Source organism: Tangfeifania diversioriginum, from assembly GCF_900141875.1.
GTDB lineage: Bacteria > Bacteroidota > Bacteroidia > Bacteroidales > Prolixibacteraceae > Tangfeifania > Tangfeifania diversioriginum.
The window spans coordinates 1-57,671 of record NZ_FQZE01000007.1 but is presented as its reverse complement, the minus strand read 5'-3'; the positions used below and the strand labels follow the sequence as shown (position 1 = coordinate 57,671).

General features: G+C 41.7%; 47 protein-coding genes (1 of these 47 running past the window's edge). 27 read left to right on the top strand and 20 right to left on the bottom strand.

The features are described 5' to 3' along the window. The 10 genes from gnd to BUC07_RS06085 form a co-directional block, all read left to right on the top strand. Nucleotides 1-1,430, top strand: partial view of a decarboxylating NADP(+)-dependent phosphogluconate dehydrogenase gene (gene gnd / locus BUC07_RS06130; protein WP_073167252.1) — the 3' portion only. Its footprint begins 25 nt before the window's first position; the window shows 1,430 of its 1,455 coding nt (coding positions 26-1,455); the start codon falls outside the window, past its left edge; it ends in the stop codon at nt 1,428-1,430. A 208-nt stretch (nt 1,431-1,638) separates the two neighbouring features. Further along, nucleotides 1,639-2,085: a hypothetical protein gene (locus BUC07_RS06125; RefSeq protein ID WP_073167250.1), complete on the top strand. Its 447-nt coding sequence runs from the start codon at nt 1,639-1,641 to the stop codon at nt 2,083-2,085. Between the two features lies 1 nt (nt 2,086). Further along, entirely contained in the window at nt 2,087-2,320 is a 234-nt protein-coding gene (locus BUC07_RS06120) for a helix-turn-helix transcriptional regulator (RefSeq protein ID WP_073167247.1), read from the top strand. A gap of 110 nt (nt 2,321-2,430) precedes the next feature. Further along, complete coding sequence (locus BUC07_RS06115; RefSeq protein WP_073167243.1) at nt 2,431-3,396, top strand: hypothetical protein; 966 nt, start codon at nt 2,431-2,433, stop codon at nt 3,394-3,396. Next, the gene (locus BUC07_RS06110) at nt 3,389-4,654 is read left to right on the top strand and encodes a GAF domain-containing sensor histidine kinase (RefSeq protein ID WP_073167239.1); all 1,266 of its coding nucleotides are present in this window, start codon (nt 3,389-3,391) and stop codon (nt 4,652-4,654) included. Before BUC07_RS06115 ends, BUC07_RS06110 begins: the two co-directional genes overlap by 8 nt. Before the next feature lie 58 nt (nt 4,655-4,712). After that, a complete protein-coding gene (locus BUC07_RS06105) occupies nt 4,713-5,474 on the top strand; it encodes a DUF5995 family protein (RefSeq protein ID WP_073167236.1) in 762 nt (253 codons plus the stop codon). Nucleotides 5,475-5,652: 178 nt separating this feature from the next. Beyond that, a complete protein-coding gene (locus tag BUC07_RS06100; RefSeq protein ID WP_073167233.1) occupies nt 5,653-7,611 on the top strand; it encodes a sialate O-acetylesterase in 1,959 nt (652 codons plus the stop codon). 69 nt (nt 7,612-7,680) lie between these two features. Next, on the top strand, nt 7,681-10,113 hold the full coding sequence (locus BUC07_RS06095; RefSeq protein WP_073167229.1) for a glycoside hydrolase family 94 protein: 2,433 nt from the start codon (nt 7,681-7,683) through the stop codon (nt 10,111-10,113). 173 nt (nt 10,114-10,286) lie between these two features. Next, nucleotides 10,287-13,550, top strand: coding sequence for a S41 family peptidase (locus tag BUC07_RS06090; RefSeq protein WP_073167226.1), 3,264 nt, complete (start codon nt 10,287-10,289; stop codon nt 13,548-13,550). A 326-nt stretch (nt 13,551-13,876) separates the two neighbouring features. Next, nucleotides 13,877-14,413: a glutathione peroxidase gene (locus BUC07_RS06085; protein ID WP_073167530.1), complete on the top strand. Its 537-nt coding sequence runs from the start codon at nt 13,877-13,879 to the stop codon at nt 14,411-14,413. A 157-nt stretch (nt 14,414-14,570) separates the two neighbouring features. Here BUC07_RS06085 and BUC07_RS06080 read toward each other — a convergent pair whose 3' ends face one another. Further along, nucleotides 14,571-15,335 carry a patatin-like phospholipase family protein gene (locus BUC07_RS06080; RefSeq protein WP_073167222.1) on the bottom strand — a complete coding sequence of 255 codons (765 nt, stop codon included), beginning with the start codon at nt 15,333-15,335 and terminating at the stop codon, nt 14,571-14,573. 133 nt (nt 15,336-15,468) lie between these two features. Further along, nucleotides 15,469-15,669, bottom strand: a complete 201-nt coding sequence (locus tag BUC07_RS06075) for a ferredoxin (protein WP_073167220.1) — start codon at nt 15,667-15,669, stop codon at nt 15,469-15,471. 247 nt (nt 15,670-15,916) lie between these two features. On the opposite strand from BUC07_RS06075, the gene BUC07_RS06070 reads away from it, so the two are divergent. The 6 genes from BUC07_RS06070 (at nt 15,917) to BUC07_RS06045 (ending at nt 21,992) form a co-directional block, all read left to right on the top strand. Beyond that, the gene (locus BUC07_RS06070) at nt 15,917-16,171 is read left to right on the top strand and encodes a CPF_0552 family protein (RefSeq protein ID WP_139279490.1); all 255 of its coding nucleotides are present in this window, start codon (nt 15,917-15,919) and stop codon (nt 16,169-16,171) included. Nucleotides 16,172-16,345: 174 nt separating this feature from the next. Next, entirely contained in the window at nt 16,346-16,594 is a 249-nt protein-coding gene (locus tag BUC07_RS06065) for a GlsB/YeaQ/YmgE family stress response membrane protein (RefSeq protein ID WP_073167217.1), read from the top strand. Between the two features lie 205 nt (nt 16,595-16,799). Then, complete coding sequence (locus BUC07_RS06060) at nt 16,800-17,747, top strand: aldo/keto reductase (protein ID WP_139279489.1); 948 nt, start codon at nt 16,800-16,802, stop codon at nt 17,745-17,747. A 496-nt stretch (nt 17,748-18,243) separates the two neighbouring features. Beyond that, nucleotides 18,244-19,323 carry a Fic family protein gene (locus BUC07_RS06055; RefSeq protein ID WP_073167214.1) on the top strand — a complete coding sequence of 360 codons (1,080 nt, stop codon included), beginning with the start codon at nt 18,244-18,246 and terminating at the stop codon, nt 19,321-19,323. Nucleotides 19,324-19,812: 489 nt separating this feature from the next. After that, nucleotides 19,813-20,973, top strand: a complete 1,161-nt coding sequence (locus tag BUC07_RS06050; RefSeq protein ID WP_073167208.1) for a DUF4062 domain-containing protein — start codon at nt 19,813-19,815, stop codon at nt 20,971-20,973. Nucleotides 20,974-21,194: 221 nt separating this feature from the next. Further along, nucleotides 21,195-21,992 carry a DUF3800 domain-containing protein gene (locus tag BUC07_RS06045; protein WP_073167204.1) on the top strand — a complete coding sequence of 266 codons (798 nt, stop codon included), beginning with the start codon at nt 21,195-21,197 and terminating at the stop codon, nt 21,990-21,992. Between the two features lie 146 nt (nt 21,993-22,138). On the opposite strand, the gene BUC07_RS06040 is transcribed toward BUC07_RS06045, so the two are convergent. Together BUC07_RS06040 and BUC07_RS06035 are read right to left on the bottom strand one after the other, a co-directional pair. Continuing rightward, nucleotides 22,139-22,330, bottom strand: a complete 192-nt coding sequence (locus tag BUC07_RS06040; RefSeq protein ID WP_073167201.1) for a cold-shock protein — start codon at nt 22,328-22,330, stop codon at nt 22,139-22,141. A 48-nt stretch (nt 22,331-22,378) separates the two neighbouring features. Next, nucleotides 22,379-23,542: a DEAD/DEAH box helicase gene (locus tag BUC07_RS06035; protein WP_073167198.1), complete on the bottom strand. Its 1,164-nt coding sequence runs from the start codon at nt 23,540-23,542 to the stop codon at nt 22,379-22,381. A gap of 741 nt (nt 23,543-24,283) precedes the next feature. Here BUC07_RS06035 and BUC07_RS06025 point away from each other — a divergent pair. Beyond that, a complete protein-coding gene (locus BUC07_RS06025; protein ID WP_073167195.1) occupies nt 24,284-24,514 on the top strand; it encodes a hypothetical protein in 231 nt (76 codons plus the stop codon). Between the two features lie 146 nt (nt 24,515-24,660). On the opposite strand, the gene BUC07_RS06020 is transcribed toward BUC07_RS06025, so the two are convergent. Together BUC07_RS06020 and BUC07_RS06015 are read right to left on the bottom strand one after the other, a co-directional pair. Then, nucleotides 24,661-25,086, bottom strand: a complete 426-nt coding sequence (locus BUC07_RS06020; protein ID WP_073167192.1) for a DUF5606 family protein — start codon at nt 25,084-25,086, stop codon at nt 24,661-24,663. 54 nt (nt 25,087-25,140) lie between these two features. Continuing rightward, complete coding sequence (locus BUC07_RS06015; protein ID WP_073167189.1) at nt 25,141-27,192, bottom strand: TonB-dependent receptor plug domain-containing protein; 2,052 nt, start codon at nt 27,190-27,192, stop codon at nt 25,141-25,143. Nucleotides 27,193-27,406: 214 nt separating this feature from the next. On the opposite strand from BUC07_RS06015, the gene BUC07_RS06005 reads away from it, so the two are divergent. The 3 genes from BUC07_RS06005 to BUC07_RS05995 all read left to right on the top strand — a co-directional run bounded on the left by BUC07_RS06005 (nt 27,407) and on the right by BUC07_RS05995 (nt 30,731). After that, the gene (locus tag BUC07_RS06005) at nt 27,407-29,119 is read left to right on the top strand and encodes a hypothetical protein (protein WP_073167182.1); all 1,713 of its coding nucleotides are present in this window, start codon (nt 27,407-27,409) and stop codon (nt 29,117-29,119) included. Nucleotides 29,120-29,513: 394 nt separating this feature from the next. Next, nucleotides 29,514-30,023, top strand: a complete 510-nt coding sequence (locus BUC07_RS06000) for an RNA polymerase sigma factor (protein ID WP_073167179.1) — start codon at nt 29,514-29,516, stop codon at nt 30,021-30,023. Between the two features lie 153 nt (nt 30,024-30,176). Then, the gene (locus BUC07_RS05995) at nt 30,177-30,731 is read left to right on the top strand and encodes a DJ-1 family glyoxalase III (RefSeq protein WP_073167515.1); all 555 of its coding nucleotides are present in this window, start codon (nt 30,177-30,179) and stop codon (nt 30,729-30,731) included. Nucleotides 30,732-30,853: 122 nt separating this feature from the next. Here the strand turns inward: BUC07_RS05995 and BUC07_RS05990 are convergent, their stop codons facing one another. The 9 genes from BUC07_RS05990 to BUC07_RS05945 form a co-directional block, all read right to left on the bottom strand. Further along, nucleotides 30,854-32,317: a TRAP transporter large permease gene (locus BUC07_RS05990; RefSeq protein ID WP_073167175.1), complete on the bottom strand. Its 1,464-nt coding sequence runs from the start codon at nt 32,315-32,317 to the stop codon at nt 30,854-30,856. Nucleotides 32,318-32,319: 2 nt separating this feature from the next. Continuing rightward, nucleotides 32,320-32,808, bottom strand: a complete 489-nt coding sequence (locus tag BUC07_RS05985) for a TRAP transporter small permease (protein ID WP_073167172.1) — start codon at nt 32,806-32,808, stop codon at nt 32,320-32,322. A gap of 11 nt (nt 32,809-32,819) precedes the next feature. Then, nucleotides 32,820-33,803 (bottom strand): TRAP transporter substrate-binding protein, encoded by a 984-nt coding sequence (locus BUC07_RS05980; protein WP_073167169.1) that lies wholly within the window; start codon nt 33,801-33,803, stop codon nt 32,820-32,822. 13 nt (nt 33,804-33,816) lie between these two features. Then, nucleotides 33,817-34,485: a bifunctional 4-hydroxy-2-oxoglutarate aldolase/2-dehydro-3-deoxy-phosphogluconate aldolase gene (locus BUC07_RS05975; RefSeq protein WP_073167166.1), complete on the bottom strand. Its 669-nt coding sequence runs from the start codon at nt 34,483-34,485 to the stop codon at nt 33,817-33,819. A 118-nt stretch (nt 34,486-34,603) separates the two neighbouring features. Continuing rightward, nucleotides 34,604-35,638, bottom strand: coding sequence for a sugar kinase (locus tag BUC07_RS05970; RefSeq protein WP_073167163.1), 1,035 nt, complete (start codon nt 35,636-35,638; stop codon nt 34,604-34,606). A gap of 80 nt (nt 35,639-35,718) precedes the next feature. Continuing rightward, complete coding sequence (gene uxaC, locus BUC07_RS05965) at nt 35,719-37,122, bottom strand: glucuronate isomerase (RefSeq protein ID WP_073167159.1); 1,404 nt, start codon at nt 37,120-37,122, stop codon at nt 35,719-35,721. 11 nt (nt 37,123-37,133) lie between these two features. Beyond that, a complete protein-coding gene (locus BUC07_RS05960) occupies nt 37,134-38,381 on the bottom strand; it encodes a tagaturonate epimerase family protein (protein ID WP_073167512.1) in 1,248 nt (415 codons plus the stop codon). Nucleotides 38,382-38,918: 537 nt separating this feature from the next. After that, a complete protein-coding gene (tnpA, locus tag BUC07_RS05950; protein ID WP_073167151.1) occupies nt 38,919-39,353 on the bottom strand; it encodes an IS200/IS605 family transposase in 435 nt (144 codons plus the stop codon). A gap of 280 nt (nt 39,354-39,633) precedes the next feature. Continuing rightward, a complete protein-coding gene (locus tag BUC07_RS05945; RefSeq protein WP_073167147.1) occupies nt 39,634-40,680 on the bottom strand; it encodes a zinc-dependent alcohol dehydrogenase in 1,047 nt (348 codons plus the stop codon). A 145-nt stretch (nt 40,681-40,825) separates the two neighbouring features. On the opposite strand from BUC07_RS05945, the gene BUC07_RS05940 reads away from it, so the two are divergent. Continuing rightward, a complete protein-coding gene (locus BUC07_RS05940; protein ID WP_073167508.1) occupies nt 40,826-43,993 on the top strand; it encodes a beta-galactosidase, LacZ type in 3,168 nt (1,055 codons plus the stop codon). A 77-nt stretch (nt 43,994-44,070) separates the two neighbouring features. Here BUC07_RS05940 and BUC07_RS05935 read toward each other — a convergent pair whose 3' ends face one another. From BUC07_RS05935 to BUC07_RS05925, 3 genes are read right to left on the bottom strand one after another with little or no spacing between them, the layout of a single operon-like run. Continuing rightward, nucleotides 44,071-44,463, bottom strand: coding sequence for a HEPN domain-containing protein (locus BUC07_RS05935; protein WP_073167143.1), 393 nt, complete (start codon nt 44,461-44,463; stop codon nt 44,071-44,073). Further along, nucleotides 44,460-44,780 (bottom strand): nucleotidyltransferase domain-containing protein, encoded by a 321-nt coding sequence (locus BUC07_RS05930; protein ID WP_073167140.1) that lies wholly within the window; start codon nt 44,778-44,780, stop codon nt 44,460-44,462. Before BUC07_RS05930 ends, BUC07_RS05935 begins: the two co-directional genes overlap by 4 nt. 25 nt (nt 44,781-44,805) lie before the next feature. Beyond that, nucleotides 44,806-46,599 (bottom strand): right-handed parallel beta-helix repeat-containing protein, encoded by a 1,794-nt coding sequence (locus BUC07_RS05925; protein ID WP_175552475.1) that lies wholly within the window; start codon nt 46,597-46,599, stop codon nt 44,806-44,808. 258 nt (nt 46,600-46,857) lie between these two features. Between BUC07_RS05925 and BUC07_RS05920 the strand changes: the two genes are divergently transcribed. From BUC07_RS05920 to BUC07_RS05910, 3 genes are all read left to right on the top strand, one after another. Then, nucleotides 46,858-49,269: an alpha-ketoacid dehydrogenase subunit alpha/beta gene (locus tag BUC07_RS05920; protein WP_217652653.1), complete on the top strand. Its 2,412-nt coding sequence runs from the start codon at nt 46,858-46,860 to the stop codon at nt 49,267-49,269. Between the two features lie 223 nt (nt 49,270-49,492). Then, complete coding sequence (locus tag BUC07_RS05915) at nt 49,493-50,287, top strand: SDR family NAD(P)-dependent oxidoreductase (protein ID WP_073167130.1); 795 nt, start codon at nt 49,493-49,495, stop codon at nt 50,285-50,287. A gap of 22 nt (nt 50,288-50,309) precedes the next feature. Then, nucleotides 50,310-51,377 (top strand): VOC family protein, encoded by a 1,068-nt coding sequence (locus BUC07_RS05910; RefSeq protein ID WP_073167126.1) that lies wholly within the window; start codon nt 50,310-50,312, stop codon nt 51,375-51,377. Here the strand turns inward: BUC07_RS05910 and BUC07_RS05905 are convergent, their stop codons facing one another. Then, complete coding sequence (locus BUC07_RS05905) at nt 51,378-52,577, bottom strand: serine hydrolase domain-containing protein (protein WP_073167123.1); 1,200 nt, start codon at nt 52,575-52,577, stop codon at nt 51,378-51,380. A 10-nt stretch (nt 52,578-52,587) separates the two neighbouring features. After that, entirely contained in the window at nt 52,588-53,916 is a 1,329-nt protein-coding gene (gene omp85 / locus BUC07_RS05900; RefSeq protein WP_083578126.1) for an Omp85 family outer membrane protein, read from the bottom strand. A 237-nt stretch (nt 53,917-54,153) separates the two neighbouring features. Here omp85 and BUC07_RS05895 point away from each other — a divergent pair, with 237 nt between their 5' ends. The 3 genes from BUC07_RS05895 to BUC07_RS21730 form a co-directional block, all read left to right on the top strand. Then, a complete protein-coding gene (locus BUC07_RS05895) occupies nt 54,154-55,620 on the top strand; it encodes a Gfo/Idh/MocA family protein (protein ID WP_073167116.1) in 1,467 nt (488 codons plus the stop codon). A gap of 440 nt (nt 55,621-56,060) precedes the next feature. Further along, complete coding sequence (locus BUC07_RS05890; RefSeq protein WP_073167112.1) at nt 56,061-57,353, top strand: hypothetical protein; 1,293 nt, start codon at nt 56,061-56,063, stop codon at nt 57,351-57,353. A 206-nt stretch (nt 57,354-57,559) separates the two neighbouring features. Further along, nucleotides 57,560-57,671 (top strand): IS1/IS1595 family N-terminal zinc-binding domain-containing protein (locus tag BUC07_RS21730; RefSeq protein WP_449451351.1); only part of this gene is annotated, 112 nt, incomplete at its 3' end.

Genomic DNA, 57,671 nt, shown 5'->3' with positions numbered 1-57,671 from the left:
TAATCGGGTTGGCCGTAATGGGCGAAAACCTGGTGTTAAACATGGAGAGTAAAGGTTATACAGTTGCTGTTTATAACCGGACAGTGAAAAAAGTGGACAAATTTATTGAAGGCCGGGGAGCCGGGAAAAACTTCATCGGCGCGCATTCCATTGAGGAACTGGTGGCTTCGCTCGAGCGCCCGCGCAAAGTGATGCTTCTGGTGAAAGCCGGCCAGCCGGTTGACGATTTCATCGAAAAAGTGATGCCGTACCTCGAAGAGGGAGATATTATCATCGACGGCGGAAACTCGCATTTCCCCGACACCATGCGCCGCACCAAATATGTGGAGAGCAAAGGTTTTCTTTACATTGGAACAGGCGTTTCCGGAGGCGAAGAAGGTGCCCTGAAAGGCCCATCGATGATGCCGGGTGGTTCGCCGGATGCATGGCCGCACGTAAAGGATATTTTCCAGAGTATTGCGGCCAAAGTGGAAGACGGCCAGCCTTGTTGCGACTGGGTGGGTGAAAACGGTGCCGGTCACTTTGTAAAAATGGTACACAACGGAATCGAATACGGCGACATGCAGATTATTACCGAAGCCTACCACCTGATGAAAAACCTGCTGGGCATGAGCAACCCGGAAATGCACGAGGTATTCAAAAAATGGAACGGAGAGGAACTCGACAGCTACCTTATTGAAATCACCCGCGATATTCTGGGTTACAAAGATGAAAACGGAGAGGAAACTGTTGACTTCATACTGGACACCGCAGGCCAGAAAGGAACCGGAAAATGGACCGGCATTTCGGCACTCGACCTGGGAATTCCGCTCACATTAATTGGCGAATCGGTTTTTGCACGTTGTCTGTCAGCACAAAAAAAACTGCGTGTGGAAGCGTCAAAAGTGATCAACGGCCCGACTCCAAAATTTAATGGCGACAAAGAGCAATTCCTCGACGACCTGAAAATGGCACTTTATGGATCAAAAATTATATCGTATGCGCAAGGTTACAACCTGATGATGGAAGCAGCGAAGGAATACAACTGGAATTTGAATTACGGCGGCATCGCGCTTATGTGGCGCGGAGGCTGCATTATCCGTTCCATCTTTCTGAAAGACATTAAAGAAGCTTTCGAGAAAAATCCCGAACTGCCCAACCTGCTGCTTGATCCGTTCTTCAAAGAAAAAGTGGAATCAGCCCAGGATGGTTGGCGCCGAGTTTGTGCCACCGCACTCACCAACGGAATGCCGGTGCCCGCTCTCACCGCTGCCCTCACCTATTTCGACGGATTCCGCACCGAGCGTTTGCCGGCTAACCTGCTGCAGGCTCAGCGCGACTACTTTGGAGCGCATACTTACGAACGAGTGGACAAACCACGCGGTGAGTTCTTCCACACCAACTGGACCGGCCGCGGCGGCGACACTGCGTCATCTACTTACAACGTTTAATAAACGATAATCACAATACCAATTTAACGGGAAGCAGCTTAGTTTGCTTCCCGTTTTTTTATAGCCCCGAAAACATATTTTTCTAAATATATTCAAATTCAAAAAAATATTTGTAAAAAATACTTTACATTTAGTAAAAAATACTTATCTTTGTGACGTATATTATTAACATGAAGTAAAACAATTTCTACATTTAAAAATTAAAGCTATGTCATACAGAGAAAAAGAAAACATCATCAACATTTTCAGCGGATTGCTAATTACAGCCATTTTTGCATGGGCAGTTTACCAAAGACATTTGGATGGCCGGATTGATTTAACCGACGATTTCCAGCAATGGGGAATCATTTTTCTCATTTATGCCGGCGTGTCGGTTGTGGCGCGTATCATTATTTACATCATTTTTCACATCATTAATGCCATTGTTACCAGGGAAGAAGATATTCCGCAAGAAGATGAACGCGATAAACTAATAAAGCTGAAAGCCACCCGCAATTCTCACTACACGTTTTCCATTGGTTTTATGGCGGCTATAATTTATCTGGCGCTTGGATTCGCTCCTTACACCCTGTTTATTGTATTTGTTATCAGCGGGCTTCTTTCTGAAATTATTGATAACGGCTCACAAATTTATTACTACCGGAAAGGAGTTTAATATGGCGAAAAAGAAAATCGAAAGCAAAATAAGAAATAACATCCGCAGGTTGCGTTTCAATGCCAATGAGCTGACTCAGCAGGAGCTGGCCAATGCCGTGGGCGTATCGCGGCAAACCATTGTAGCCATCGAAAAGGAGAAGTATTCACCGTCGCTGGAACTGGCTTTCCGGATAGCGGACTATTTTAATACACCGCTCGAAGAGGTTTTTTCGTTTCATCCTGATGAAGAATAAACCGCAAAAAGACAATTAAACTTCAACTGATTTCATGTTCAGAACAATTTTTTTAGGTTAAAATATGAAGAACGAAAAAAAAACGTTCTTCATAAAAACTTAAAAATGAAATGAATGTAATAAAACCGGCAAAATCTAAACCTGACCTGTTTAAAGTAGCTGTTTATGCACTTCCCCCCTGCATTATCATTCTTTCGTTATTTTATTACTGGTTTGTTATTGCCGACCGATACGAAGTTTTTTTATACTTCCACAACATGGCGCCAAGGGTGCCCGACACTTCGCCATTCAGTTTTGTAACCGCCAGCCGTTACTGGATGAGCGGACTTGTCGCCTGCGGTTTTGTGCTGCTAATTTATTTTCCTGTCAGCTTCATTCTGTCTCGTGCAAAGAATAATTTCACTCCTCCGGCCTTAAAACATGTATTGCTGTTCAGTTTCCCGGTTTTAACTGCCGGAACACTCATCATCACAATGACTCTGAACCACCCGGTTTTACCATTTTTACATGCGCTGAAAGTTTTACTCGCCACACTACTCGGATTGGCTGTTGTTTTGAAAACTGTGGAATTAGCAGGCGAAAAGATGCTAAAAATTCTGTTGTACGGAATTGATGGAGTGGCGCTGGCGCTGATAATGATAATGTCTTCCACATTGGCTTCAAACTTCCACTTTTTGTCGCCGCCCCAACTTACCATTTTTCTGATTATATGTGCATTGTGTTTCGGAATTCTTGGTTTTACGTCAATTTTTTATGTGTGGAAAAATATAAAATCAGTTTCAAAAGAAATTATTATTACTGCATTCACTATTGGCTATCCGTTTGGCACCGTTTTTCATTACCTGGTGGGAACCAACGGCCATTATTACATAACTAACAGCGACAATTTTTTTACTCGCAATTTTTTGATACAACTACTGATTTGGCTGAGTGTATATACGATTGTTTCGGGAATAGTTAGGTTGAGAAATAAAAAGCAGCAAAAAAAAATTCGATTAAAATTCTTAAACCCAAAACAATACCACCAAAAAATTGGTTATAAACAACACAAATTCATTTTACAAAACTATGACTGAAAACGAACAGGCAAAAACAGCAAAATATTCCCAGATTACTGTCAGGAGTAAAAATGAATCGAAAAAGGTTAATATAACCTCAGAGCTAAAACCCGAAATTAAAACCTCTGTTCTGAAAAAATGGCAATCGCTGATCGATACAGTTGCCAAAATTGTAGATGTTCCCTCAGCCCTGATAATGCGGTTAAACGAAAATTCAATCGAAGTATTTTTAAAAAGCGGGACCGATGGGAATCCTTATAAAAAAGGTGAAGAAACCAAGCTGGCTTACGGATTATATTGTGAAACGGTAATTGGTACACAAAAGAAATTACTAATTCCGGATGCCACAAAAAATGGGGTCTGGAGTACAAATAATCCGGATGTGGACATCAACATGGTCTCCTACCTTGGGTTTCCAATCAACTGGCCCGATGGCGAAGTTTTTGGAACAGTTTGCCTGCTCGATAATAAAGAAAATCATTACAATGAAAATTATACGGAACTGGTGCAACAGGTAAAACTTTTAATTGAAACCGATCTCGAACAACTGATTACCCGACAGCAACTCGAAGAGAAAAACCAAAAGTTAGCGCAGTTGAATCAAAACAAATCGCAGTTTCTTTCACTCATATCGCACGATGTGAGAGGTGGAATCGGTACGATCAATGAATTACTGAAAATTATTATCGAAAACTTCGACAAATACAGTTCAGAAAAATTAAAAATGTTGCTCAAAACTTTGAACGAAAAATCAGGGTATTCTTTTCAGATGCTCGATAACCTGTTAACCTGGTCGAAAAACGATATGGTTGAATTAAAACCCGTCAAATCGAAATATAATATCATCGATCAAATCGAGAATCTGCTCTACTATTTCCACTATTCCATTTCGATGAAGGAGATTCAACTGGTAAAAAATTACAGCAGTGATAAAGTAATGGTCGATGCCGATGAAAATATGATAAAAGTAAGTTTGAGAAACATACTTTCGAATGCTGTAAAATATACACAAAAAGGGGGGCAGATCATACTCACAGTTCACCAGCATAAAAACGGCCAGACTGTTGAAATAGAAGACACCGGAATTGGCATGGACAAAAACCTGGTTGAAAAACTTTTTACTTACAATAAGGAACACAGGAAAACAGGAACCGCTGGTGAAGACAGTGCCGGAATAGGGTTGATGCTAACCAAAAATTTCCTGGATAAAAACAATGCAAAAGTTGAAATAGCAAGTAGCCCTGGTGAAGGTACCCGTTTTACCATCAGATTTTAACCACGATGGACAAAACACATTTGATTGACGTGCCTTTAAATAACTGAATACAGGTAGAATGAATGTCGGAAAAATAACCACAATTGACGATGTACTGGAATCGTTGGATAAAATTATTTTCCAGTCAGTGACTCAAAACGACACATGCGGTTATTTTGCTGCGCTTTACAGGCAGGTAACTTTCGAAGTAAAACAAGGAATTGAAAATAACTATTTTGATGATGGTGCCCGGATGAAAAGGCTGGATGTGGTTTTTGCCAAAAGGTACATCGATGCATGGCACGCCTGGCAAAACGGCCAAAACGTCAGCCAGTCATGGGACGCAGCTTTTCGGTTTTCTGAAAAACAATCGCCGGTGGTTTTGCAGCATTTGCTGATGGGAATGCACGCACACATCAACTTCGATTTGGGAATTGCCGCTGCCGAAATCTCGCGAAACTCTGACATTCAGCTTCTCAAAAACGATTTCTTCCGGATTAACAATATTTTATCGATGCAGGTAAACCGCGTTCAGAATAACCTCTCTTCAATCTGGCCTTTTCTGAAAAAGATACTTGCCAGAACCGGGAAACTGGACAATCATCTGGTTGACTTCAGTATGGAACTGGCTCGCGATGGTGCTTGGAAGTTCGCTGAAAACCTTTGGAAAACCCCAATTGAAAAATGGGAAGAATGCATTTATGAAAGAGATTCAATTATTGCAGCTAAATCTGAAATTGTAACCAATCCGAAAATCTGGATAAAAATAGTGTTCTGGATTATCAGGCTGAGCGAAAGAGGAAGTGTTCCTGTAAAAATCAATTATTTGCTGCAGGAATGAAACCCAAAACTGAAAAGTGCCTGAAATCAGTTCAACATAAAAAAAATGAATGCAGATAACTTTAACTTATCCGGTTGTGTATGAAAATATAACGACTAACACATTGGCAAAACTTCAGTACAACCTGCATTTTCATAAATATTTTTAATAGTTTTAATCAAAATTAAAAAATCAAAAAATGAAAATATTGCGGTTTGGAATACTGTTTTTAACCTTCGGAATACTAATCAGTTTTACTTCAAAAGCAGATGTAACGCTACCTAAAATATTCAGCTCCAACATGGTTTTGCAGCAGGGAATTGAAATTCCCGTCTGGGGTTGGGCCGATAAAAATGAACGTATCCGCGTAACATTTAACAACGAAACGGTAAGGACACGTGCCGATAAGGATGGAAACTGGATAATAAAACTGCCGGTTCAGAAATACGGAGGGCCACATACGCTGACAATAAACGGCAAAAATACCGTTGAATTTACAAATGTGATGGTGGGTGAAGTTTGGATTGCTTCAGGTCAGTCGAACATGGAAATGCGCGTTGACCAATGCAATAACGCCGAAGAGGAGATTACAGCAGCCAGCTTCCCTTCCATCCGGCTTTTTACCGTTCCCAAAGCTGTGGCTCAGTTTCCGCAGAATGACATTAGCGACGGCGAATGGGTGGAATGCTCTCCCGAAACTGTTGGTGCTTTCTCTGCTGTGGCCTATTTTTTTGGTCGCGATTTGCACGAAAAGCTGGAAGTGCCCGTCGGGTTAATTCACTCATCGTGGGGAGGAACCGTGGCCGAAACCTGGATAAGCGGAAACACCATAAGCGATGATCCTGATTTTAAGAATCAGCTAACTGAATTGCAGCAGATGAATCTGGAACAGTACCGCCAGGCCAAACTTGAGCAAATCAGAGAAATCCTGGGAGGCGAAGTCCCAACCGAAGACAAAGGCGTGGTTGACGGCGAACCGGTTTGGACAGGACTGGATTACAACGACGGCAACTGGAGGAGCATAAAAACGCCCATGTACTGGGAAAACCAGGGATACGTTGATATTGACGGAATTGGCTGGTACCGCAAAAAAATTACGCTCAACGAAGAACAAACCAACTCCAACCTGACACTTCACCTCGGTAAAATAGACGACTCCGACATCACCTTTTTCAACGGCATTGAAATTGGCAGAACCGAAAACATGTACGACGAAGAACGCATCTATTCCATCGATAAGAAATACCTGAAACCAGGCAACAATATGATTGTGGTTCGCGTGCACGATACTGGCGGAAACGGCGGTATTTGGGGAAATTCTGAAAACCAGTTCCTGGCCATCGGAAATGAAAAGAAAGATATTTCAGGCGATTGGAAATTCCGCATATCGAAAGCTGAAGTCGGTGCCGTAAATGTTGGCCCAAACTCCTACCCCACGCTTTTGTACAACGCCATGATCAAGCCACTGGTACCATACGGTATAAAAGGCGCCATCTGGTACCAGGGCGAATCGAATGCCGGCCGTGCTAAACAATATCAACGAATTTTTCCTTCACTGATAAACGACTGGCGCAATCACTGGCAGCAGGGGAATTTCCCATTTCTTTTTGTTTCGTTGGCCAATTACATGCAACCACAGGAACAGCCAGGTGAAAGTTCATGGGCCGAACTGCGCGAAGCCCAAACCATGACACTCAGTTTGCCCAACACTGGTATGGCACTGGCTATTGATATTGGTGAAGCCGATGACATTCACCCGAAAAACAAACAGGACGTGGGCAAACGCCTGGCTCTCGATGCCTTTAAAATTGCATACAACAGAGATGTGGTGAATTCTGGTCCCATGTACGAATCTGTTGAATTTAGAAACGGGAAAGCTTTCATCAAATTTTCTAAAATTGGTTCAGGGCTGAAAATCAATGATAAATACGGCTACATCAAAGGGTTTTCCATTGCCGGCGCCGACAAAAATTTCCATTGGGCAAAAGCTGAACTGGTAAACGAGAATACTCTTGTTGTTTATGCTGATGAGGTGCCAAACCCGGTGGCTGTGCGCTATGGCTGGGCCGATAATCCCGATGATGTGAATTTGTACAACAATGAAGGATTACCTGCCAATCCGTTCCGAACCGACGACTGGCCGGGAATTACCAAATAATTCACTTTTCTTTTTGTTTGAATTACAATATGAATTACTTTTGTGTATCTTTATATTTAATCAAACAAAATGCAATACGGCTTTTTCGACGATAATTCGCGTGAATACGTCATTACAACCCCAAAAACACCCTGGCCCTGGATTAATTACCTCGGCAACGATGATTTTTTCAGCCTGATTTCCAACACAGCTGGTGGGTACTGTTTTTCCAAAGACCCGCGGTTCAGGCGAATTACCCGTTTCCGCTACAACAATGTGCCCATCGACGATAACGGGAGGTATTTTTACATAAAAGAAAATGAAACCATTTGGTCGCCGGGCTGGAAACCGGTAAAAACCGAACTCGATAATTATGAGTGCCGGCACGGGCTTGGTTATACAAAGATTTCAGGAGCAAAAAACCAGTTATCTGCCGACATTACTTTTTTTGTGCCTTTAGATAAGCCCGTTGAAATTCAAAAAGTAAAACTTAAAAACCACTCGGCAGAAACGAAAAGTTTCAAGCTGTTTTCTTATGTGGAGTGGAACTTGTGGAATGCCCTCGACGATATGACCAACTTTCAGCGAAATTACAACACCGGCGAAGTGGAAGTTGACGGCTCAACCATTTACCACAAAACCGAATACCGCGAAAGGCGAAACCACTTCGCGTTCTATTCAGTAAATAAAAAAATTGATGGTTTCGATACTGACCGTGAATCATTTGTGGGGTTGTACAACGCGTTTGCCGATCCGGAAGTGGTCAGCCAGGGAACACCCAATAACTCGGTAGCGCATGGCTGGTCGCCGGTTGCTTCGCATTACTTGGAAATTGAACTGAATCCCGGTGAAGAAAAAGAGCTGATTTTTCTGCTTGGTTACGTTGAAAACGAGGAGAATGAGAAATGGGAATCGAAAAAAGTAATCAATAAAACAAAAGCCCGCGGGTTAATACAACAATTTGCCACTGCTGAAAATGTGGATGCAGAACTGCAAAAACTAAAAGAATACTGGAATGAACTGCTTTCGAATTACCAGATAAACAGCCATGACGAACGACTTGACCGGATGGTAAACATTTGGAATCAGTACCAGAACATGGTCACATTCAACATGTCGCGCTCGGCCTCCTACTTTGAGTCGGGAATTGGCCGTGGCATGGGATTCCGCGATTCAAACCAGGATTTGATTGGATTTGTACACCTCATTCCCGAAAAAGCCCGCGAACGGATTTTGGATTTGGCTGCCACGCAACTCGAAGACGGCGGAGCCTGGCACCAGTATCAACCGCTCACCAAAAAAGGAAATGCCGATATTGGCGGCAATTTTAATGACGACCCGCTCTGGCTAATTCTTTCCACAACTTCATATATAAAAGAAACCGGCGATTTTTCCATTCTAAAAGAAAATGTCCCCTATGAAAATGACGAATCGAAAGCACAGCCGCTGCTCGATCACCTGAGCCAATCTTTTTTGCATACAGCGAACAACCCAGGGCCGCACGGGTTGCCGCTTATCGGGCGGGCCGACTGGAACGACTGCCTCAACCTCAACTGTTTTTCCACCAATCCCGATGAGTCGTTTCAAACTACCGAAAACAAATCGGGTGGCGCGGCTGAGTCGGTGATGATTGCCGGCATGTTTGTCCTGTACGGAAATGATTATGCTGAACTGCTGCAAATCCTGGAAAAAGAAAATGAAGCCCGCCAGGTTTTGGAGGAAGTAAACAAAATGAAAACGGCCATTGAAAAACATGGCTGGGACGGCGACTGGTTTTTGCGTGCCTACGACTTTTTCGGGAAAAAAATTGGCAGCAACGAATGCGAAGAAGGAAAAATTTTCATCGAATCTAACGGATTCTGCACCATGGCCGAAATTGGCAAAGATAAAGGCTGGTCGCGAATGGCGCTCGATTCAGTAAACAAGCACCTCGACAGCAAATACGGTATTGTGCTCAATCATCCTCCTTATTCTGAATATGATCTCAGCAAGGGGGAAATTACCAGTTATCCTGAAGGGTACAAAGAAAACGCAGGCATTTTCTGCCACAACAATCCCTGGATTATGATTGGGGAAACCGCTGCCGGAAACGGTGAACAGGCGTTTGAATACTACAAAAAAATATCTCCCGCTTATTTGGAAGAAATTAGCGATTTGCACCGCACGGAACCTTACGTTTATGCCCAGATGATTGCCGGTAAAGATGCCTGGAAACCGGGGGAAGCCAAAAACTCGTGGCTCACCGGAACCGCAGCATGGAACTTTTTTGCCGTATCGCAACATATCCTTGGAATTCAGCCCCATTACAACGGACTGGTTATAAATCCCTGCATTCCCAAAAACTGGGACGGATTCAACATTCAGCGAAAATTCAGGGGAACTACTTTCAATATTAAAGTGATGAACCCATTTCATATTTCAAAAGGAATAAAAGAGTTGTGGGTGGACGGAAAAAAAATAAATGGAAATAAAATTCCGGTCCAAAAGAAAAGCTCCTGCAACGTAAAAGTGGTAATGGGATAACAATCCGTCCAGCGGCTCTGGCCGCTTGACGGAAAACTTATTAATTTGTTTTATGTTACCCGTTGAGTTGTGAGAAGCGATTTGACAGTTAATAAAAAATCATTTCGCCGTTTCCTGTGAATTTGTATCTTCGGAATTCCAAAAAATTTTGTCACAGTTTAAAATTAATTTCTATGCAAAAAATAAAACAACTCACTGTTGCCCTGCTGCTTATTGCAGGCTTAACGTTTAGTGCCCATGCGGCAAACGACTCCGGTTTACTCCGCTTCCCCGATATCAACAACGATTTGGTTGCCTTTGTGTATGCAGGAGATATCTGGACTGTAAATGCAAACGGCGGCGATGCCCGTCAGCTCACGTCTCACGAAGGAATGGAACTGTTCCCGAAAATTTCTCCCGATGGCAAATGGATTGCCTTTTCAGGCGAATATGCCGGCAACCGGCAGGTTTTTGTGATGCCTGCAGAAGGCGGAACACCCAAACAACTCACCTGGTACAATTCGGTGGGCATGATGCCCCCGCGAGGCGGTTTCGACAATGTGGTGCTCGACTGGACACCCGACAGCAAAAACATCCTGTTCCGCTCCAACCGGACTGAATTCGGTGAACGAAACGGAAAATATTTCACGGTAAGTATTGACGGCGCTATGGAAAAACCGCTGCCAATTGTCAACGGTGGGTTCGCCGTTTTCTCTCCCGATGCCAAAAAGCTTTGTTTCACGCCGGTTGACAGGGAGTTCAGAACATGGAAACGCTACAAAGGCGGACGCGCCACAGAACTCTGGATTTACGATCTTGAAAACAATACATCGGAACAAATGACTGATTTTACCGGTTCTGACCAGTGGCCGGTGTGGGATGGCGGGAATATCTTTTTTGCATCGGACCGCGACTTAAAACTGAACATTTACAGCTACAACACCGAAACCAAAGAAACTGAAAAAATCACTGACTTTTCAACCTACGACGTGATGTGGCCTTCCGGTCAAAACGGACAGCTGGTTTTTGAAAACGGCGGATTTCTCTATAAAACAAACCTGGATTCCGGCGAAACCGAAAAAATTACAGTGAATATCAATTATGATAATCCCAACCGATTGCCCTGGTTCAAAAATGTGAAAGACGACATTCACAGTTACGCTGTTTCCCCCACCGGAAAACGTGCTTTGTTCGACGCACGCGGCGATATTTTTTCGGTTCCGGCAGAAAACGGTATCACCCAAAACCTGACACAAACGCAGGGTGTGCGCGAAATTTATCCCAGCTGGTCGCCCAACGGGAAATACATTGCTTACTACTCTGATGCCACAGGCGAATACGAAATTTACCTGCTCGAAAACAGCAAAGATGCAGAACCGGTGCAGATTTCTTCCGGTTCGCAGGCCTGGAAATACGACAGCGAGTGGTCGCCCGACAGCAAATACCTGCTGTATTCCGACCGCACCCTGAACCTGAAACTTTTTGATGTAGAGGCAGAAAACGAAATCATCATCACCAAAGGAGCCACCAGCGAAATCAGAGACTATTCCTTTTCGCCCGATTCCCGGTGGGTTGTTTATTCAAAAGAATCGGACAACGGACAGTCGGCTGTTTGGGTGTACAACATTCAGGAAAAAGAAAACCACCAGCTGACAGAAGATACATTTAACGATTATTCTCCCGTTTTCTCGGCAGGCGGCGAGTACATTTTCTTCCTGTCGAACCGCGATTTCAACCTCGATTTTTCGAGTTTCGAATTCGACTATCTTTATAACAATGCCACCCGCATTTATGCTGTGGCTTTGCAGGCCGACGGCCCCAAATTGCTGAAAGATAAAAACGATACCGAACCGGTTAAAACTGACGATCAGAAAAAAGAAAATAATTCGGCTGAAAATAGAAACGGTGAAGAGGTTGTTCAGGTTAAAATTGATTTTGAAGGAATAACCGAACGCGTAATGACATTACCGATGGGTACCGACAACTACCGTAACCTCGCTGCAGTTGAGGGTGGCCTGCTGTACATTACCGGCACCAAGTTGCAGAAATACAACATTGAGAAAGAAGAAAGCTCTGAAATCATGGATAAAGTACGACAGGCTCTGGTTTCAGCCGATGGCAAAGCGATGCTTTACCGCTCGGGCGGCAATTTTGGCATCACCGCCATTAAACCCGGAATCAAATCCGGCGACGGAAAGCTGAACCTGGAAAATATGGATATGAAAATTGACCCGATAAAGGAATGGAACCAGATTTACAACGATGGCTGGCGCATTTTCCGCGATTATTTTTATGTTGAAAATCTGCATGAAGTGGACTGGAAAAGCATTAAAGACAAGTACAGCAAACTGCTGCCTTACGTTGGACATCGTGCCGACCTCGACTATATTTTAAGCGAAATGGTTTCCGAATCGAACACCGGGCACGCTTATGTGAACTGGGGCGATTTTGAAAATCCTGAACGCGTGGAAGGCGGGTTACTGGGCGCGCATCTTGAACCGGATTCAAATGCAGGCCGATTCCGCATTGCTGAAATTTATCCGGGCGAAAACTGGAACAACAGTCGCCGCTCACCGCTTACTGAAGTTGGAGTGGATGTAAATGAAGGCGATTATCTCATCAGCCTGAACGGACAGGAAATTAAAACCGGTGAAAATCCTTACCGCTTCCTGGAAAACAGTGCAAACGAACTGATGGAGATTACGGTTTCAAAAAATGCGGATGGCAGCGATGCCCGTACTTCACTCATAAAACCTATAAAAAGCGAACTGGAACTCATGTACCTCGACTGGGTAAATAAACGCCGCCAAATGGTTGAAAAACTTTCCGGCGGACGGATTGGCTACATTCACGTTCCAAATACTTCGTATGAAGGTAACCGCGAGCTTTTCAGGGGAATGTACGCCTACCACAACAAGGAAGCGCTCATCATCGACGATCGGTACAACGGTGGCGGTTTCATCCCAGATGTAATGGCCGATTTGCTCGAGCGCAAAACACTGAGCTACTGGCAACGCAACGGACTGAACCCGATGCAAACTCCCGGAGTTGCACACAACGGACCGAAGGTTATGCTCATTAACGGCTATTCCTCATCGGGTGGCGATGCTTTTCCCTACTACTTTAAAAAGAAAGGTCTGGGACAGCTCATTGGCACCCGCACCTGGGGCGGACTGGTTGGTATTTCGGGCAATGCATCGCTGGTTGACGGCGGCAGCATTTCGGTCCCGCAATTTGGGGTATTTGATGAAAACGGGGAGTGGATTATTGAAGGAATTGGCGTTTACCCGGACATTGAAGTGATGGACCGCCCCGAAGAACTGGCCAAAGGCAACGACCCCTCGCTTGAAAAAGCAGTGGAAGTTTTACTGCAAGAGCTGGAAGAAAATCCACCGAAAAAAGTGGATACACCCGAGCCACCGGACCGGTCAGGGTTTATTGAGAAAGATATTCGGTAGAATTCGTGTAGAACGATTTTCCCACAAAGTACTTACAAATTCTATTCACTTAGTGTCCCGGATTTGCCAGCTAAAGCAGTGGCTTTGTTCGGAGCTCGTCCCCCTTTAATTGCTATTTTTTGCCATGAAGATAAATTGTAGCCAATTAAAGGGGGAACTCAAAGGGGGATTTGCAACTAGCTTTACATCTCAATAAACTGCAACCTAATACGTTTTTTGTAAGATAATAGGTGAATACTTATTACACTAGCTACTTCAAAAAAAATTCCGGGAACTTTTCACCTCATTTTATTGTTTTAGCTGAGAAACTCAAAAATATGATCAGCATGAAAAAAATAATTCTTCCACTTCTTTTCCTGGTTGCAACTTCAAATGCATTTGCCCAGACTTCATTCCATGATTTCACGGTTAAAGATATTGAAGGCAACCAGTTTGAGCTTTCCAGCCTCGAAGGCAAAAAAGTACTTGTAGTAAACACGGCCTCAAAATGCGGTTTAACCCCGCAATACGAACAGCTTCAGGAAATATATGAAACGTACGGCGGAGACAACTTTACAATAATCGGTTTTCCGGCCAACAACTTTGCCAACCAGGAGCCCGGTTCCAATACTGAAATTGCAACATTCTGCGAAAAAAATTACGGGGTTACTTTCCCGATGATGTCAAAAATTTCGGTTAAGGGAGACGATATTCACCCGGTTTACCAGTGGCTTACCCAAAAGAGTAAAAACGGAAAAATGGATTCGGAAGTGGGCTGGAATTTCCAGAAATACTTGGTTGATGAAAATGGCCAGCTTGTTGACATGGTGGAGCCCAAAATGAAACCAACCAATGAAAAAATTGTAAACTGGGTAAAAAATTAATTGATTATCATGTTTATAAGCTGAAAAAACACCTCGTTCAGAAAATCAATTTTTTACCCCAAACCTCAGGGAGAGCAAATGATTTTCTTCACATCCCCTGGGGGCGGGGTAAATGAAGAAAATTTATTTGCGAAAACGATAATCATAAAAAATTAGCTCAGGCCCTCAACTCATCCTTTAATTTTTTCAGTGTTTTAAAAGAATCTTCGTAGCCCTGTTTCATCAGGTCCTCAATCTGGTCGGTATCGGTACGGTTAAACGATGACAGATCGGGTTTTATCAGCAAATCTGCATCTTCGGTTTGCAATTTCGATGCAGTCATCAACGTGTAATGAAAGCTGTTTAAAATCACATCCAGTATATTTCCTGGTCTTTCGTACGCATGATTGGCATTTAAATCAACACCAATTACATAATCTGCCCCCATTTCGCTCACCGTGTTGATAGGTACATTTTCCACAATCCCGCCGTCAACCAGCAATTTATCATTCATTTCAACCGGGCTGAAAATTCCGGGAATGCAGGTGCTGGCCATTGCTGCCCGCGCCACAGGACCTTCCTTTAAAACTACTTTTTCGCCGGTAGTTATATCGGTGGCAATCATGGCAAGCGGAATACCTGCATCTTCAATTTTTTTATCGCCGATGTGACGGATTATCAGCTCGCCCAGTTTTTCGTTGGACAGCAGTCCGTACCTTGAAAGCGTAACTCCTGTTATGTCCATCCATTTCAGTTCCGAGGCAATTTCCTGAATTTCCTGCCAGCTTTTTCCGAAAGCAAAAAAAGAAGCGACAAATGCGCCGATACTGGTTCCTGCAATGTAACTAATCTCTATGTCATTTTCTGCGATTGATTTGAGCACTCCCACGTGGGCTGCCCCCAAAACAGCCCCGCCTCCCAATGCCAGTCCTATTTTCTTCATAATGCTAATAATTATGCACACAAGTTACAATAAACTAAATAAAAGAGCTAAAAAAAAAGACCGGAAACCCCGGTCTTGTGATGCGGTGATACTACCCACGCGCAAAATTTCTTAATGTATTGTTTTACAACAACTACTCTTCTTCGTACCTGATTATTTCAACCGGGCACTGCTCAGCGGCTTCTTTTATGCCTTCTTCGTTCCCGGCTAAATCAGCGTCGTCTTTCACAAAAGCTTCGCCGTTATCATCCAAATCGAAAACCTCCGGACAAATATCGTTACAAATTCCATCGGCTATGCAACCTTCTTCAATCCATACTTTTTTAATTGCCATAATAACCTCCTTTTAAATTTAAATTAGAATTAATTAAATGAATTTTAAACAAATACTATAACTTCAAAACATAGAATAAACATAGAAATAAAATATTAAATACTAAAAAATTAGCCTGAAAAAATTGTTGCAGCACATTCATTGAAGTGAAAAATTGATTGCCCTGAATTACTTATTCATTGGGTCGATTTTCTTTTTGCATCCTGAAATTTTGTATATTAAAAACAAAATCAAAAAATCAATAAAAATGAAACGAACTGCATTACTCATTCTGGTAAGGCACCGCCAGGAAACCGCCGAAAAGGTGCAAAAAATTTTAACCGGCTGGGGTTGCTACATCAAAACCCGTTTGGGCATTCACGACGGTGTGTTGGAAAACTGCTCCGACAGCGGCCTGATTTTCCTCGAACTTACCGGTGAAAAAGAAAAACATGAAGAGATTACCCGCAAACTCAACCTTGTAAACGGAGTTGATGCAAAGCTGGTGGCTTTGGAAGTGTAAAAAAGCTCTGACTGCAAACCGGATTACAAGGCTTGAAACATTGATTTTAACAGATGCCCTTTTCGTTTGATTCAGGAAGTCAATTTTTAAAATGGTGAAAATTGAATTTTTAATCATAAAAAAAGTCGTAACTTTTTAATCTTCATTTAATCATTCACTTAAAACTTAAAAAAAATGGAAATTCTTGTAACTATTTTAATCGGTGCTGTAGCCGGATGGTTAGGCAGTGTGATTTACAAAGGCAGCGGGCTGGGAATTATTGGGAATATTATTGTTGGAATTGTTGGCAGTTTTGTCGGCTACTGGCTTTTGGGAAAACTTGGAATCAGCCTTGGCACCGGATGGGTTGGCGCTATTTTAACCGGCGCTATCGGCGCTATCATTATTTTGTTTCTGCTGAATTTAATTTTTAAAAAACGATAATACTTCCATTATCAGATTAAAAGGCTGATGATAAACCACCAAACAAAATTTCAAAATAAACTTTCATTTAACCGGGAACTGCTGAAATTTCCAACTTTTCCAGGTTGACAGACGTTTATTGGAAAGTTGGGTTGATGACCGCCAGCGGACAGATCAATAAAAGCAAAAACGTTATATTTGTGAGAATCAAATAAATCGGTAAAAAATGAAAGATAACATTTATAAAAAAGGAATAAACCGTCGCGAATTTTTGCAAACCGGAGCCAAACTGACGGCTGCCGGTATGTTTGTGGGATTGGGAACATCGAATTTATTTGGAGCCACCACCGGAAATACAATGGGTGACCCGGTTGCCCGTATAACACTGAACAACGGAGCGAAAATGCCCCTCCTTGGTTTCGGAACATTATACCTCGACGATGAACTCGGTATAAGGTCTGTTGCCGAGGCCATCTCGCTGGGATACCGGCTCATTGACACAGCCACAATTTACGATAACGAAGAAGCAGTGGGGGGCGGAATTAAACGCAGCGGAATCGACCGCAAAGAACTTTTTGTGACTTCAAAGGTGTGGGTCGAGGATTCGGGGTATGAAAAAGCGAAAAAGGCTTTTGAAACATCGTTGAACAAACTGCAACTGGATTACCTGGATTTGTACCTCATTCACCGCCCGCGTGGCGATGTGCACGGATCGTGGAAAGCAATGGAAGAACTTTACAAAGAAGGCAAAATAAAAGCCATTGGTGTGAGCAATTTTACTGCAGCCCAGATAAAAGATTTGATGGATAATTTTGATGTGAAGCCGGCAGTTAACCAGATTGAAACGCATGCCTTTTTCCAGCAGCCCGATGACCTGAAGTTTTTAAACGAACACAACATTGTACACGAAGCGTGGTCGCCACTGGCACAGGGACGAAACGGACATTTCAACAACGAAACGCTGGCGGAAATCGGCAAACAATACGGCAAAAACAATGCACAGGTGGCACTGCGGTGGCACTACCAGCGTGGCATCATTCCAATTCCGCGCAGTTCTCAGGTGGCGCACATGAAAGAAAACCTGGATATTTTCGATTTTGAACTGACCGATGCAGATCTCAAAAAAATTGAAACACTCGATTTAAATGTTACACAGTTTCCGGAGTGGGAATAAATAAATTGAACCACATAGAACACATTAGGCACATAGTTATCGATAGAGCTTTGTGCCTTTTGTTTTTAATATAAACCCTGAAATCATTGTCATTTCGACGAGGTACGAGGAGAAATCTGTTCTACTTCCAGCAGCCAAACCTACAATTCACTGATTTTGTTGAAAACTGTTGATTGTTTTTACCAACAATCCGTTGCAAACCAAAAAGAAAGGGGTTATTTTTAGATTGTATTTTTCATACCTAAAAAGATGACCGGAAACGCAACTGAAATAAACAACAGAAATATAAAAAACAAAAGGTGTACAATACATTTAAATGAGAATGTGTTGTTCACTTTTAGTGGATATATAAACGTTACCGCAAATGGTTGAAAAAATGACGACATGTATAGAAAACTGAAAATTATTATCAATAAAGGCAACCTTTGTAAAGAAAATTAAATTCTCTTTACAGAATGTAGTATATTTGTAAAGAAAACATCGAAATCTTTACACAATGAATCAAAATGAAAATTGGAAATTAAGAGAACTTCCATTGGCTGTTGATGTTGAAACAAAAGCAGTCTTGAAAAGTTTACCTACTGCACATGCAGCATTGGCGGAATTGAAAGGCATTGCATCGACAATTCCTAACCAAAATATTTTAATAAACACTTTGGGGCTGCAGGAAGCAAAAGACAGTTCAGCAATTGAAAATATAATTACAACCCATGATGAATTGTACAAATCGGAATTAAACCTTGATTCTTTTAAATCGCTTGATGCGAAAGAAGTTCAAGATTATATTTCTGCGTTAAAAAAAGGGTTTGAATTAATTAAAAACAAAGGATTAATTACAAATAACATAATCGTTGAGATTCAAAAAGAATTGGAAGGAAACAGTGCCGGTTTTCGAAAACTTCCCGGGACTGCTTTGAAAAATTCATCAACAGGAGAAACCATTTATACTCCACCACAAGACGTTAATGAAATAAACAAATTGATGGCAAACCTCGAAAAATTTATTAATGCCCCATCAATGTGCGATTGTGACCCAATTATTAAAATGGCAATTATCCATTACCAGTTTGAAAGTATCCACCCGTTTTACGATGGAAATGGACGAACAGGAAGAATAATAAACATACTGTATCTAATTATTGAAAAATTACAAAATCTCCCAATTTTATACTTAAGCAACTATATCATTCAAAATAAATCAGATTATTACAGATTGTTACAACAACTCAGAGACAACGAAAATTGGGAGGAATGGCTTTTGTTTATAATTCATGGAATTGAAAAAACTTCGAGGGAAACAATTGATTTAATTATCCAGGTTCGGGAGTTAATGTTGGAATACAAACATAAACTTCGGGACAACTACAAATTTTACAGCCAGGACTTGTTAAATAATCTGTTTAAACATCCCTACACAAAAATTGAATTCATTGTCAATGACTTGAATGTTTCAAGAATTACAGCTGCTAATTATTTAAATAAACTGGCGGAGGATGGAATATTAAGAAAAGAAAGAATTGGTACTGGAAATTATTATATAAATGAAAAATTATTTAATCTATTGGCAAAAAGATAAAACCACATTGCGGTAACCCCGCTATCGCACGATTTCATCGTGTGATTCAAAACTCAATAACATGTACGCAGGAAAATTCAACTGTCAAGAATTACTTGACAGTTCAAACCGAGGGCAGACAAGAGGTTTAGCGCAATTTGAAAATTTACAACAATAATGAATACAAAAAATGATAAAAGCCGGGCATATAACAATGGTAACCGTTGTACACCCCCCATAATTTCTTATAGATTTTGGCCACGGTTCGCGACGATTGCAACCGGCACCGCATTTTTGTTGAAAACTGTTGATACTTTTCATCAACAATCCGTTGCAAACCTAAATGAAAGGGGTTATTTTTAGATTGTATTTTTCAACATAAAAAGATGACCGGAAACGCAAATTAAATAAACAGCAGAAATATAAAAACACAAAAGGTGACAATACATCTGGTATCGGGGTGTTTTGCAAACATTTACTGCATTTATAATTTGAGAACCAAAAAAATCGATGAACTTACAACCAACAATATTTATCAGTTCCATAATTTCGGAATTTTATGATTTAAGAGGTGCTCTTAAATATTTTCTCGGGAAAAGTGGATTTCGTGTATTAATGTCAGAAGAACCAGACTTTGGTGCTGATTGCGGAATAGATTCGTTAGATAATTGCAAAAATCAAATTGAGAAATCAGATTATTATTTATTGCTAATTGGAGACAAACCTGGAACAGAATTCGAAATTGATGGTAAGCAGACTACAGTTACATTCGAAGAATTTAGACATTATATTAGGTTAGTTAAAGCAGGTAAACGATTAAATTTTATTGCATTTGTCAGGCAACAAACTTGGACAAACTATACAAATGACGATTTAACCAAAATTCATCCGTTGCAAAAGGATTTGATTAATGAATTATTAAATAATACGCTGTTTGAAAATCAAAAAATTGGTAGATGGAGATATACTTTCGAGAAATTTAGTGACATCATTACCACACTTGAAACAAATCAAAATGGACTTTTTTTGGAAGCAACAAGAAAAGCATCAATCTACAAAACCTATATCAAACGAGAGATTCTTGATATTTACAAATTTTTAATTGAAAAGAAGAGCAAAACAAATGAAATAATTGCAATCACTGAAATGGTTGAATTGCCTGAATTAAACTTAGATTTTCTCAACCGTTCGTATGTTAATCGTGAAACAGCAGCCAAAATTCAAGGACTTTTAGTTATAACATCCAAAAAAAATTCACTCGTTAGGAAAATAAATCGAGTATTTAATTACATCGCTCAAGGCGAATTTTCACGATTTGACAATGCCAATGAAACATATGTCCTCCCAGAATACATCAAACTGATAGTTCAAACTTTAGAAATCCTTGAGAAAATATTTGACAACGCTAACAACACAGAACTATTCAATACAATTGTAAAACGAGATACAGATAACTTCCAAATTAACGGTGGAGAATACATGTTAGTTAAATCAATTTTTAGCGACTTAAAGCTTTGTATAATGAAATTGTCAGTCTTAGTAACATGCTTCAATGAAAATTGGTATGACATTGAAAAAAGAAATGATGAATTTTATTCTTATCGTGGTGGAGTAAAGAATATTAATGACGAAGAAGCTAAAAAATATGCAAAATACTATTTAAATAAATAAAAAAAATTCGCTGACAAAAGCTATATGTAATGCGGGGTACAGTAGATAATTCACCGCAGTTCTTCATGGCAACAACACCAATTCGTCTTTGACGATTTGGTTTAAAAAATAAAGTAATGAATAAACGAATTGGCTCAGTGCAACTTGAAAGTGAAGTGCTTCGAAATCCCGTACAGCACTTAGCCAAACCGTTATGCCTAATTTTGAATTAAGAAAAATGGATGAGTAAAGATGTCAAATTTATATTCCTTGATGAATCTATTACACTTGAAGCTAACTTATCTTCCCTTACAGGTGTAATAATTCCAATGACAAAATTTGAGAAAGTCGTAAGTGACTACTACAAGATAATAAGTGTAATTTTTGATTATCTTGAAAAAGCAACAGGTAAAAAGCAGCAATTTCCTCCAATTTTACATGGAAAGGATTTTTTAAGGAATTCAAAAGAAAATAAAGCTTTCGACTTCTCTTCAGTTACCGATGAATTTCGATTATCCGTTTTTAAAAAAGTAATCGACATTATTAATGATAATGATTTATTTGTTATTCGTTTAGGATATAGCAACTTCAAAGAAATTGTTGAAACTTTCACAATTGATGACAAATTACATAATTTGAACTGGTTCAATTTGTCAAGAACTATTAGTAAATTTTATGAAGACACTCTTTTTATTCCTGTTATGGAGGGTATTGATTCTTCAATAGTCCATAATTTTTGTGGTACAATTTATTCTCTTAATTATATTAAAAATTTGCATCCAGAGATAGCAAAAAATGTAGCGTACAACTATAAGGAATCCAACACATTTAGTTCAGTTTTTTTTACAAAATCAAAATATAATGAGGCAACACAAATTGTAGATATTATTTCATATTTACTTCAAAAAGTTGATTATGCAGACATTACCGGGAAAAGGAGTTCATTTACAAAAAAAATCATAGAAGTAGTATCACATCTGAAAGAGGAGTGTTTTGCTAATTCAATTATTGAGATGAAATGTGAAAAAGACAAAGCATAATAAATAGGCCTTCTTGCGGTACGCAGTGCCAAGCCCCCGCTATCGCACGATTTCATCGGGTGAATTAAAACTCAATAACATGTACAACAACGAAAAAAGAATCCCGGCAAAGCCAAAATCCTTTTCAATAGTATCGTATTCCTGTATTAAACGAGCTCAACGTTCACGGCATTCATGCCTTTTTGGCCCATTTTTTCGTCATAGTTTACTTTGTCGTCTTCGGTAATTTCATCAACCAAACCAGTGTGGTGAACAAAAATGTCTTCACCTGATTCGTTTGATGTGATAAAACCATAACCTTTGTCGTTGTTAAAAAACTTTACTGTTCCTTCAATCATAATCGTAATCTTAAAAATTGTATTTATATATATTTGCTTGTTTGTTAATCAGTTAACAAACGTATAAGCCATTCCTTTTTTTCCGGCCCTGCCGGTTCTTCCTATACGATGAATGTAGCTATCCATTGTTTGTGGAAGTTGATAGTTAATCACATGAGTTACTCCATCCACATCGATGCCCCGGGCTGCCACATCGGTAGCTACCAAAACCTGCGTTTTACCCGATTTAAATAACCGAATAGCTTTTGTGCGGTAGTTTTGTGATTTGTTTCCATGTATTACGTCTGTGTTGATACCCGATTTGCGAAGCTGTTTGCTTATTTTGTCCACATTCCGTTTTGTTTCGGCAAAAAGAAGTACCTTATCAAAACCTTCGCCGCTCAATAAATTACGAAGCACCTGAAATTTATTCTCATTTGCCCCAACCCGGAGAATGTCCTGCTCAACCGTATCGGCGGCATTATTAACATTGTTCACATTTATCTTAACCGGATTATGTACGAATTGATTAATGAGCTTTTGCTGCGATTTTTCGTAGGTGGCCGAGAATAACATGGTCTGCTTTCTGCTGTGCATCAGCGCAATAATTTTCTTAATGTCGTCGATGAATCCCATATCAAGCATCCGGTCGAATTCGTCGAGTACCAGTATCGGTGTGTTTCCAAGGCGGAGGGCACCCCTTGAGGTTAAATCGTTTAGCCGCCCGGGAGTACCAACAATCAGATGGTTCTTTTTCCGTGCTTTGGTAATGTCGTTGTTTACACTGGTTCCGCCAATAAAGCAGGCCGAAAACAGTCTGTGTCCATGGGTTAACGATTTAAATTCATCTTCAACCTGCATGGCAAGTTCCCGGGTTGGAACAACCACCAAACATGTGGTAGTGTCATTTGCCAACATCTTTTCAATTGCAGGGATTAAAAAAGCCCCTGTTTTACCCGTTCCGGTAGCGGCAACGCCAATCAGGTTCCGGCCCGAAATCAACTCGTTTATCGATTTTTGTTGAATTTCGGTTGGTTCTACGTAGCCCTTGCGCTTAATATTGTTTATTAAACTTTGGCTAAGCGGCATTTCGCTGAAGTTTTGGTCGGCTTTAAAAGGAGTTTCTTCAAGGCTAACAGCCTGTTTTACCAGTAATGCAGGATTTATCGTAGAAACTTTATTCTTTCCTGAATAGCGTTTCTTTGTAGTGTTTCTATATCTCTTGTTATTCATGTATTCTTTTATTTGTTGTCCGGTCTTCCCGGATATTCTTTTGCTTATTCAATATATTTTTTGTGGAAAATGCTATGGCAAGTAATCTTTACACCTTGTTGAATTGTGCTAACGGACTGAACGATATCAGCAATTTATTAGTTTTAATACAAAGGAAGAAAGGGAAACCTGTGATGATAAATGTGATAATTTTTTAATAATTCTAATAATTAATTTAGACAAATTTTCTTTCAAAGAAATAAGTAAAATGGATTCGTCTTCAGAAAATTATCAGGAACAATTAAACTTACAACGGATACTCTGTTGTGCCTTTTTAGCGGCAAACTTTTTTACTAAACTATGAACTGCTGAATAAAAATCAGCGCGGCAAAGCTACACAAATAAACCCAACCACCAAATTAATTTGTATTTCGCTCCGCTATCGCGCAATTTTAAAGGCTAAATATTATTTTGAGGTGTTGGTGAAATCTTCCACGCAAAGACGCGCAAAACTATATGCGCAGAAGGCGCGAAGTTTAAAGATTATTGACCACCCGGTGAATGTTATCCTTTAAATCATAGGCAAGAGGATTTTCATAAGCCTACTCCAGTAATCCCGGACCAATACTTTTATGTATTTCTATTGCTGCACCAATAACCTCATACGAGATTTCATTTTCAGTCATCTGTTTTTTTGCGATTTTGGCGTTTGTTTCATTTTGCGGACTCTGCGTGGAATAAAAACAGCTAAAATTCTTAGTTATGAGCAAATCAGCAAGAAGCGTTTTTACTTATGGTATCTATTTGGCAATCAATGGTCTTTTGCTTTTACTGGCCCCCAACATGTTAATTACTTCGCTGGGCATCAAACCTGCTACCGAAGATTGGATACGACTCTCGGGAATACTGCTTATGGCAATTGCCGTCTATTATTTCCTGGCAGCGAAATATGAGCTTGTTGTGATAATAATTGCTTTTTCTGAAAATATCTGATGCTAAAGTTAAAAAAACATGAACCGAAACTGGACATGTTAAGAAATAATAGCATAGCTTCATTGTTCCGAACGAGATAAAACATTGAGAAATTATAACCCCCAACTACAATCAGGTAGCCGGGAGAATGATTCTCCCGGTCCCGCTTATTCTGATTTTTCGTCGTTGTTTTCTTCCGTTTCTTCTTCTTCAGAAAAATCAAGCATATCTTTTTCCTGAAGCGTATTATACCAAAGCAAAACTTTTTTAATGTCGGAAACATACACCCGGTCGCGGTCGTAATCTGGCAACACTTCGCCAAAATAATCCCTCAGCTCTTTGGATGACGATTTATGGTTTATGGTTTTCCCTCCATCTTCTTTTTCTGAAATGGCTTTAAAAACATCTTTTAATGGTATGTCATCGGCATCGGTAAAAATGGCAATGTCTTCGAGGGCCGAAATTTTTGACGTGGAATACGCAGGCATTCTTTTCCCTGTTTCCAATGACTCAACAATAATATTATTTTTCGATTCGGCAACCATTTTAAATAATCCGGGTTGTCCTGAAATGGCTAATATTCCTTTTAACATGGTATTTATTTTGGGGGCGAATATACAATTTTTGGAATTGCCTGAAAACAAACTTCAGTTAAAATTGAGCTGGTATTCCACACCGGCTTTAATCCATCTGCCGGGCTGTACAATATTTCCCAGGTCGAAATAGGAACGGTTAAAAATATTACTGGCCGACAATGTGAGTTTCAGGTTGTTTGACTGGTACATAACCTTTCCGTCAAAAAGCCAAAAGGGCGGATAGGATACTTCCCCTGTCTCGGTTCCGTTGTCAAATTCGGTAAAAGCACCTTCCCTGTCCTGAAAAACAGTACGTAAATTAACCGACAAATTGCCGGTAATCCGCTGCGTAACCGAAGCTGTAAATTTATGTTTCAGGTTATCGAGCACATAATTGGAAATATACCCGGTAATATCTTTTTCCTGATTGTTATAGAAATAGCTCAAATTAAACATTTCGGGCAAGTTTTTTCCCAGTTTTTCATTCAGCCTGAAATTTAACGCTGCTTCGGCTCCGCGGCTGTTTATTTGAGTAAGGTTTTGCGATTGCCACAATTCGTCACTGCTTTGTTTCACCCAGTCAATCATGTTTTCGCCCTTCCTGAAAAACACGATAAAATGCCCGCGGGCAAAACCTTTGTTTAGTTTTACCCCCGATTCAAGAGTGGCCGATTTTTCCGGTTTCAAATCCGGATTGCCAATGTTGGTGGGGCCGCTGTAATACAAATCGGTGAACGTGGGCATCCGGAGCGATGTATTAAATGAAACAACCAGTTTTGTGGCTTCATTTAATTGATAGCCGGCATCTATTCCGGGGAAAAAATTCCACCCCGAGTTTTGGTCCGAAATATGGTTCGCCATCAACCCGGCACTCACTGAAAATGCATTTGTGGTATAAAAATGGTCGATAAACAACGATACGGTCGATCGGTTTTTTGAATGTGTATAAAAAGCTTCCTCACCCGGCACTTTCACGGTATTTTCCATCTCTTCGCCCAATACATTACTCCTAATTCCTTCATAACGAAATTCGGCACCGGCCGCTGTTTTTCCTGCTGCCCACCGAATCCATGAATTCACATTGGCCCCGCCGATATTGGTTAAATGATAATTGTGGTTTGAATACCAGTCGGGTGGATTATTGCGAAACAGCATAAACTTGTCGGTGTGCCTGCGCCAGTAAACAGCCGGTGTGAAATGAAACCGCGAATTGGATTTCCAGCGGGCAGCAGAAAAGAATGTTCCGGTCTCTTCAAACTGGTTGGGATATTTAGGCGAGTAAAAACTATTTGCTCCAAACTCTTTCTCTGAAATGCCCAGTTGAACAGAAATATTTCCTTTTGAAGTATAAGCTTTTCCGGAATAGAATAAATTGGAAATGCCAAAATCAGTATTATCAATATATCCGGAAGAACTTTTACGGTTGGCTGCCAGCATGTGGTTCATTTTGCCGGTTTGCAAACTACCCGAAAGATTGGAGTTGAAATAATTAAAACTTCCGCCACTGAGTTGCAGCCGAAGGGTATTTGCCTCGGGCTGGCACGTAATTATATTCACAGCCCCCGAAAAAGCGCTTGGCCCGTAAACCCTGGCTGCCGGGCCTTCCAAAACTTCAATACGTTTTATTTGTGAAAGACTAACAGGAATATTTAAATTGTGATGGCCGGTTTGCGGGTCGGTAATGTTTATTCCATTCAGCAAAATAATTGTTTGATCGAAAGAGCCCCCCCGGATACTCACATCGGCCTGGACACCTCCGGCTCCCCGGCTGCGGATGTCGGTTGCGGCCACATAACCGAGCAGTTCCTGGATACTCTCAACAGGCGCACGCTCAATTTCATCCGCCTCAATTATAGTGAGAACCCGTGCAATTTCTGAATACACCGCTGGAGCTCTCGACGCAGAAACTTCAATTTCATCAATATCGTATTGCATTTTTACTTCTGATGTATCTTTTTCTGAAGCGCCTGTTTTTAAGGTTGCTAAAAAAAGATAAGCAACAGCCAAAACCGAAATAACCACAACCCGTTTAATGGTAGCAAATACTGAATACCCTTTTCTGGCCCACACTTTAAAAATCAGGGCATTTTGTTTATAACCGTTGTTGTTTTGCTTATTTCTCATCAGTTGTAAAAATTGAGCAGCAAATATAAGAGTTGAACTGGTTGTTGCGAGCCAAAGCAACATTTTTTTCATACAGGTTAACACCAGGTAAACATTTTGGTTCAGGGCACTTTACTCAAAAAACTGGAAAGCAAAGCAAAAAAAATCATATAAATTCAAATAAAAAGGCTTTTTTTGGGTTGTTTTTTAAGGACGTTAGGAAAGCTTTATTAAAATGAAAAGGATACTATTAATTTTTACGCTGATTATATTATCAAATTATTTGTCAGCCTTAAATTTCAACCCCGGAAATTTAGAGGAAACACCGGACTCTTCAGGTGTCAGGGTACCCAAAACAATTTTTGTAACGGCAGTGAATTCGCAATCAGAAATTAACCAACATATTTTGGAAGGATTTAAAAATATATCCATTTCTGATAATTTTCCACTCCCTGATCACGAGCTAAAGCTACTCCCCTCTCCCGGGTTTAACTTGCCAAATTCTGACAATACAGCGGATGCCAATTTCCCCCGGTTAATTTCGTGGCTGAACGATAATAAATCCGGTCAGCAAATTTTGTCGAAATGGTACAACCGCAAATCTGATGGCAGTTTTGATTTTAGTGAATTCCATGAAAGTGAATTATTCAATAATCACCCCGAACAAGAAACAACGAATGATTCTATCCACGCTATTTCAGCCATAAAAAATAGTACCCAACCATTTGTAAATGGAAGCTACCTGGTTGTTTTCGACTTTCAGGATATCATTACAATGGAGCAATATTATGATGAAACCAAAACCAGCGAAGAGAACAGGATCTTAAACGGTTACCAGGCAACTGTAAAAAGCCTGATTTTTAAGTTCGATTTCAATGAACCTGTTTCAACAAAATTTTTCAGTGATTATTGGTATTCCGGCAATGCTGCAGAAAATGGGACCAGAAAAAAAGCATTTGAAAATGCAGCACTACCGTTTATCCTGGTTAGTGTTCATCAGCACATAATATCTTCCACCCAGCACAACCCCGGAGAAGAACTTGCACCTACTCAGCAGGCAAGCAAAGAAGAGTTGCTGGCCAATTTTCCTCAGTTAGCTGTCAGCAATATTTCTGAAATACAAAATAGTGCCCCCTCGGGATTGCCCGGCCAGGCAGTGGTTTCCGATACAAACCCGGTGAAAGCAAAAATTAACAGTGAAGCGAGCCTGAAATTCGACAACCGGTTTGCCGTTTACCAAAATCAAATTTCCGAAGCGGGAAAAGTTCAGCCCCGGCGTGTTGCAGTTGTGCGCTCAATGAGCTACCCCCAAATTTCGGAAAATGAAGCTGACAATAGCGAGCGCACTTCATTTTATCAAATAGCAGGAAAAAAAATCAATGCAAATGAAATGTACCTGAAAAAAATGAACGATGCAGGTATTAACATTTTTGCAGGCACCACCTTTAATGGCCTGGCCTCGCCAACTGCCCGTGTGGAATTCTATTTTTCAAAATTGATGGGTGGAATGGTTATTCCCGGGAAAACAGCGAAAAATTTGACTTCGGTTAAAATATATTTTGAAGGTGGTCGACAAAAAGACACCTATTTTTTGAACGAGGCCCCCGATAACTTCACGTTCACCAGAGGCAGTCTCGGGTTCAGCAAAAACTACTACCCGTTCAGGTTTATGCACTGGGGGCCATTTATTGGTTATGGCCTGGAATATACAACCAGCGCGAATTCGGACAATTTACTTTCAACCAACTTTGCGGAAATGGGCGTAAGGACAGGTTTCAATATTGTACACAATTTACAGCTCATTGGATCAGTCAATTATTACATTCTGCTAAATTCGGTATTAATGGACGGCGACAAAAATGTGATAAACCAGGACTTTAATTATACCGAACAGTTTCCCGGCCGGTCAGGCCTGGGATATAGCCTGGGATTGCGATTAATGTTGTAGCTAAAAACCGAACTTTTGTAGTTTAGGTCTTACAAGAAATCATTAAGTATTCTCAATTCACCCCCTTGTAATTTGCTGAATTCATGCAAATTCACTATATTATTGAATCTTTCGTTTAAATAGACGAAAAAAGTATAACGCAGCAAATGAAAGAAAAATGCCACATACTATTAAATCGATTCTGTTCAGAGTTTGTCATAAATATTTTAAACAGAATAAGTTATGACGGAGCGAAACAACCCGAACTTAATTTTGTTCACACACGCATAAATTTTCTTTATAAAGTATAGAGAAAATCAACTAATAAAAGACCTGAAAATCTTTTGCGTTATTCAATTCCTATCTATATTTGTTTAGACAAATTAAAAATAAGAACAACAAAAAATAAAATGCCATGACTCAAATTCAATTTAACAACGCACTTCTAAGTTTAAGAGACAAGTTACATTACTATGCCCTGAGTCTTACTTCTGACTCAGAAAGAGCTGATGACCTTTTACAGGAAACCATGCTAAAGGCTTTAACTTATCGTGACAAGTTCAGGCAAAATACGAATTTCAAGGCATGGATTTACACCATCATGAAAAACACATTTATCAATGATTACAGAAGAAATGTGAAAACCAGGAATACATTTGATGATTCCAACAACGATTTCCACCTGTTGTTTTCAAAAGACAAAGTTTATCCCTCGCCGGATTCATTTTACAGCACTAAGGAAATCCACAAGAGTATAGATGCGCTTGATGAAGAATATCGTATTCCGTTTACTATGTTTTTAGATGGTTACAAGTACAAGGAAATTGCAGACAAACTTGACCTGCCGCTTGGCACGGTAAAAAGCAGAATTTTCTTCACCAGGAAGAAACTTGAAAAATCACTTCACGAGTATTCAAACAACTGATTTTTTCAAAAAATATTGATTTAAAAAGATCGCCGGTTTTCGGGGATCTTTTTTTATTTTTATACAAACGTGCAGAAATTGCGAATTGAACTAAAATATTCAATCCAATTACCTACTGGATGAAATGACGTTTTATAACCAAAATGAATGATTATGGATAAAGTTATAGCAGTGCATTTAGCAGAAGGATTCGAAGAAATTGAAGCAGTGAGTATTATTGATGTTCTGCGAAGAGCAGGCTTGAAAGTTGTAACGGTTTCGGTTACCGGGCAACCGGAAGTTAAGGGAGCGCACGACATCATAATTACTGCCGACAAACTTTTTGAGGAAGTTAACTACTCAACTATTGAAATGATAGTATTGCCCGGCGGAATGCCTGGTGCTAAAAATCTTAAAAACCACTCCGGATTAAATGCGCAAATTCTTGATTTTAACAAAAGCGGCAAACCACTGGGTGCCATTTGTGCAGCACCAATGGTATTCGGAAACCTGGGACTTTTAAAAGGTAAAAATGCCACCTGTTTCCCGGGATTTGAAAGTGAACTGAAAGGCGCAAATGTTACCGGAAACGCTGTTGAAGTAGCAGATAATATTATTACCGGGAAAGGAGCCGGAGTTGCCATTCAGTTTGCACTTAAAATTATGGAGCACTTCAAAGGACAAAAAGCAGCCAATGAATTGGGCAACAGAATGGTTGTTAATCAGTAGCCCCTTGCAGAAAAAAAATCAAACTCAGGAAGAAAATGAAAATAATAATCTTCCTGAGTCTAAAAGCGTTTAACAACCAGGCTGGCTGTTTCATACAAGTCTAAATTTAATTTCTCATTTGGTTAAAATCCAAATTTTGCCGGTAACCACATACTAATTTCGGGGAAATAGGTGACCAGCAACAGTACAATTACCATTGCAATAAACATAGGCAACAGCGGCTTAACCACCTTATCGATTCCCAAACCGGCCACACTGCAACCAATAAACAGTACTGAACCAACAGGCGGAGTACAAAGTCCCACACTCAGGTTCAGCACCATAATAATTCCAAAATGAATCGGATCGACCCCAATAGCTGTAACGATGGGTAAAAATATGGGTGTGAAAATCAGCACAGCAGGCGTCATATCCATAAAAACTCCCACAAAGAGGAGAAGCATATTAATGATTAGCAAAATCATAAACGGATTGCTCGTAAGCGCCAGTAACCCTTCGCTTACATTCTGCGGGATATTTTCGTAAGCCATAATCCACGACAACCCCATAGAAGAAGCCACAAGCAGCATAACAACACCGGTAGTTTTAACCGATCGTAAAATAATGTCGGGTAAATTTTTAAACGAAACCTGTTTGTAAATTACAGCAAGAATCAGCGAGTAAAGCACAGCAATGGCCGATGCCTCGGTGGCAGTAAAATATCCGGCTACAATACCTCCGATAACAATTACCAGCATCATCAGGCTGGGAATGGCATCAAGGAATTTCCGGGTGCCGTCCAGCGCTTTTTCTTTGTGTTTTATGGTTCGCACAACCACCCAGGCAGCTAATGCAGCTAAAATGACAAAAAGAAATATGCGGTTAACTGTGGGCGAAAAATTAGCCTTCGAAAATGAAACTCCCTGATAAGCAAGAACCAGAAAAACACCAATTGCAGAAACAACACCCAGGGTTTTAAGTGCAGCTTTTAATCCTTTCCGTTTGTATATGAGCATGGTGACAGCTGTGATGATAATCCCGATTCCCGTAAGAAACCCCGGCAAATAACCGGCAAGGAACAGCGCGGTAATTGAAACACCACCACTGGCAAGGGAATAAACAATGAGCACATTGCTGGGCGGAATGGATAACCCGGTTGTTGCTGAAGTGATATTCACAGCAGCGCTAAAATTTTCGGGGTAACCTTCTCTTTTCATTTCGGGTTGCATGATGCTGCCGATAGCTGAAGCAGAAGCAGCAGCCGAACCTGAAATAGCTCCAAACAGCATGTTTGCCAGCACATTCACCATTGCTACTCCTCCGGGAATGCCTCCAACGAGCACCCGGGCAAAATCAATGAGCCGGATGGCAATCCCCCCGCTGTTCATTATATTTCCTGCGAGAATAAAAAAGGGAATGGCCAGCAGGGCAAAACTGTCGAGGCCGGTGCCCATCCGCTGTGCAAAGGTGGTAAGTGCCGGAATGACATCCACACTCACCAGCATGGTAAGAATACCGGAAATACCTATACTGAAACCAATTGGAACTCCGATTACCAAAAGGATTATAAAACTGACGACCAGTACAATTACTTCAAAAAATTCCATAGTTAGTTCGTTTTAGGGTTTCGGTTTTCTTTAATTTGGTTCATTATATTATCTATATCAAAATAGGCGATTAAAATCCCGCTGATGGGCAACACGAGGTAAACAATACCGAGCGGCATTCCCAGTGCCGAGGATTTTACATCAAGGTAAAACCGTGTATATGAAAGCCAGGTTCCACCGATGATAAAAACAGCAATTGAAAATAGTATCACCAGAATACTGATAATCATCTCCAGTTTGAATTTACGCGCAGGGGAGCTGCGTTGAATGAGCAGGTCGATGGCCAGGTGTTCGCGTTTGCCTGCAACATAAGCAGTGCCCAAAACACCAACCCAAATCAACAGGTAACCGGCAAGTTCGTCGGTAAAATTACTCGGCGAATTCATCACATACCGGCTGGTCACCTGCCACAATACGTCAATCACAAGAACACTCATAAAAAATACGAGTACCCATTCCAAAATTTTTTCTATTCTGTTTCGTAATGTCATAATATCTGATTTTATTCAACTGCCTGAATGCGTTGTATATAAGAATAAATAGCCTCATTACTGCGGTAGCTCTCGAGCAGGGGCTGTACTTTTTCAATAAATGGTTCTTTGTCGGGATAGTTGATTTCAACGCCCGCCTTTTGCACTTCTTCCAGCGATTTCTTTTCCGAGGCTGCCCATAATTCCCTTTCCAGCACTGCCGATTCGTCGGCTGCCTGCTGAATCCATTCTTGTTCCTGTTCGGTTAATTTATCCCATACAAATTGGCTGATAACAAGTACATCGGGAATGGTGGTATGCTCGTCAAGCGAATAGTATTTGCAAACTTCGTAGTGCCGCGAAGTATAAAGGCTTGGCGGATTATTTTCTGCACCGTCAACCACACCGCTTTGCAGGGCCGTGTAAAGTTCGCCCCACGAAATTGGTGTAGCTGATCCACCAAGCGCTTTCACCATTTCCATGGCCGTTATACTGCGCATAACCCGTATTTTTAGTCCCGCCAAATCATCGGGATGGGTAATGGGTTTCGATTTGGTATAAAAACTTCTGGCACCGGCATCGTAATAAGTCAGGCCACGAATCCATTTGTCCTTGGTGCTGAGCAGCAAATCTTTCCCAATATCGCCATCCATCACTTTAAACAGGTGATCTTTCGAGCGGAAAATATAAGGCAACCCGAACACTTTATATTCGTCGGCAAAACTTTCCATTACCGCTGCCGAGACTTTTGTAATGGCCAGACTACCAATCTGAACCAGTTCAACACATTGCTGTTCAGAACCAAGTTGCCCCGAAGGATAAACATCAATTTTAAGTTTTCCATCCGATAGTTCTTCGGCTCGCTGTGCCATAAACATCATTGCTTCGTGCACAGGGTGATCGGTGGGCAATCCGTGCGCCAGCTTCAGCTCGGTTTTATTGGAGGGCCCCATACAGGAAAATGCTGTCAATAAAAATACCACTCCGGTTAGTTTCAATAATTTTTTATAATTCATTATACTAATTGGTTTATTTGTATTTTCTGATGATTTCAAGTACTTCTTCACATTTTTTTGTAATGGCAGCATAATTTTCTTCTGCCAATACTTTTTTGGAAAATAACTTTGATCCCATTCCCACGCAGGCAACGCCGGCTTCAAACCAGCTTTTCAGATTTTCTTCATCGGGTGCTACCCCACCGGTTGGCATAATGCTGGTCCACGGCATGGGGCCTTTTACAGCTTTCACAAATCCGGGGCCTCCAACCTGCGCCCCCGGAAAGATTTTCACAATTTCGGCTCCCAGTTCATGTGCTCTTCCAATTTCAGTAGCTGTAGCGCAACCAGGGCTCCAGGCAATTTTCCGTTTGTTACAGACCCGCGCGGTTGCTTCGTCGGTCAGTGGCGAAACTATAAAATTGGCCCCCAGTGCAATATACATGGCAGCGGTTCCCTCATCCACCACTGAGCCTACACCCATAATCAAATCGGGATAGTGCTGAATGGCCCATTTGTTTAGTTCAGCAAAAATAAGGGTTGCAAAGTCTCCGCGATTGGTGAATTCAAACACACGAACTCCGCCATCGTAACAGGCTTTGACAACCTTTTTGCATACCTCAGGATCGGCATTGTAAAATACCGGAACCATCCCGGTTTCCTTCATTTTTTGTGTTACTTCTATTCTGGTAAATCTGGCCATAATTAAGCCCCCTCTATCTCCCCCTAAGGAGGAGAACTGGCGGGACAACCAGTTTTTTAAAATATTAAAATTCAAAATTCAAACAATTCCCCTCCTTTGGAGGGGCCAGGGGAGGCTTTCATCTCGCTACTCTTCCTGACGCATCTCCGCTCATAAGTTTTTCCACTTCATCAACCGTTACCTGGTTAAAATCGCCGTAAACGGTGTGTTTCAGACAGGATGCGGCCACTGCAAAGTCCAGCGCTTTCTGGTCATCGTTGTAGGTGAGGAGTCCGTAAATCAAACCACCCATAAACGAGTCGCCGCCTCCTACCCTGTCCACAATGTGGGTAATATCGTAAGTGGGCGCTTCAACTAATTTCTTTCCGTCCCAAAGTACACCCGACCAGGTGTTGTGATTGGCATTTACCGACCCCCGCAGCGTGGTAATCACTTTTTTGCAGCGTGGAAAACGTTCCATAATCTGTTTTGAAACTGACTCGTAGGCTGCAGCTAAAACCTGTCCTCCGGTTACATCCACACCTTCGGGTTTTATGCCCAGTACTTTTTCGGCATCTTCTTCATTTCCGAGAATTATATCAGTACCGGCAACCAGTTCAGGCATTACTTCTTCTGCTGATTTGCCATATTTCCAGAGTTTTTTCCGGTAGTTCAAATCGCAGGAAACAGTGATTCCATTTTCGTTGGCTTTTTTGATGGCTTCCAGGCAAACATCCGCTGCTCCCTGCGAAATAGCCGGTGTTATTCCCGTCCAGTGAAACCAGTCGGCTCCTTCAAAAACTTTGTCCCAGGCAATCATTCCGGGTTCAATTTCAGACACAGCAGAATGTGCACGATCGTAAACCACTTTGCTTCCCCTGCTGACTGCCCCGGTTTCCAGAAAATAAATTCCGAGCCGCTCGCCGCCCCAAACAATTTTGTCGGTCACCACACCCTGTTTGCGTAAATCCATCATGCAGGCGCGACCAATATCGTTTTCGGGCAGCCGGGTAACAAAATCAACTGGTATTCCGTAATTGGCGAGCGAAACGGCCACGTTGGCTTCTCCCCCGCCAAAAGTGGCTGTAAGCTCCGCAGCCTGGGAGAAACGTAAATAACCGGGCGTTGCCAGCCGCAACATAATTTCGCCGAAAGTAACTACTTTATTCTTCATAAAATTTTATTTTTGCAATCGATTGCAAAATACTCATTCTTTTAAAAACAGAAAAGAAATAGGAACCAAATAGGAACCTTTTATTTAAAATTAAAATAGTTGCGCGCGTTGTTGAAACAGACATCTTCCACCATCTGGCCCAACATTTTCATATCGTTTGGTAATTCGCCGTTTTCCACATCGTTTCCGATTAAATTACACAGTGTGCGCCGGAAATATTCGTGGCGTGTGTACGAAAGGAAACTGCGCGAATCGGTTAACATTCCCACAAAACGACTCAACAAGCCAAGGTTTGAAAGTGCATTTATCTGCTTTTCCATTCCGTCTTTTTGGTCGAGGAACCACCAGCCCGAGCCAAACTGCATTTTTCCGGGAACTGTGCCGTCCTGGAAGTTTCCAATCATGGTGGCAATTAGCTCATTGTCGCGTGGGTTCAGGTTATAAACAATGGTTTTCGATAACTGATCGTTTTGATCCAGACGGTCGAGTAATTTGGAAAGCGGTCGTGCTATTTCGAAATCACCAATGGAATCGAAGCCGGTATCGGGGCCCAGTTTATTGAAAAGCCGTGTGTTATTGTTTCGCAGTGCACCAATGTGAAACTGCTGTGTCCAGCCGCGTGAATGGTCCATGATTCCGAGTTCATACAACATGCACGATTTAAACTTGAGAATTTCGGTTTCTGTTAAATCGGCACCGTAGCGCACTTTGCTGAAAACATCAATAATTTCGCGTTCAGTGTAATCCTCCGCATGGGCGGTTTCCAGTCCATGATCCGACAAACGGCATCCGTTTTCATGAAAAAACTGATGACGGCTGTCCAGCGCATCCATCAAATCTTCAAAAGTATTAATTTCTATACCTGAAACCTTTTCCAGCTTATCAATGTAGTTATTGTACGCTTCGGGGTTTTCAACTGCCATCGCTTTGTCGGGCCGCCAGGCAGGCAGCACTTTCACTTCAAAACCGCTGGCTTTAATCTGCCGGTGATATTCCAGCGAATCAACCGGGTCATCAGTTGTACAAATGGTATGTACATTGGCCATCCGGATGATATTCCGCACTGAATATTCGGGTGTTTGCAATTTGGTATTGCACTCGTCCCAAATTTCTTTTGCCGTTTCCGGGCTTAACATTTTTTCAATTCCGAAGAACTTTTTCAGCTCAAGATGCGTCCAGTGATAAAGCGGATTCCGCAACGTAAAGGGAACAGTTTCTGCCCATTTTTCAAACTTTTCCCAATCGGATGCACCGCTGGTACAAAAATGTTCGTCCACGCCGTTGGTGCGCATGGCCCGCCATTTGTAATGGTCGCCGTACAACCAGATTTGGGTTAGGTTTTCAAATTGCTTGTCCTCTGCAATTTCTTTGGGTGAAATGTGACAGTGGTAATCGAAAATCGGCATTTTGGCCGCATGGTTGTGATAGATTTTCTGCGCCGTTTCCGTTTGCAGCAGAAAGTTTTCATCCATAAATTTTTTCATCGCTTATTTTTTTAAAGGTCGAATAATCTTTTCAGGTGACGTTCATAAATATTTTCTTCAACACATTCACCAATAATTTCGGCATTTTTCTTCAAAAGATCAGTAAAATCATCTCCCATTTCAGCAGCCACTTTGTAACCTACATGAATGAGTTGTCTGAAATTGGGATTATAATCGGGATGGCCGGGAATGTGACGCAGCGTACTGGCGAATTTTTCGCCGATCCAGTCGTTTACCTCAGTTGTTGTTGGCAATTCATTGTCTTTAATATCAATCACATCAGCATAAGGTCCGCATAATTCATCTTTGCGCAACCGGGCATTTTCATAAATGCTTTTAGCTGCTTCCAGTCCTTCCCCGCCCGAAATGGCCAGTCCAATAACTTCTTCGAGCCAGGTTGTTCCGGCAGTTTTCACATGCAGTCCCTTGTCATACTTTTTAATAATTTCTGCCATTATCGGGTAAATTGAAAACTTATCGGAACCGGAATGGATGCTCAATTTTAAATCTTCCGGAAGGCCGAATTCATTCACCGCATAATCGATTACCAAAACATCTTCTTCAAATTCTTTGGCAAACTGATCCAAATCACCCACATAGTCAACTCCTTTGTTGAATCGTCCCGTAAATTTGGGAGCAATGGTTTGCGCAGGAATCCTTTCATCGGCTATCATTTTCAGGATAAAAAACAGCTCAAGCGGTGTCTGAGGCGACTCCACCTCATCCATGGAAACTTCGGTAATGAAATTTCCTTTTCCTTTGGTTCCTTCGATGTGGCGGTAAATTTTCCCGGCTTCTTTAATGGCTGCTAGAAATTTGGCAGCCACAGAATCCAGCAACTCCTCATTAATTTCAATGAGATTAGCGAGCCCCGGAACAGCCACTTCACTTCCCAGGTTTTTGCACGATTCTTTAAATTTCGCCACATCGGCAGGTGCGGGTTCATTTCCAATATAAGCAGCCACATCGAGCGTAAAAAAGTTGGCATGCAAAATAAACCGGTCCACATTCGACAAATTGATGTGATCAGCATCCACAAAATAAGGTTTCTCCCAGTTGAGGGCTTTTACTGCTTCATCTGCTTCAATACGAGTTCCTTCAGGTTCGGAATGCACAATGTTGTGTTCGCGATTTGATTTATTCCATACAGGTGTTACATCCACCCCGTTTTTATTGGCTTTTATCAGCGCCTTCAGCTGAGCCTGGCCTTCGTGGTTAAAGCGGTCGCCAACCCCGAAACTGTATTTTCCCAATTGCATAATATTGTTTTTATTAGATTTAAAATCAAGTAAAAAATGTTTTCCGTGTACGAACACGAAAATAGAGATATATTTTCTGGCACCAAAAATTATTTTGCTGTTGTACAATCATTTTTTAAAAATTATATCAGGGAAACAGCTCCATACAGGCCCACGAGGAATATTGCAATGCAACTTACCCAAAGCGCCACATCGTAAAATTTTGATGATTCAAGGCCAAATTGTTTTTGCCGGTACCTGAAATGCAATCCGGCATAAGAAGTTAAGAATCATATGGAGAAAATGCCTCCCAACTATCTGCTGCCAGCCGGCTTAAGCCGGCTGTTTCTTCATTCATTTTATTTTCGGAATCACCAGGCTGAAGCCTGGAGTTCATTTTATTCGATTCCCAATATATCTAACGCATTATTAACCAAAGCATATTTTACTCATTTGGATCAGGTCGAAAACCAGCGCCAGGCTTCAGCCTGGTGGAAAGAAAAAGCCTACCACTGCTTCCTGCCAGCCGGCTTAAGCCGGCTTTTTATAAAACCTGACTCAATCATCAAAAAATCCATAATTTCGTTTCCATTCATTGTATTCCTCCTCAAATGATTTGCGCCTGTGATGTTCATCCTGATTTCGAATATACTTTTTTAACACGTCAATTTGCGATGCACTTACTGAAAAAGCTCCGTATCCTCTTTGCCATGAGAACTTTCCCTGAACTAATTTTTGATCATTTATCCAATGCGATGATGCCCCTTTAACTTTTTGAACAAAATCAGACAAGCACAAATTTGCAGGTAAGTCTATCAGCAAATGAATGTGCTCAGATTGAACGTTTATTGCCAAAACAGAACTTTTCATTTCATTCGATTTTTCAATCAATAAATCTTTTAATTTAATTTTGGAATTGGATTGAAATACGCTCAACCTTTCTTTTACAGCCCATGTAATATGGAGGTAATTTCTGACAAATGAGTGTAACATGGTTTGATGTTATTTAAAGCCGGCTTAAGCCGGCTGGTTCTTCATTTTATATTCTTTCGGAATCACCAGGCTGAAGCCTGGAGCTCATTTTATTCGATTTCCAATTTAGTATAGCTGGTGAAAACAAGATTCTTTTTTTTATCAAATTATATTCTTCTGAAGATATTCAATCCAGCGACAGATCATTTCGAAAAACATGTCAAACGACTCCTCAAAACCAGCGCCAGGCTTTAGCCTGGTGAAGAAAATGCCTGCCAACTGTCTGCTGCCAGCCGGCTTTTTACTGAAAATCAAGCAACACCTTCAAATAGTTCTCTTTCTCTTTTTGAAGCAATTCAAATGCCTGCTGAATTTGTGAACCCGGCATCACTTTCGAAATCAGTGCATCCGGTTTCAGGTCGCCGGAGTTCAGGTGTTCCAGCACTTCCGAAAATTCACCATGACTGACACGTGATGTGATAATCTGGCCTTCTTTCCAAATCAACTCTTTAAAAACCACAGGTGCCGGTTCGTCGCTCAATCCTAAAACACATACTTTTCCGCCACCGCGCAAACTTTGTATTGCACTGCGAACAGGGTGATGAATTCCTTCAATTTCTTCAGCATGACCAACTGCTTCAAATGCGATATCCACTCCATTTCCACCGGTGTGTTTTTTAATCACATCCACCGGATTTTCTTTTCGGGGATTAATTCCGATTACATTTTCATTGTATTTTTCAGCAATTTCCAAACGGTTTTCCAGCGGATCAACCATAAAAATAGTTCCATCAGTTTTGGTGCGCGCAGCCTGCAAAATCACCTGTCCTACCCTGCCGGCTCCCCAAATAGCCAGCACATCTCCTTCACTGGTTTTTGCGCGGTTATTGGCATGAAACCCGATTCCGTAAATCTCGACCAAAGCCACATGCTCGTCAGGTAAATGTGGTGCCGCTTTAAACAACATGTGCGGTGGAACAGAAATGTACTCGGCAAAACCGCCGTCCATATCAACGCCCAGCAATTTCAGGCTCGTGCATGCCGGATAATGGCCACGTTTGCAAGCCGGGCACTCGCCACACCAGATAATCGGGTCGATGGCCACTTTTTCCCCTTCTTCAAACCCGGAAACTCCATCGCCCACTTCGGCTACAACACCTCCCATTTCGTGGCCGGGAATAAACGGTACGGGAGTTCGCGGATGAAAATCGCCGGGAAAAATATGCATATCTGTTCCACAAATACTGGCAAATTTAATACGTACCAAAACCTCTCCGGCCTTAACTTCAGGGGTTTCAACTTCTTTCCACACAAAATGATTGTAAGATTCTAAAACAGCAGCTTTCATAATCAGTGTTTTTTAACTTCAAAATCCCAAAATACAATTAATTTTAGCAAAAAAATACCTCGGGCTAATAATGAATTCTTTAAAAAAATTACTTTTGAAAAAAATTAAGAACACTTTGCATTTTTTTGAAATAAATTTTAAACCGATGAAAAAATTACAACTTATCGCGTGGTTAATTCTCACGCTTGCTTTTGGAACACTTCCCGCAACGGCACAAGAAAAAATCCCCGACTGGGAAAATCCGGCCATGTTCAACCAAAACAAAGAGAAACCTCGGACCTTTTTAATTCCTTTTCGCAGTGTGGACGAAGCACTCAGTCAGGATAAAAAACAGTCGGTTTTCTACAAAAGCCTGAATGGAATGTGGAAATTCAACTGGGTACGCAAGCCCGCCGACCGGCCGGTTGATTTTTATAAACCCGATTACGATGTTTCGGCCTGGGATGAAATTTCGGTGCCATCCAACTGGGAAATTCAGGGATACGGAATTCCCATTTACGTAAACCACCAGTACGAATTTGCCGATTACAAAGCCCCGGTTTCGGATGAGATTGAGTTCGTTGATGATATTTATCCGGCAAACCCCGGAAATGTTCCCGATGATTACAACCCGGTTGGTTCATACCGCCGAACGTTTACCGTTCCCGAAAGCTGGGACGGACGGCAGGTTTTCATTCAGTTTGGCGCCGTAAAATCGGCGTTTTACCTTTGGATAAATGGCGAAAAAGTGGGCTACAGCCAGGGAAGCAAAACTCCGGCTGAATGGGACATCACCGAATATTTACAGGAAGGTGAAAATGTATTGGCTGCCGAAGTATTTCGCTGGTCGGATGGTTCATACCTCGAGTGCCAGGATTTCTGGCGCATCAGCGGGATTGAGCGCGACGTATTTATTTATTCTTCGCCAGAAGTACGCATTCGCGATTTTTTCGCCACAACCGACCTCGATGCGGCATACAAAAATGCGAACCTGCAACTGGAAGTGGACTTAAAAAATCACACCGACCGTTTACGTTCGGGCAATTACCAGGTTGCATTTCAGCTTTACGATGAAAACCAGGAGTTGGTCACCGAAGAGTCACAGGATGCAAACATTAACCGGAAAAAAGAATTGCAACTTTCATTTTCAGAAGAAATTCTCAATCCTAAAAAATGGACGGCCGAAACGCCCAATCTTTACACCCTCGTTATCATTCTGAAAAATGAAGACGGCGAAACGGTCGAAACAGTGAGTCACCGCATCGGTTTCCGGGAAATTGAAATCAACAATACGCTTTTCACTGTGAATGGAGTTCCGGTTCTGATAAAAGGCGTAAACCGCCACGAACACAACCAGTACACCGGGCATGTGATTTCTGAAGAGCAGATGATTCAGGAAATCAAATTGATGAAACAGCACAACATCAATGCAGTGCGTAACAGCCACTACCCGGCTCACGAGCGGTTTTACGAGCTGTGCGATGAATACGGTTTGTACGTTACCGACGAAGCCAACATCGAGTCGCACGGCATGTACTACGGCGACCATTCGCTGGCGAAAAAACCGGAATGGACTGCAGCACATGTCGACCGCATGATGCGTATGGTAGAACGCACAAAAAACCATCCTTCGGTAGTGGTTTGGTCCATGGGCAACGAAGCCGGCGATGGTGTTGTTTTCACCGCCGGTTACAAAGCCATCAAAGAGCGCGATCCATCACGCCCCATTCACTACGAACGCGCCATTATGGACGACAATACTGATATTTTCTGCCCACAATACCCGGGCGTAAGTACACTTAAAAACTATGCTTCAGAACGTCGTCCAAAAACCATGATTGCCAGCGAATACTCACATGCCATGGGCAACAGCAACGGCAATCTGGTGGATTTGTGGGAAGTGATTTACCGCGAAGGAAACGACCAGCTTCAGGGTGGTTACATTTGGGACTGGATTGACCAGGCGCTGGTAAAAACCGACGAAAACGGCACGGAATTCTGGGCCTACGGCGGCGATTACGGTGAAGGAATGCCAAGCGACGAAAATTTTGTTTGTAACGGAATAATTTCAGCCGACCTGACACTTCACCCTGCCATGCAGGAAGTGAAATATGTTTATCAGTATGTTCGTTTTGAGGAAGTTCAGAACGGTTACAAAATCTTCAATTTCCACGATTTTATTGATTTAAGCGATTACGAAATCAGCTGGACCGTTTCAGGAAATGGCGAAAAAATGTACGCCGGTGTATTGGAAAATTTCAATATTGAGCCACAATCCAGCCGGATAATCAATCCACCCTATCCCAATTTTACACCGGAACCAGGCGTAGAATATTTCATCGATTTCTCGGTGAAACTGAAAGACGACAAACCATTCCGACCGGCAGGATTTGAAGTGGCACAAGATCAGTTTGAATTCGAAATGTATGTTCAGGAAAAAACTGAAACCCCTGAATACGATGCACTTCAGCTTACAGAAAACGGAAACATGCTGGAAGTTACCGGTATAAATTTTACCATTCAGTTTGATAAAAATGCCGGCACGTTGGCTTCTTACGAAATAAACGGAATGGAATTGCTGCAAAAAGGGCCACAGGTAAATTTCTGGCGCCCGCCAAACGACAACGACAAGGGCAGCAACATGGTTGGCCGTTTGGGAATCTGGCGCGAAGTGACCAACAAAGTCGCACCTTCTTCTGTAGAAAGTTCGCAGCCCGAACCGGGGAAAGTAATAATTGCAACTCATTTCAACCACGAAAAAGTGAGTTCGGCACAAACAGTCAACTATACCATTACTGGTAACGGAAATATTTCAATAAATACAAAACTTGCGGTTGGCAACGACGAACTGCCCGATCTGCCGCGTTTTGGCCTGAAATGGGAACTGCCGGTGAATTTTGATAACCTGGAATATTTTGGTCGCGGGCCGCACGAAAACTATGTGGACCGGAACCGCAGTGCGTTTGTGGGCAACTATTCCGGAAAAGTGGCCGACCAGTATTTTAAATATGTTCGTCCGCAGGAAAACGGCTACAAAACCGAAACACGCTGGTTTGAACTGCGAAACGAAAACGGCCTGGGAATCCGCGTTTCAGGGAAACCGCTGGTTGGATTTTCGGCACTGCACAATCCCATCGAAGATTTCGACATGATTGATGGCAATGACTACCGCCACACCAACGACATTGTGAAAAAAGACGGCGTGTTTGTCAACTGCGATTTGAAAATGATGGGCGTGGCCGGCGACAATTCGTGGGGCGCACGGCCCTACCCGCAATACGCTGTTCCGGCAAAAGATTATGAATTTGAATTTACGATTCAGCCGGTGTTTTAACACATAATCTAATAAAACAGGCATGATCAATTATTCTCCATTAGGATAATTTCTCATGCCTGTTTTACAAAAATTAGTTATTCATTTAAAAGCTTCTTAACCTCACCAACTAACCTTTCGGAATAGGGAAATAAACGCAAAACCGTTTCTTCATCATAATCAAAAAAATCGTTGTAATCCCCTTTATGTCGTTTTTCCGAAAGTTCAGTGAAATGTTTTGCCAAATCCCTATCAATCTTTCCTGTTCTTACAAAATATTCACCGAATTTTTGTCTCACACCGGAATGACTGGAAACTTCGATCTTTTCTTTTGTCAACAAGGCACTAATCGCATAAAAACAAGCGTAATACATCCTGTTTATAGCTGTATTCCAAAATTTGTTTTCAATGTGAACCGCAACCTCCCGGATGGTTTCATCGGCCCGTTTAATTCGATAATTTATATAATCTTCAGGCTGATATTCGTTCATAACAAAATACCTTCTTTCATTACATTTTGGTAAAAAGGAGTAATCCGGTATTTGGTTTTCCATTCTTTTTCACTGTAAACCATGGGGCTTATAACTTCTCCAGTATCGAATTCAAGATCAAACAAAGGATAAGTTACTTTTCTTTCCTCTTCGGAAGTAATTTTATCCTTATCCAGCAAAATCAATAAATCCCAGTCCGATTCCCGCGTTTCTGTTCCGCGTGATCTGGAACCATACAGATAAATTTTTGCAGAAGGCTCCCGTTCTTTTACAATCTGTTTTATCTGCTTTAGTATTTTACTTTTCGCCTTTTTCATACATCAAATATAATTAAAAAGCATATTATTCCCATTCTTCAATCGCTTTCTCCAATGCTTCCGGGTAATTCTCATCTCCCTGATGATAAACTTTGTTCTTCACTTTTTTTATGTCTGCTTCTTCGGTTGTGTTGTAGCGAATGGGCGGATTATCTTCGGTGCAAAACAGGTAATTTTCTTTCACCAGGTTTGTGGTGGCCCGGTGAAAACGCAGCGGTGATTTGGCGATGTTGTAAATCAGGTTTTCGGCCACTACCACGTCTGTGGTTCCCTCATCCAGAAACATCCCGTTGCTTTCGGCACGACCGGCATTTATTTGTACATCATGAATGCGATTTCCAATCAGTTTGCTTCCCGGTTGCAAACCAAGCATGTAAATCCCGCCGCCGTCGCTGAGTGTTTGCATGATATGATGAATGTGATTGCCCTCGATTGTATTGTCGCGGCAGGGCGTGGGTTGCGGATTCCACATCCAGCCAATTGAAACCCCGGTGTAGGGCAAATCATAAATTTCATTGTTTCTGATGGTAGTTTCTGCGGTCAGCCCGCACCAAATTCCCACAGCGCCAAAAAACTGTGCGCCGCAATCTATTATTTTACAGTTCGAGATTAAGTTCCCAAGCGCCACCTGTTCCGGTGCTGCTTCGTACCATGTTTCACCGTCAATTTTACGGTCGCGACCTTCGCCAATCATGATGCCGTTTCCCGAAATATCGAAAAAAGAAGAATTCTCGATGCGACAATTCTTTGCCCCGGTTCCAAACCAAACTCCTGAACCACCCAAATTTTCAAATGTGCAATTGCTGAAGCTACAGTTTTCAGTCCAGACTGCTTTTACAGCAGCCGGAACCACCGACCACCCCATTTGTGAAGAATGACTATCAAAATGACAGGCCTGCACTCCAGCGTATCCTTTTTCAGGTATTTTCCAGGCACTGTGTTTAAATGAAATGCCTTCAAAATGAACGTTTTTCAGAGGCTTATTTTCATTTCCGGTCAGTTTTATTATTCCTTCTGAAACTGGTACGAAAATGTTCAAATCATTTGGGTTCAAATCATCAGGAAGTTGCAGAAAAACTGTTCGGGATTTTTCATCAAAGTACCATTCGTAATCGTTATCCAGAAATACTTTTGAATTTTCGAGAAAGTAGCGGGGATCAGGCTCCCAGTTATCGAGGTTGAAAAACGCAGGATTCCGGGCTCCAATTGAATCCACTGCAGTTAGTTTGTTTTGTTCCTCATCAATCTCATCAACCTGAATTCGGGAAACAGACCAGTCGTGAAGCAAAACCAATTCCGGTAAATCCGACTCTTTGGTAATGGGAAAATCTCCTTCATCAAAATAAAAATGAGTCCGGCGGTCGTCACCCACTTTTTTCACTCTCAGGTAACCGTTATTCGGGTGCCGGGCACGAATCAGTCTTTTCTTATACATAAAAAGTTCCCTTATTTTCTCCGGGCCGGAAACTTCAGCTTCCCACAGCCCATCTGAGTTTTCAATCCAGCCTGTCACTTTTTTTCCACCAGAAATCAGCGGTTTTTCCTCTTCGGCAACCGACCTAAAATATAAATGACCGTTTCCGATTTTCAACTCAGCAGAATTCAATTCCAAAGGATTTGTAATGACATAATCTCCGGCATTCAGCCAGATGAAACAATCATCATTTTTGTTTTGCTGAAAAAACTCCTGCGCTGCCGTTACTGCCCTGGTCACCGTTTTGAAAGGCTTTTGCCGGGTTCCTGAATATTCATCGTTCCCTTCAATTGCCACATAAAATTCAACAGAAAATACCGACAGATTACCAAAAGATAAAATCATTAACAGCATTGCAGTTTTGAAAAAACAGGATTTACACATGGTTTCGCATTTTGATTCAGATTTCTAAAATATAGAATTTAAACGAAGGAATCCTTTGATAACTGAAAAATTCCAGGACAAAATCAGCCAAAACTCCCGGAATAATTTGAAATACTCACTACCACCGCGAAGGATTGAGGCGCTTAAACAAATCTTTGCCGGAAATGTTATTTCGTTAAGATTACAAGACCAAAATGTCTTAAATAAAAAAGTATGTACTTGGAAAAACCAGAAATTACCACAACAGCCCAAACCACTACCGGAGCTGCGCTAAAAGACTACTATCTGGCTAATTTAAGCCGGCAACTAAGTATTCTGGGACGCCGCGAAGTTCACAACGGAAGGGCACACTTCGGAATATTCGGCGATGGCAAAGAGATTGTTCAGCTGGCTTATGTCAAAGCATTTAAAAAAGGCGATTGGCGCTCGGGATACTACCGCGACCAGACTTTTATGCTGGCACTTGGATTGCTGAAACCCGAAGAATTCTTTGCCATGATATACGGCGATACCGATGATGAAATGAACCCCTCCACCGGAGGACGAAATTTCAACAATCACTTTTCCACTCCCAACATTGATAAAAACGGCGAAATAAAGAACCTCTCCGAACAATATAACTCAGCTGCTGACATCTCTTCAACCGGTGGTCAAATGCCCCGGCTTCTCGGTTTGGCGCAGGCTTCAAAAATTGTCAGGGAAAATCCCGAAATGAAAAAGCACCTGAAAAATAATGTTACCGGCAATGAAGTTGCTTTTGGTAGCATCGGCGATGCCAGTACTTCGGAAGGGATGTTTTTTGAAACCATCAATGCTGCTGCTGTTATGCAGGTACCAATGGCTGTTGCGGTTTATGACGATGGCTACGGTATCAGTGTCCCGGTGGAACTGCAAACTGCCAAAGCAAGTATTTCTGAAGCATTGAAAGGGTTTCAGAAAGAAAAAAACACAAACGGAATAAAAATATTTACCTGCAAAGGCTGGGATTATCCGGCCCTGGTGGATACTTTCTCGGAAGGAATAGATTACTGCCGCAAAGAGCAGATTCCGGTGCTGTTTCACATTCAGGAACTCACGCAGCCACAAGGTCATTCTACCTCTGGTTCGCACGAACGCTACAAAAGCAAAGAGCGGCTGGAATGGGAAAAAGAATATGACGGGCTCAACCAGTTCCGAAAATGGTTGCTTGAATCGGGAAAAGCAGATGTGGAAACCATTACTGAAATTGAGAAAGAAGCACTAAAAAAAGCCAAAGAAGCCAAACAAGAAGCCTGGGAAAATTACACATCAGGTGTTCATGCCAGTTCTCCCAAACTTGAAAAAATAGTTCAAAATGTAAAAAACCTTTCAGAAGGAAAAATTGATAAACTGGATGACTTGGATGAGGTAAAACAAAGAATATTTCCCACACGCAGAAAATATTTAACGTTTGCCAAGCGCCTGTTTTTCGAGCTACATGGAAACGAAAAACTAAATGATGAAAGAGAAAAACTAAGGAACTGGATAGCTGAATTTGAAGGACAAAGTTTTGATTTTTACAACCGGCAATTAACCCGCGAGAATCAGGATTCTGCGGTAAAAGTTACCTCTTCACCCGTTAAATATGATGACGATTCAGCGGAAGTTAACGGTGCTGAAATTATCAATTCCAATTTTAAAGTACTGTTCCAAAAATACCCGAACCTGGTAACTTTTGGTCAGGATACCGGGATGCTGGGTGATGTAAACCAGGGAATGAAAGGCATGCAGAAAAAATACGGTGCCCACCGTGTTTCCGATGCCGGTATCAGGGAAACAACAATAATTGGTCAGGGCGTTGGATTAGCCATGCGTGGATTCAGGCCCATTGCCGAAATTCAATACCTCGATTACCTGATTTATGCACACTCCACACTCAGCGACGATTTAGCCACGCTGCAATACCGTACTAAAGGGAAACAAGCGGCTCCGGTAATCGTCCGCACGCGGGGGCATCAGTTGCAGGGAATGTGGCATGCCGGTTCACCCATGCAAATGTTGCTGGGCTCGCTGCGAGGAATGCATTTGTGCGTTCCTCGAAATATGACACAGGCCGCTGGAATGTACAACACACTCCTCGAAGCAAACGACCCGGCACTGGTTATCGAGCCGTTGAAAGGATATAATGTAAAAGAAAAATTGCCGGCTAATCCAGGCGAATACAGAGTGCCAGTGGGGGTTCCTGAAATTTTAAAGGAAGGGTCCGACGTAACTATTGTAACTTATGGCTGGAATGCCCACCATGCAATAAAAACTGCGGGGTTACTCCAGAAGCTGAAAGGCATTTCGGCTGAAGTAATTGACGTTCAAACACTCATGCCTTTCGATGTTAACCACATCATTCTGGAATCAATTAAAAAAACCAATAAAGTAGTTTTTGTTGATGAAGATGTGCCGGGGGGTGCCACGGCTTACATGATGCAAAATGTGATGGAAGAACAAAAGGCTTATGATTACCTCGATACGGCACCGCGCACGCTTCCGGCAATGGCACACAAACCCGCCTACGGAATAGATGGGGAATATTTTTCAAAACCAAATGTGGAAAAACTTTTTGCAATCATTTATGAAATGATGCACGATGTGGATATAAAGAAATATACAGTTTTATAATTTTTTCCTGACACATCCAATAATTTTAAGCTGAAATAAAAGGCTGTCTTTTAAAAAAAAGATGGCCTTTTTTTAATTATCAGATGTAATTTTCAAGGCACCATAAACAGTATATTTTTGATTACAAAATCCGAATCGATATAAAAAGTTCAACTTTTTTATAGGCTGAACATTTCAATTGGCTTTTGAATATTATCTTCGCAGACATTGAACCGAACAGGTTATGGATTTTTCAAACAAAATTATATGGATAACAGGAGCTTCCTCGGGAATAGGGAAAGCTACCGCCATGGAGCTTTCCAAAAAGAAGGTTCATTTAATTCTTTCTGGAAGAAATGAGGAAGCGTTAACTAAGGTGGCCGTTTTTTGCCAAAAGAATGGCAGCTCTGCAAAAGTAATCCCGTTCGATTTAGGCAACGAAGAAGCTGTAGCATTGGCAGCCCAAAAAGTTTTGGCAGAAGAAAATAAAATCGATGCGCTTTACCATTTTGGAGGCATCAGCCAAAGGTCGTTAGTGAGTGAAACATCCACAGCCGTTGATCGGAAAATTTTTGAAGTGAATTTTTTTGGCACCGTTGCCCTTACCAAAGCAATATTACCCGCTATGATTGCAAACGGAGGCGGACAAATAGCGGTAACATCGAGTATTGTGGGAAAATTCGGGTTCCCGTACCGATCAGCTTATTCTGCTTCAAAACATGCACTTCATGGTTTTTTTGAAAGCCTCAGGGCCGAAAATGCGGCTAACAACATCCGGGTTTCAATTATTATTCCCGGTCGCATAAAAACAAATATTTCGGTTAATGCGCTCGAAAAGGACGGAGCAGCACACGGAAAAATGGATAAAGGTCAGGAGAAAGGAAAACCGGCCGACGAAAGTGCAAAAGTTATTTGCCGGAAACTGAAAAAAGAACGAAAAGAAATACTGGTTGGCGGAACAGAACTGATTATGGTGCATATCCGCCGGTTTTTTCCACGAATTTATTATTATTTGTCGTCAAAGGTTGAACCTTTGTAAAAAACTCAAAATCAAAAGTAAGATGTCAGTAAAAATTAACGGGATTCAGCAGTTGGGTGTAGGTGTTGAAAATTTACAAAAGGCCTGGAAATGGTATCGCGAGCATTTCTCCATGGATATCCGCATGTTTGAAGATGTGGCCACAGCCGAACTCATGCTTCCGCACACAGGAGGTAAACCACGCGAACGGCATGCGGTGCTGGCGCTCAATATGCAGGGCGGCGGCGGATTTGAAATATGGCAACACAAAGGGAAAAAACCGGAACGGCCCGGTTTTGAAATCCAGATGGGCGACCTGGGCATTAACATCGGGAAACTGAAAACCGACAATATTAATAAAGCATACCAGAAATTTTCGGCTGAAAAACTGAATATTCTGGGTGACATTGCAAAAGACCCGGCAGGAAATGAACATTTCTACCTGAAAGACAATTTGGGCAACTTATGGGAGGTAAAGCATGAGCACGAAGTTTTCAGGCGCGAAAAATCGGTGAACGGCGGAGTGCTGGGAGCTGTAATAGGTGTAGAGAATTTGGATGAAAGTCTGAAAGTTTACCGCGATATTTTAAAGTACGATAAGGTTGTTTACGACAAAACTGACTCTTTTGCTGATTTTGCAGTTTTACCCGGCGGCAACGGACAATTCAGGCGTGTACTGCTCAAACACTCCGATGTGAAAAATGGTGCTTTCAGCCCGTTTTTCGGCTCATCGTATATTGAGCTGGTACAGGCACTCGACCGCCACCCCCGAAATATTTATGAAGGTCGGATTTGGGGCGACCCCGGGTTCATCCACATTTGTTACGACATAAACGGCATGGACGAGTTCCGCGAAAAAGTAAAACAGGCCGGATTTCCTTTTACAGTTGACAGTGCCCGCGATTCAGACAGTTTCGACATGGGCGAGGCTGCAGGTAATTTTGCCTATATTCAGGCTCCCGAAGGTACACTAATTGAGTTCGTGGAAACCCATAAAATACCTATCCTGAAAAAAATTGGCTGGTTTGTGGATTTCCGTAAACGTGGCCACCATCCGCTGCCCAACTGGCTGCTGAAAATGTTCCGGTTTAAGCGGGTGAAGGACAAGTAATCAATCCGTTACCGCCCTGTCCACTATCGACTTAAATTCATTGGCATACGTATAATCAGCGGGCATTAACTGTGCACCGGTAATCACTATCATATCGTTTTCAGGATTTATCCAGAATTTGGTGGAAGCAGCACCTGCCCAGCCGTATTCACCGGTTTCAGGATCATAACTTCCGCCCAGGCCATAACCCTTATCCCCTTCGTACCTGACTCCATCAGGCAATTGATCCGATAGTATCAACTGAGCAGTAGATTCTTCGATTATTCGTTTTCCATTCAGTTCTCCCCCATTCAAAAGCATCTTGCTGAACTGAAGGTAATCGTCCATGGTGGAAACCAATCCGCCGCCACCCGAGAACAGTGTAACTGGCTGCATAAATGCCATGCTCATGCCACCTTCCGCATTTTTTAAATTTCCCGATTGCACCGCATGTAATGCCGAAAGCCGGTCATGTTTTTCTTTGGGCGCATAAAAACCGGTGTCGTCCATTCCAAGTGGTTCAAAAATTTGAGTTTTCAGGTATTCATCAAACGGCATTCCCGACAAAACTTCAACGAGATAACCTGCCACATCAATTGAAAGACCGTATTCCCAAGTTGTTCCGGGCTGATGTTTTAAAGGCAATGAAGCCATAATTTTCACCTTTTCGCCAATGGTACCTTCCCAGCCGCCAGCGCCGGATACACGGTACAGCGAATCGACGTATGCATTCTGATCCCAGCCATACGGAATTCCGGAGGTGTGCGTTAGCAGATGCCGGATTGTCATTTCTTCCTGCTGTGGTTCAAGTGTTTTGGTTTCAGAATTGTACACTTTGGTTGCTGCAAATTCAGGAATATAGGTGGAAACTTTGTCGTCGAGCTTAAACTTACCCTCATCGTACAATGTCATTAAAGCCACCGCGGTAATGGGTTTTGTCATCGAAAAAATCCGAAATATGGTATTGTCCTCCATTGGCTTTTGCGCCTCCAGATCGGCAAAACCAAAATTTTCGCGATAAACCGTTTCGCCATCTTTATAAATTAATGCCGAAATACCTGCCAGTTTCCCGCTGTCGATGTATTCCTGCATTTTTTCACCTGCCAGTTCCAGTGTATCCACCGAAAGGCCATTTACTTCTGAGTTCACATTTGTGGAGCACGAAAACTGAATGAGCACAGCGCTCATCAAAACAATAAAGGTTGAGAAAAAATTCTTCATAAGTTATAGTTTAAAAAAGGTAGTTTAGTCCAATGTATAATCCCGAATCTCCGTCGCGTTCGTCGGCAGCAAAACCGTAATCCACAGCAATTACAAAATTCTGGTTCATGGCAATGCGCAGTCCGGCGCCGTAGGAATAGTGCATCGCTTCAGCACCACGATCGAAATAATCAGATTTTAAATCACCATATACATTCGTTAATGTGGTATCTATTTTCTTTGTAACTCTTCCAAAATCCATAAATCCGTTCAACCCCAGGTAAAAATTATTATTTATAAACTGAAACCGGGCGAATTTCCAACGGGCTTCCACATTTCCGTAGAAAAACCCGTCGCCCACAATCCGGTTCCGGCGAATACCGCGTAACGATTTTGCTCCGCCGAGTCCTTCGGAACTGGCGCCTTTCAAAACAGAAGTAATCACCTGTGTTTGGTAATAAAACGGTGTATGTCCGGCAACCGTTGTTTGGTAAGACAAGCGATAAACCAGCGACAAATCTTTGGGCACTAGCGTGAAATACTGTCGGTGTGTAAGGTTGAATTTTACGAAACCGCTTTCGGCACCCAGAAATTCGGGGGCTCCAACCAAAACAGCTTCGGTCCAGATTCCCTTCATGGGATTGGGTTTGTTGTCGCGCGTGTCGTAAACCAAACCGGCTTTGAGTGTGGGCACAAACCCGCCGTCAGCTTCATCTTCGGGTATAATACTCCATTCATCCCTGTACTTTTCATAAAGGCCGGGTTGTTCCGCGAGCGGGGGTAATTTTTCCGCATCGTCTTTTCCATCGTTTAATTTGTCGATATCCACCGAGCCCACCGAAAAATTCAACAAATTTATGCCGGCAGCCCAGCGAAAATTGCTTTCTGAAAAATTGCCCTGCAAATCCACTTTAAACCGAAACAGTCGCCGGTCGTATTTGTAAAACATGCGGCTTTTATACTCTTCTTCTTCGTCGTCAATCCAGTTCGGGTTAACCACTGCATCATAACCGTTAAAACCATAAAAATCGTAAGCCTGGTCCGAAAGATAACTGATATCAACCGAAGTTTGCAGCCCCTCAATCAACTTATCCGAATCGTAGTAAAACCGGTTAATTCCGCTGCCTTTTGTAAAACGCGACACCTCAAAATAGAGTGAATGATCGTAGTTGGGATAACGGCTGCCATCGCCATAATTGTATAAATTTACCAACGCTCCATACTGAAATCCCAAATCGGTATCGAAGGTAATGGTTGGCAAAGCACCAAAATTCCATCCTGTTTTTGTAACATCTTCCTGCGACCAGGCATAAAAAGAGATGAGGAAAATGCTCAACAAAAGAGAAAAAAACTTCTTCATAAAGCTTGATTTAGTGAGAATTGCATAACTTTACCTGTTATGAAACTGATAACATAATTAGTAAAAAAGTAAATATAATTTCAGCAAACTAATATAGAAAAAATAACAGTGGATTTTAACTTTCTGAAAAATTCAGTTGATTATGAAATATAAATTTGTATTTTTAAACTTTTCAATATATGTCGATAGACTTTTGAAATAAATTTAAAACTAAAATCAATAGTAACACGTGTTAAGATGAAAACAAACAGGAGAAAATTTTTCCAGATTGCCGGCGTTGCGGGAGCCGGGATGCTTTCAGGAGGATTAGCATCATGCAGCCGCGAAAGCAATGGAAGCGGTGAATCGTCCCTTTCAACCATCAAAGAATCAGTAAATAAGTCGCATCCGCAACAGTTTAATATGAGCGGATATGCAGCACCTAAACTCGAAACAGTTCGAATAGGTTTTATTGGTCTGGGCAACAGAGGTCCCGGGGCAGTAGAACGGATGTCGAATATTGAAGGGGTAAAAATTACCGCATTGTGCGACAAAAATCCGGCGGGTGTTGAGCGGGGCCAGCAAATTCTGGAGAAACACGGTCTGCCAAAAGCAAAGGAATATACTGACAGTGAAGAGGCCTGGAAAGAGCTGTGTGAAAGTCCGGATGTGGATTTGGTTTACATTGCCACCCCCTGGGATTTGCATACCCCCATGTGCGTTTATGCCATGGAAAGCGGGAAACATGCGGCCACCGAAGTACCGGCTGCCGGCACGGTAGAAGAAGCCTGGCAGTTGGTAGAAACATCGGAACGGACCAAAAAGCATTGCATGATGCTGGAAAACTGTTGTTACGATTTCTTTGAACTTCTTACATTAAATATGGCCCGCCAGGGTTTCTTTGGCGAAATTGTGCACACAGAAGGCGCTTATATTCACGATCTACTGCAAAATAATTTCGGAAAAGGTTCCTATTCTGATATGTGGCGCCTGAAGGAAAACCAGCAACGCAACGGTAACCTCTACCCTACTCACGGCTTGGGCCCTGTTTGCCAGGTTCTGAACGTGAACCGGGGCGATAAAATGGATTACCTAACTTCTATGTCAACCGACGATTTCCAGATGGGAAAAATGGCGGCTGAACTTGCAAATGAAGATGGTTTTTATGAATCTTTTGCCACCGACAGTTACCGCGGAAATATGAACACAACAACCATCCGCACCAACAAAGGCAAAACCATTATGATTCAACACGATGTAACCAGCCCGCGTCCGTATTCAAGAATACACCTTGTGAGCGGTACCGAGGGGATTGCACGCAAATATCCTACCCCGGGTAAAATTGCCAAAGGACACAGTTGGTTCAGCGATGATGAAATGAAAGTACTTGAAGAACAATACACACCTGAAATTGTAAAACTAGTTGGCGAGATGGCCCGTAAAGTTGGTGGCCACGGCGGCATGGACTTTATTATGGACTGGCGCTTGATTGATTGCCTGCGCAATGGTATTCCACTCGACCAGGATGTTTACGATGCAGCGCTGTGGAGCGTAGTTGGGCCACTCAGCGAATGGTCGGTTGCCAACCGTTCCGATTCAATTGATGTACCTGATTTTACAAACGGGGCGTGGAAAACCAACGAGCCTGTTGATATTGAACTCAATCGTGGCGGTACAACCGGAGTAAAAGTTACAGCCGAAGCTGAAAGCCAGCTTGACGTATAAATTCATTTAGTCATAGTCTCACTCAGAGTGAGACTATGACTTTATTTATTCCCCTACTTATACATATCACTAAATAGCTTCTGAAACAGCATAGCAGTAATGCCCAGCAATTTATTTACTTATTCCAGTTCAATAAAAATATTATATCGGTACAGAAAGTTCAAAATTTAAGTCTTCTGAGGATACTTTTTCCGACCAATTTCGGTTACCTTGGTTTTGTTATAATTATCAACTTTAATATCCGATTCTTCCAATTTCCCAAATCACAATCCTTTATTCTCAAATTCGATATTATCAAATATTAAATCGACGACATCCCTTTCGCCTTTTCAGTAATAATAAGATTTAGAATCGTAATTTTGTAACGTCTTATCAGGCAAACAGAAAAAACCAGAAAGTTGAAATCAAATAACTTTAAACCTGGGAGGCATTTTTGATAAATGAAAAAATCAATTTTAGTTGTTTTTATTTTTTACATTCTCCAAATTTCATCGGGATTTTCAGAGATGAATGCGCAGGTAGCGGAGGTTGACACTACTGTGTGGAATTCCTCCGGGGAAGATTTAAAGGCCCCTCTTATTTACCTTGACTGTCGCAGGTGTGATTTTGACCTAATCCGCACCGATATGACATTTGTTAATTATGTACGCGACCCCGAACTGGCCGATATACATGTATTTGTAACCGATGAAGAAACCGGGGGAGGCAGCAGGGAATACCAGTTCAGCTTTATTGGGAAAAGGAATTTTGAAGGGCAGGAACATACATTGAAACATATTATTGACCGGGATGCCACGCTTGATGAACGACGCAATGCCCTTAAAAAATATGTAAAAATGGGGATTGTATCGTTTATCTTAAAAACACCGTTGGGCACGCAATTCAATATTGAGTATGAAGGGTCCGGGGCTAATCAGTCGCTACAGGAAGTTTCAGATCCCTGGAATAACTGGGTTCTTGAGGCATACATTGGCCGGGTGAGTTTCGATTTGGAATCGAATCAGAGTGAGCTGAATTCGAGGTGGGGCATTTTTGCCGACCGGGTTACTGATGAATGGAAATTACGCATCAGGCCCTACTTTAATTATGGCAGGATAAAAATACAAACAACTGAAAATGAAGACCCCGTAATTAGCGAACAACGCCGCCACGGGCTCGACAGTTATGCCATAAAGAGTTTGAATGACCACTGGTCGGCTGGAATTTTTGGCGATTACCTTACGCATAACGGACGTAACATCAGGCACGAAATTATGCTCAGCCCCGGTATTGAATACAGCATCTTCCCCTACGAAGTTGCCACCAGGCGATCCATTACATTTTCTTACCAAATTGGTTATGGTTATGTTGATTATTTTGAGGAAACCATTTATAACAAAACCACTGAAAACCTGTTCAACCATAAAATTGAGGGGCGAATTAATATTCAGCAACCCTGGGGAAATATTGAAACGGGTTTGGAGGGATCGCATTACCTGCACGATTTTGCCCGGCGACGCATCGAATTTTATGGCCAAACTTCGGTTAGGTTATTTGAAGGGTTCTCGCTTACATTTCAGGCCGAGTACGATGTAATTCAGGATCAGTTATCACTTCCCAAAGGAGAGGCTTCTCTTGAAGAAGTACTGCTGAAACAACGGGAGCTGGCCACCGACTTTTCTTTTTCCACTTCAATAGCTGTTACTTATACATTTGGTTCACAGTATGCAAATATTGTAAACACCCGATTTTAAAAAAGTCTCCCACGAATTCTTTCAAAAATTTTATTGTGCCAGATTAACAAAACATTTGTTTTTGAATAAAATCATAATTAATTTAGGCCGAAAAAATAAACCAAAGTAGAATATAAATATTATTTGTACTAAAAAAATGGGCATTGTTAATTTAGTATAGTTTTTTTTTGTATATTTGGATAATTATTAACCTATTATTAATCAATATGAATAGTTGTCCAAAATGTAAAAGCCAGAATTTTCGTAAAGATGGTATAGTTAAACAAAGGCAAAGATATTTTTGCAAGGATTGCGGCCACCACTTTACAGTTGAGCAGG

Bases quoted from the DNA above. Each gene is read 5' to 3' on its own strand.
- BUC07_RS06125 (WP_073167250.1), top strand. From the start codon at position 1,639: ATGTCATACAGAGAAAAAGAAAACATCATCAACATTTTCAGCGGATTG.
- BUC07_RS06120 (WP_073167247.1), top strand. From the start codon at position 2,087: ATGGCGAAAAAGAAAATCGAAAGCAAAATAAGAAATAACATCCGCAGG.
- BUC07_RS06115 (WP_073167243.1), top strand. From the start codon at position 2,431: ATGAATGTAATAAAACCGGCAAAATCTAAACCTGACCTGTTTAAAGTA.
- BUC07_RS06110 (WP_073167239.1), top strand. From the start codon at position 3,389: ATGACTGAAAACGAACAGGCAAAAACAGCAAAATATTCCCAGATTACT.
- BUC07_RS06105 (WP_073167236.1), top strand. From the start codon at position 4,713: ATGAATGTCGGAAAAATAACCACAATTGACGATGTACTGGAATCGTTG.
- BUC07_RS06100 (WP_073167233.1), top strand. From the start codon at position 5,653: ATGAAAATATTGCGGTTTGGAATACTGTTTTTAACCTTCGGAATACTA.
- BUC07_RS06095 (WP_073167229.1), top strand. From the start codon at position 7,681: ATGCAATACGGCTTTTTCGACGATAATTCGCGTGAATACGTCATTACA.
- BUC07_RS06090 (WP_073167226.1), top strand. From the start codon at position 10,287: ATGCAAAAAATAAAACAACTCACTGTTGCCCTGCTGCTTATTGCAGGC.
- BUC07_RS06085 (WP_073167530.1), top strand. From the start codon at position 13,877: ATGAAAAAAATAATTCTTCCACTTCTTTTCCTGGTTGCAACTTCAAAT.
- BUC07_RS06080 (WP_073167222.1), bottom strand. From the start codon at position 15,335: ATGAAGAAAATAGGACTGGCATTGGGAGGCGGGGCTGTTTTGGGGGCA.
- BUC07_RS06075 (WP_073167220.1), bottom strand. From the start codon at position 15,669: ATGGCAATTAAAAAAGTATGGATTGAAGAAGGTTGCATAGCCGATGGA.
- BUC07_RS06070 (WP_139279490.1), top strand. From the start codon at position 15,917: ATGAAACGAACTGCATTACTCATTCTGGTAAGGCACCGCCAGGAAACC.
- BUC07_RS06065 (WP_073167217.1), top strand. From the start codon at position 16,346: ATGGAAATTCTTGTAACTATTTTAATCGGTGCTGTAGCCGGATGGTTA.
- BUC07_RS06060 (WP_139279489.1), top strand. From the start codon at position 16,800: ATGAAAGATAACATTTATAAAAAAGGAATAAACCGTCGCGAATTTTTG.
- BUC07_RS06055 (WP_073167214.1), top strand. From the start codon at position 18,244: ATGAATCAAAATGAAAATTGGAAATTAAGAGAACTTCCATTGGCTGTT.
- BUC07_RS06050 (WP_073167208.1), top strand. From the start codon at position 19,813: ATGAACTTACAACCAACAATATTTATCAGTTCCATAATTTCGGAATTT.
- BUC07_RS06045 (WP_073167204.1), top strand. From the start codon at position 21,195: ATGAGTAAAGATGTCAAATTTATATTCCTTGATGAATCTATTACACTT.
- BUC07_RS06040 (WP_073167201.1), bottom strand. From the start codon at position 22,330: ATGATTGAAGGAACAGTAAAGTTTTTTAACAACGACAAAGGTTATGGT.
- BUC07_RS06035 (WP_073167198.1), bottom strand. From the start codon at position 23,542: ATGAATAACAAGAGATATAGAAACACTACAAAGAAACGCTATTCAGGA.
- BUC07_RS06025 (WP_073167195.1), top strand. From the start codon at position 24,284: ATGAGCAAATCAGCAAGAAGCGTTTTTACTTATGGTATCTATTTGGCA.
- BUC07_RS06020 (WP_073167192.1), bottom strand. From the start codon at position 25,086: ATGTTAAAAGGAATATTAGCCATTTCAGGACAACCCGGATTATTTAAA.
- BUC07_RS06015 (WP_073167189.1), bottom strand. From the start codon at position 27,192: ATGAGAAATAAGCAAAACAACAACGGTTATAAACAAAATGCCCTGATT.
- BUC07_RS06005 (WP_073167182.1), top strand. From the start codon at position 27,407: ATGAAAAGGATACTATTAATTTTTACGCTGATTATATTATCAAATTAT.
- BUC07_RS06000 (WP_073167179.1), top strand. From the start codon at position 29,514: ATGACTCAAATTCAATTTAACAACGCACTTCTAAGTTTAAGAGACAAG.
- BUC07_RS05995 (WP_073167515.1), top strand. From the start codon at position 30,177: ATGGATAAAGTTATAGCAGTGCATTTAGCAGAAGGATTCGAAGAAATT.
- BUC07_RS05990 (WP_073167175.1), bottom strand. From the start codon at position 32,317: ATGGAATTTTTTGAAGTAATTGTACTGGTCGTCAGTTTTATAATCCTT.
- BUC07_RS05985 (WP_073167172.1), bottom strand. From the start codon at position 32,808: ATGACATTACGAAACAGAATAGAAAAAATTTTGGAATGGGTACTCGTA.
- BUC07_RS05980 (WP_073167169.1), bottom strand. From the start codon at position 33,803: ATGAATTATAAAAAATTATTGAAACTAACCGGAGTGGTATTTTTATTG.
- BUC07_RS05975 (WP_073167166.1), bottom strand. From the start codon at position 34,485: ATGGCCAGATTTACCAGAATAGAAGTAACACAAAAAATGAAGGAAACC.
- BUC07_RS05970 (WP_073167163.1), bottom strand. From the start codon at position 35,638: ATGAAGAATAAAGTAGTTACTTTCGGCGAAATTATGTTGCGGCTGGCA.
- uxaC (WP_073167159.1), bottom strand. From the start codon at position 37,122: ATGAAAAAATTTATGGATGAAAACTTTCTGCTGCAAACGGAAACGGCG.
- BUC07_RS05960 (WP_073167512.1), bottom strand. From the start codon at position 38,381: ATGCAATTGGGAAAATACAGTTTCGGGGTTGGCGACCGCTTTAACCAC.
- tnpA (WP_073167151.1), bottom strand. From the start codon at position 39,353: ATGTTACACTCATTTGTCAGAAATTACCTCCATATTACATGGGCTGTA.
- BUC07_RS05945 (WP_073167147.1), bottom strand. From the start codon at position 40,680: ATGAAAGCTGCTGTTTTAGAATCTTACAATCATTTTGTGTGGAAAGAA.
- BUC07_RS05940 (WP_073167508.1), top strand. From the start codon at position 40,826: ATGAAAAAATTACAACTTATCGCGTGGTTAATTCTCACGCTTGCTTTT.
- BUC07_RS05935 (WP_073167143.1), bottom strand. From the start codon at position 44,463: ATGAACGAATATCAGCCTGAAGATTATATAAATTATCGAATTAAACGG.
- BUC07_RS05930 (WP_073167140.1), bottom strand. From the start codon at position 44,780: ATGAAAAAGGCGAAAAGTAAAATACTAAAGCAGATAAAACAGATTGTA.
- BUC07_RS05925 (WP_175552475.1), bottom strand. From the start codon at position 46,599: ATGATTTTATCTTTTGGTAATCTGTCGGTATTTTCTGTTGAATTTTAT.
- BUC07_RS05915 (WP_073167130.1), top strand. From the start codon at position 49,493: ATGGATTTTTCAAACAAAATTATATGGATAACAGGAGCTTCCTCGGGA.
- BUC07_RS05910 (WP_073167126.1), top strand. From the start codon at position 50,310: ATGTCAGTAAAAATTAACGGGATTCAGCAGTTGGGTGTAGGTGTTGAA.
- BUC07_RS05905 (WP_073167123.1), bottom strand. From the start codon at position 52,577: ATGAAGAATTTTTTCTCAACCTTTATTGTTTTGATGAGCGCTGTGCTC.
- omp85 (WP_083578126.1), bottom strand. From the start codon at position 53,916: ATGAAGAAGTTTTTTTCTCTTTTGTTGAGCATTTTCCTCATCTCTTTT.
- BUC07_RS05895 (WP_073167116.1), top strand. From the start codon at position 54,154: ATGAAAACAAACAGGAGAAAATTTTTCCAGATTGCCGGCGTTGCGGGA.
- BUC07_RS05890 (WP_073167112.1), top strand. From the start codon at position 56,061: ATGAAAAAATCAATTTTAGTTGTTTTTATTTTTTACATTCTCCAAATT.